We start from the raw sequence: 48796 nt of genomic DNA, 5'->3' as shown, positions 1-48796 counted from the left end.
CTCGTCGGCCACGGCATCCACCGTGCGGCCGTTCTGCGGGCTGTGGGGCAAGGCCACCATGGGCACCAGCTCGGTCGCGTCGAAGTCGTGGTCGATGCAGGCGGCGCCTTCGTCGGTCTGCCAGCGGGCGAGTTCCTCGTCGCTCACCGTCACGCCGACCTCGCGCAGCCAGGCGGCTGTGGTGGCATCGGGCGCCACCAGGCCGGCCTGCGCGCCAAGTTCGGCACTGAGGTTGGACAGCGTCATGCGCTCGGCCATGGACAGGCCGCGCACCGTGTCGCCCGCGAACTCCACCGCCTGGTAGTCGCCACCGTTCATGCCCAGGCGGCCGATCATGTGCAGCATCATGTCCTTGGCGCACACGCAGTCGGCCAGGCGGCCCTGCCAGCGCATGCGCAGCGTGCGCGGCACCTTGACCCAGATCTCGCCCGTGACCACCACGCCCAGCATCTCGGTGCTGCCGATGCCGAACATGTAGCTGCCGAAGGCGCCGCCGGTGGGCGAATGGGAATCGCCGCCGACGCAGAACAGGCCGGGGCGCAGGTGCCCCTTCTGCGGCAGCACCACATGGCAGATGCCCTGGCTGTCGTGCACATGCGGCAGGCCCTGCTCGGCCGCCCAGTCGCGCGCGATGCGCACGATGCGCCGCGCGTCGTCGTCGGCCTCGGGCACGAAGTGGTCCATCACCAGCACCACGCGCGACGGATCCCAGATGCGCGCGCCCAGCTCCTCCAGCATGGGCTTGAGCCGCCGCGGGCCGGAGGAGTCGTGGAACATGGCCAGGTCCACGCGGCAGTTGACGATCTCGCCTTCGCGCACGGTGGGCACGCCCGCGGCTTGCGCGATGAGCTTCTGCGCCAGGGTCTGGGGGGTACTCATGTCAGACCCCCAGGTAGGCGCGGCGCAGGGCGTCGGAGTTCAGCAACTCTTCCGGACGACCCGAGAAGCGCATGCTGCCGTTCTCGATCACGTAGGCGCGGTCGGCCATCTCCAGCGCCTGGCCCACGTTCTGCTCCACCAGCAGGATGGCCAGGCCCTCGCCGCGCAGGCGGCCGATGAGGGCGAACATCTCCTCCACCAGCAGCGGCGACAGGCCGAGCGAGGGCTCGTCCAGGATCAGCAGCTCGGGCTCGGCCATCAGGCCGCGGCCGATGGCCAGCATCTGCTGCTCGCCACCGCTCATGGTGCCGGCCAACTGGGCGGTGCGCTCCTTGAGCCGCGGGAAGATGCCGAACACCTTCTCCAGGTTCTGCGCGCGGCGCGCCCGGGCGCGGGTGAAGGAGCCCAGCTCCAGGTTCTCCATCACGCTCAGGTTGGGGAAGATCTTGCGGCCCTCGGGCACCTGGATCAGGCCCGCACGCACCACCTCGCGGTAATGCGCGCCGCCCAGCTCCACGCCGTTGAAGCGCACCGAGCCCGACCAGGGCTTCACCAGGCCGCACAGCGTGTGGTTGAAGGTGGTCTTGCCGGCGCCGTTGCTGCCCAGCAGGGCCACCATCTCGCCGCGGGCGACCTGCAGGTCCACGCCACGCAGCACCTCGATGCGGCCATAGCCGCCGCGCAGGCCGCGCACGTCGAGCAGGGTCTCCGCGGCGGTCGTGCCCGCGTCGCGCAGGACCTGCGTATTGATCGCTTGTGCACTCATGCCTGCACCTCCGCTTGCGCCGTCATGCCGCGCTGCAGGCGGGCGGCCGTGCCGTGGCCCAGGTAGGCCTCGACCACCTTCGGGTCGCGGGTGACGGCCTGCGGCGGGCCCTCGGCGATCAGCTCGCCCTGGGCCAGCACCCACACATGCTCGGCCAGGTTCATCACGGCCTGCATCACATGCTCGATCATGAGGACGGTGACGCCCTCCTCGCGGATGGCGCGCACCACGGGCAGCATCTCGGCGATCTCCTGCGGATTGAGGCCGGCCAGCACTTCGTCGAGCAGCAGCAGCCGCGGCCGCGTGGCCAGGGCCCGCGCCAGCTCCAGCCGCTTGCGGCCGGCCACGGTGAGGTCGGAAGCCGGCTTGTCCAGCTGCGGCCCCAGGCCGACGCGCTCGGCCACGGCCGTGGCGGCGGCCAGGGCCTCGCGCCGGTTGGCATGGTGCAGGTGGGCACCCACCGCGATGTTCTCGCGCACGGTCTGGGCCGCGAAGGGCTGCACGATCTGGAAGGTGCGGCCCATGCCCATGCGGGCATTGAGGTGCGGCGCCTGGCCGGTGATGTCGCGACCGCCCAGACGCACCCGGCCGGTGTCCGGACGCTGGAAGCCCGACATCAGCGAGAACAGCGTGGTCTTGCCGGCACCGTTGGGGCCGATCAGCGCGGTGAGCGAGCCCGCGGGCACCGCCAGCGACACCTCGCGCACGGCGCGCAGGCCACCGAAGGTCTTGGAGACGCCTTCGACTTCGAGCAGATGATCAACCACCGCGGCCTCCCTTCCAGAGCCGGCGCACGTTCTGCCCGACGCCGGCGATGCCGCGCGGCAGGAACATCACGATCAGCACCAGCACGCAGCCATAGATGACCATGTTGATGCCCGGCAGCTCGCCGAACAGGTTGCGCGTCAGGTCGGCCAGCACATGCAGCGCAAAGGCCCCCAGCAGCGGGCCCCACACCGTGCCCATGCCGCCCACGATGGCCGCCACCAGCGCCTCCACCGACGCAGAGGAGCCGAAGGCGATGCCCGGGTCGATGTACTGGAACACCTGCACATAGAAGGCACCTGCCAGGCCCATGAAGCCGCCCGACAGTACGATGGCGCCGAGCTTGACGCGCAGCGGGTCGACCCCGGCCGCGCGGGCCGCGTCCTCGTTGTCGCGCACGGCCTGCAGGTAGGCGCCGAAGCGCGAGTGGCGCAGCCAGGCACTGACCAGCAGGGCCGCCACCACCATGGCGAGGATCACGTAGAGGTAGCCGGCCCGGGAGCCGAACTGCAGGTTGGCCACCGATTCGCGCAGCGGCACCATCAGGCCGACGCCGGCTCCGGTGAAGGGCAGCGACAGCGCCAGGATGCGGCACACCTCCGCGAAGGCCAGCGTGACCAGCGCGAAGTAAGAGCCCTTGAGGCCGTAGCGGAAGCTCAGCGCCCCCACCACCAGGCCGACCAGCGCGGCGACGCCCGCCGCGGCCACCAGCGCCACCCAGGGGTTGAGGCCCCACTGCAGCTGCGCGATGGCCTGCACATAGGCGCCGAAGCCGAAGAACAGCGCATGGCCGAAGGAGAACTGCCCGCCGAAGCCGCCCAGGATGTTCCAGGCCTGCGCCAGCAGCCCGGCATACAGCGCCATCATGACGAAGTTGAGCCAGACCCCCGAGGTGGTGACGAGCGGAATGGCGCCCACCACGAGGGCGAACACCACGATGAAGAGAACCGATTTCATGCCTTGCTTCCGAAGAGGCCCTGGGGACGGAACAGCAGCACCGCGATGAAGATGAGGAAGATGCCGATCTGACCCAGCGACTCGCCCAGGAAGAGGCCGCCCAGCGACTCGACCACGCCGATCAGCAGCCCGCCCACCAATGCCCCGGCGAAGCTGCCCATGCCGCCCAGCACCACGATGGTGAAGGCCACCAGCACGAAGCCGCCGCCCACCTGCGGGTTGACGTAGTAGGCCGGCAGCAGGAAGCAGGCGGCCGCGCCCAGGCAGGCCAGGCCGATGCCGAAGCTCATCGCGTAGACATGGTCGACGTCGATGCCCATGAGCCGCGCGCCCTGCTTCTCCTTGGCCACGGCACGGATCGCGCGGCCCAGGTCGGTGGCCTTGACGATCCACAGCAGCACGGCCGCCCCGGCCAGCGCACCGCCGAAGGCGATGAGCTTGGGCAGCGCGATGAAGGCCGGCCCGATCTGCAGCGTCGTCAGCGTGTAGGGCGTGTCGATGGTGCGCGTGTCGGAGCGGAAGAACAGCAGCGCCAGGTTCTCCATCACGATCGACAGGCCCAGCGTGACCAGCAGGATGTTCTCGTCCTTGCCGTGGCTGGCGCGGTTGATGATGCCGCGCTGCAATGCGTAGCCCAGCGCGAACATGCCCGCCACCACCAGCGGCAGCGCCAGGTAGGGGTCGATGCCGAACTGCGCGCGCAGCCAGTAGACGGCATAGAGCGCCAGCATCAGCGATGCGCCGTGCGCGAAGTTGATGATGTGCAGCACGCCGTAGATCAGCGTGAGCCCCAGGGCGATGAGGGCGTACACCGCCCCGGTGGTGAGTCCGTTCAGCACGGACGGCACCACGATCGACAGATCGAACATGGAAAAAGAGCCTGGTGGTGCCGTTCAGGCCTTGAGCGGGAACAGGGGCTCGGCCTCGCGGTATTCGCGCGGGATGATGACCTTGATGTCCTTGTTGATGACCTGCGTCATCAGCGGGCGGCCGCCCTGGTTCTGGCCATTGACGAACTTGGTCGGACCGTAGGGCATGAAGTGGTCGGAGAAGGTGCTCTTCTCCAGCGCGTCGATCAGCGCCGTGCGCTCGCTGGACCTGGCCCGCTCCAGCGCATCGGCCAGCAGCATCATGCTGGTGTAGGTCATGAACAGCTCATAGCTGAAGAAGAGCTTCTGGGCCTCGGCCCGCTTCTTCAGCGCCTGGGCGCGCGCGTCCTTGGGGTTGAACCAGTGGTTGCAGTCGATGATGCCGTGCGAGGCATCGGGAAACTCCTGCACGAACTTGTAGCTCGACGCCGCGCCGCCCAGCACCGAGTAGATCGCCTTGGGCACCACGCGCTGCTGCTGCATGGTGCGCACCAGCAGTGCGTATTCGTTGTAGTAATTGGCCGGGATCACGATGTCCGGGTTGACGGACTTGATGCGCAGCACAATGTTGTTGAAGTCGCGCGTGGGGTTGGCGTGCTTGATGACTTCCTTCACCTCGAAGCCATAGCCCGGCAGTTCGCGCGACAGCAGGTTGGCCGTGCCGGTGCCGAAGAGCGACTCCTCGTGGATGATCATCACGGTCTTGGCCGGCTTGCCCGCCACGCTGTTGAGCACGTGCAGGTTGGACATCGCCAGGTCGGTCACGGCCTTGTAGCCGGGGCCGAAGCGGAAGGTGTTCTTCAGGCCGCGCTCGACGATCTGGTCGGCCACGCCCACGTCCACGATGTGCGGCAGGCTGTACTTGGCGGCGGCCTGCGTGGTGGCCAGGCAGATGGCCGAGGCGAAGGCGCCGACCACGGCCGACACGCCGGCCTCGTTCATCTTCTCCACCTCGGCCGCGCCGGCCTGCGGCTGCGACTGGGCATCGCCCAGCAGGGCCTCAATGCGCGCACCGCCGAGCGACTTGATGCCACCGGCCTTGTTGATGTCCTCGATGGCCATGAGCGCGCCGGCCCGGCACTGCTGGCCCGAATAGGCGAGCGCCCCGGTGACCGGGTGCAGCACGCCGACCTTGATGCTGCGCGGCTGGGCGCCGCCGATGGTCGGCAGGGCCAGCGCGGAGGCGGCGGCGGCCGACTGGGCGATGAACTGGCGACGGTTGCGGGTGGGCTGGGTCACGGCGAACTCCTTCGTGGGTCGATGTCAGGAAAAGCGGGCGGAAGCGTCCTTGCTGACCCACACCTTGGCGTCGATGTCGCCAACGCGGGACAGCTCCATCTGGTACTCGTAGCGGTCGGGCCGGTACAGGCCGTGCAGCCACTGCACGGGCCGGTCGTCCACGTCGTAGATGAGGCGGCGCACGGCCAGCAGCGCCGTACCCACCGACACATCGAGGTGCTCGGCCATGTGGGCGTCGGCCAGGCGGGCCGAGATGCTCTGGTGGGCCCGGCCCACGCGCACGCCCGACTCCTCCAGCAGCAGCAGGATGGGCTTGCGCGCCAGCTCGCGGCGGCCGAAGCCCTGCGCCAGCGCCTGGGGCACGTAGGTGGTGATCAGCGACAGCGGCCCCTCACGCGTGCTGCGCACCCGCACCGCCTTCTGGACCTCGGCCCCGACCGGGATGGCCAGTGCCTGCGCCACCGATTCGGAGGCGGTGATGCCCGCCACCTCCAGCACCTTCACCGAGGTCTTCAGGCCCATGGCGACGAGGTTCTCGAGCAGGCCGGTGAGCGGCGTGCGGTCGGGTGCGGCGACGGAGGCATTGGCCGTGGTGGGCCGGGTGCCGCGGCCGGGCTCACGCTTGATCAAACCCTCGTCGGACAGGCGCTCCAGCGCCTTGCGCACCGTGACGCGGGAGACCTCGAACTGCTCCATCAAGGCATGCTCGCCCGGCAGCCCCGCCTCGAAGGCGCCCTCCTCCAGCTGCTGCCGGAGCACGAGGTAGATGCGGTGGTACTTGGGAAGCGGCAGCGCCGAGGACATGGAAAAAGATCGTAGGAGCCGTTTTATTGTTCTGTCAATAAGACATTTCAAGGCGGAGATCGACCTGGTACACGTCGTGCTCGGGCCCTGGTCACCGCCGGCAATTGCGACTGCATGCAGGAGTCGTGCCTGAATGCCTGCCGCTGCGCGCCGGGTCCGCTTCGCCTCCGTCCCCTGCGCCGGCTGGGCGCTGACGAACCGCAGAGCCCATCTGTTGCTGTGCGACTTCAGCCTGCCCGTGCCGGCCGCGAAGGCGTGGTCGTTCAGAGACCGAGGCGCAGTCGGCGGCGTTGGCCTGATGGGCCACGGTCCGCTTGGCCGATAAGGGCTCGACCTGCCCTGCCCAGTTGCCAGGGAGCGAACGGCAGCGCGTGCTTGCCTTGGAGATCCACTTGCACGCGCGATGCGCGCCTCACACGCCTGCGCGCCCGTGTGTACCGACGCCTCCATGGCATATGACGCCACAGACCTCGCCTGACAGTCTTGCCGCCCTCCCGCAGTGGTCAATCCGCCCCCTTTTCGCCAGTGCGCACGCGCATAAGCAGCATGAGCCCGCGCTGCCAGCCGGACACCGCCCCTCGAAGGATCTCCTCACCTCTCGCGCATTGCGCGGCCATGGCGCGGGATCGGGCGGACGCGGCGCGGGCGAAACACCGCGCGCCCCAGAAGAGGCCGGCTCGACGAATCGCCATGCCGATTCGGGCTAACGCTCGACCACCGAGGGTGGAACCATGACGGCACCAGGCACAGGGGTGCCTGCCTCCCATCGTCCAGAGACTCACCCGAGGTATGTTGTGACCGACATCGAAACCGCTCTCGAAGCCCTGCACTTCTCCGACGCACCGAAGATGGTGGCGGGGCCCTTCCCCGGACCGCGCGCCGCCGAGGCCCTGGCGCTGTCGGCGCGCACCGAATCCATGGCGCGCGGCGGCGGACGCATGCCGGTGGTGATGGACCGCGCCTTAGGCGCCACCTTCAAGGACCCGGACGGCAACACCTTCGTCGACCTGTCCGCCGGCGTCGGCGTCAGCAGCGTGGGCCGCTGCCATCCCAAGGTGCAGGCCGCCATCCGCGAGCAGTCGCAGCATCTCATGCATGCCATGGAGGTCAACAGCACCCGGCGCACCGAGCTGGCCGCCCGGCTGTCGGCGCTGATGCCCGACGGTCTGCGCAACGACTGCATCACCTTCTTCGCACAGAGCGGCAGCGATGCGCTGGAGGCGGCGGTGAAGTTTGCACGGCGCGTCACGGGCCGCCACCAGATCATCGCCTTCCATGGCGGCTACCACGGCGTGTGGCACGCGTCGAACGCGCTGACCACCGGCACCGCCTACCGCAAGGGCTACGGTCCCTTCATGGGCGGCGTGATCCATGCCCCCTACCCTTACGCCTACCGCTTCCCCTTCGACACCACGCACAAGCCCGCCGAGCAGATCGCGGGCGAGTATGTGGACTACCTGCTGAACACGCCCTACACCGCCGCCGACGACGTCGCTGCGGTGATCGTGGAGCCGGTCCAGGGCGAAGGCGGCTATGTGCCGCCCGCCCCCGAGTTCCTGCAGCGGCTGCGCGCCGCCTGCGACCGCAGCGGCACCCTGCTGATCGTCGACGAGGTGCAATGCGGCGCCGGCCGCACGGGCCGCATGTGGGCGGTGGAGCATGCGGGCGTGAAGCCCGACATGCTGACCTTCGGCAAGGGCATCGGCGGCGACGTGCCCATGGCCGGCATCGCCATGCGCACCGAACTGGCGGCGCGCATTCCCGATGGTTCGGTGCCCAACACCTTCGCGGCCAACTCGCTGTCCGCGGCCGTGGCCCTGACCAACCTGGAGATCCTGCACGACCCGGAACTGGGGCTCATGGACCGCGCCGCGGTGCTGGGCGAGGAGGTGCAGGACCGGGTGCGCGCTCTCGGCAGCCCCTGGGTGGGCGAGGTGCGCGGCAAGGGCCTGATGATCGGCATCGAGCTGGTGGCCGACCGGGCCACCAAGGCCCCGCTGCCGCCCGAGAAGATCGGCCAGCTCATGGAGTACGTGCTCTCGCACGGCGTGCTGATGGTGCCCTGCGGCCGCTACGGCAACGTGATGCGGGTGATGCCCTCGCTGACCATCTCGCGGGCGCTGCTGCACCGCGCGCTGGACGTGTTCGGCGACGCCCTCGCCTCGCTCTGAGCGCGCCGCAGCGCGCGGCCCGCGCCGCCCGGCCGCTACTGCTGGGCGATGCGGGCCGTGAGTTCGGCGGCCGCCGTGGTCACCAGGTTGCAGAGGTAGCTTTCCTGGAAAGCCCGGAAGCGCTCGTTGCGGCCCACCAGCGTCATGCTGCCGAGCACGCGCTGCTTCTCGTCGAAGATGGGCGCGGCCACGCCGGTGCGACCCGGGTGCAGTTCGCTTTCGCTGATGCAATAGCCCTGCTTGCGGATCGCGAGCAGACCCTTGGAGAAGGCCTTCCATTCCAGGCCCTGCGCCTGCGCCTCGGGCGTGCTGGCATGGGCATCGAAGATGCGGCGGATCTGCCGCGGCAGGAGGTAGGCCAGCACCACGCGCGAGGTCGCGCTGTGGAACAGGTCGATGGGCCGTCCGCGGCCACCGCCCGCCGGGCCCGGGTCGGGGCCACGCCGGATCAGCACGTTGACCACCGCATCGCCGTACCACTCGCTGATCATGGCGTCCAGGCCGGTCTCGGCCACCAGCTTCTCGACCAGGTCGCGGCTGCGCACCAGCACCGGGTCGTAGTCGGTCATCTGGTGCTCCAGCGCGATGATGCGCGGGCCCAGCGCATAGCCGCGCGGCAGCCGTACCAGCAGGCCGGCATCGCCCAATTCGCGCAGGTAGCGGTAGGCGCTGGCCGGGGTGTAGCCGAGCTGCTGGCAGATGATCTCGACGTCGATGACCGGCTGGTCGGGCCGGAAGAGGTCGAGGACATCGAGCATGCGACGGAGGCTGTTCATCGTCGGGTCGGAAAGCGGTCGTGAAACAAGAGATCGGTCGGGCGCCGCGCCGGGCGGCCGCAACCCGGGATTGTCGGGCACCCTTTGCAGCCGGGCCGCTCCAATCGCCACCTTCCAACCATCGAGGCATTCGCATGCGACAACACCGGGCCGAGGCCCCGCTTCTTCATCCCCTGGACACCGACCGGCTCGTGCTGCGCCGATTTCGCGCCGACGACGCCGAGCCGCTCTTCGACTACCTGCATGCGCCCACCGCCCGCTGCTTCCTGTCGCTGGCCCTGCCCGACCTCGACGCCGCGCGGGCCGAGGCCACGCGGCGCGGCGCCGAGGACGACGAACACGTAGCCGTCTGCCTCAAGACCACGGGCCAGCTCATCGGCGACCTGTTCGCCATGCAGGAAGACGACACCTGGTCGGTCGGCTGGAACCTCAACCCGCGCTTCGGCGGCCAGGGCTACGCGGTCGAGGCGGCGACGGCGCTGTTCGACCACCTCTTCGCTGCGCGCGGAGCGCGGCGGCTCTATGCCTACGTCGAGGACCACAACCGCGCCTCGCGACGTCTGTGCCAAAAGCTGGGCATGCGCGAGGAAGGGCTGTTCCTGGAGTTCATCTCGTTCATCGCCGACGGCCAGGGCCGTCCGGTCTACGAGAACACGCTGCAATACGCCATCCTGCGCAAGGAGTGGCGCGGCGGGCCGCTGGCCTGAGCACGTCCTCAGGCGCGGTCCTGGCCCAGGCCGGCAAAGCGCTTCGGATCGCGCCGCGCCAGCCGCGATGCGGCCAGCCAGCCCGCCAGGGCGGCTGCGGGCACCGTGAGCACCAGCGCCAGCGAGATGCCCCGGCTGGCGCCCGTGAGCACGTGGAAGTTGGCCACCGCCAGCACGAGCACCGCGGCCAGGCCCGCGCAGGCCAGCATCGGCAGCACGCGGATGCGCAGCCTGCCATGGCCGTGCGCGTCGGCGTGGAAGAAGCGCACCACCGCCACCGCCGTCGCGATCATCAGCACCAGCAGGCACAGCGTGGCCAGATTGCTCAGCCAGGCGAACTGCGTGAGCACCGGATCGGCCCCCATGAGCGCGAACAGCCCGACCGCCACCGCGCTCAGCACCGTCTGCAGCACCGAGGCCACGTGCGGGCTGCGGTGGCGCACGTGGGTCCAGCCCAGGCGGGCCGGCAGCAGGCCCTCGCGGCCCATGGCGTAGAAGTAGCGCGCGCTGGAATTGTGGAAGGCGATCAGCCCGGCATAGATGCTCGCGATGAACATCAGCCGCAGCAGCAGCGTGAAGCCGTGGCCGGCGTAGGTGTCCGACAGCAGGTAGAGCAGGTTCGTCGGGTCGGCCAGTGCGGCGATGGTGGCCACCACACGGTCGCTGCCTGCACCGAGCACCAGGCACCACAGCGAGAAGGAATAGAAGCCGCCCACCAACAGCAGCGCCGCATAGGTGGCGATGGGAATGCTGCGCTTCGGATCCTTGGCCTCTTCGCTGTAGATGGTGGTGGCCTCGAAGCCGATGAAGGCCGCGAAACAGAAGAGCAGCCCGATGAAGGGATTGCCGCTGGTGAAGGCCGCGGGCGAGAAGGAGTGCGCGTCGATGCCGCGCGCACCGCCGTGGCCCAGGATCAGCACGTCCAGCGTCAGCACCACCAGGTACTCGGCCACCACGAACACGGCGAGCACACGCGCCGAGAAGTCGATCTGCCGGTAGCCGAAGACCGCGACGCTGGCCATGGCGGCGAAGGCGCAGCACCACCAGGGCACGGCCCACCCGAACTGCGCCTGGAGCGCCTCGGCAGCCACGGCGCCCAGCAGGCCGTAGAGCCCGAACTGCAGCGTGACATAACCGAACACCGCCACCATGGCGGACGCGCCGCCGGCCCGCCCGCCGAGCCCCCGGGCCACCATGGCATAGAAGCCGCCGGCGCTCGTCACGCAGGTGGCCATGGCGGTATAGCCGGCCGCGAACATCAGCAGCAGCCCCAGCGCCACCAGCACCAGCACGGGCGTTCCCGCCCCGTTGCCGAGCAACATGCCGATGGGAAAGCCGCCGGCCACCACACTGAGCGGACTGGCGGCGGAGATGACCAGCAGGGTGATGAAGCCCGCGCTCAACGTGCCGCGGCGCAGGCCGGTGGCATGGGCAGGGGCCGTGTCGTGGGCAGGCGTCGTCGCAGAGGTGAGCGCTTCCATGGTGCGTCGGTCGGGTTGCGTGAAGAAGCACGCAGAAGTGCGGGAACAAGACCGGTGAGCGGGGCGCCGGCCGCGGAAGCGTCCAGTCTAGGAAGGGCGGGCCTGGCCGCGGTATCCCGGATCGGCAATCCGCCGGGCCGCCGTACCGGTGGGCGCTCGACGCTTCTCAGGCGTCGTGACCCCAGCGCGCCGCGCGCGGCGTCTGCGACGGCAGTTCGCCGAACAGGGCCTGGTATTCGGCGGCGAAGTGGCTCAGGTGGAAGAAGCCCCACTGCGCCGCCGCGTCGCCCACGCTCAGGTCGCAGGCGCGGCTCGCCGTCAGGGCCCGGCGCACGCCGTTGAGCCGCACCGAGCGCAGGTAGTGCAGCGGCGTGGTGTCGGCCACGGCGCGGAAGCTGTTCTGCACCGTGCGGCGGCTGACCTGCAGGCGCTCGCACAGGTCCATCACGGTCGGGGCGGTCACGGTGTCGGCCATGGCCAGGCGGTGGCATTTCTCGACGATGAAGTCCTGCGTGGAGCTGGCGCTGCGCTGGCGGCGGTCGCAGCCCGGGTCCAGCACCAGCCGCAGCAGCTCGTCCAGCATGGCCTGTTCCAGTTCGTCCTGGCGGGCGGGCGTGCCGCTGAGCTCGTCGTTGGCCAGTGCCTCGCAGAACATGGCGAGCAGCCGCTGCCGGCATTCGGCGAAGCGCGGCGCCGGCACCTTGATGACAGGCTGGCGCAGCAGCTGTGCCACCTCGTCGGCGCAGGGCGTGTCCCGCAGCGCGGTGTCGAAGAAGTCCCGGTCGAAGGTCACCGACAGCATGTCCATGCCGGTGGGCATATGGAACATGAATTCCTCGCCGCCACGCAGGAAGAACAGGCTGTGGGCGTCCGCATCGCGGCCCTGCATGCGCACGCTGCCCGGCACCGCGATGGGCACCGCGAAGCACACGCGCCCGGCCGGCGCCTCGCCCTGCTGCACCACGCGCTGGTTGATGCGCTCGCGAAACACGTGGCAGCGCTCGCTGGACAACTGCTGCAGCGAACTGTCCAGTGCCCCGGCCGTCAGTTGGCTGTAGAGCTGGCGCCATTGCGTCACCGACGCAGCATGGGCATGCAGGTCCTGGAAATGGTGGATGCTTCGGTTCATGGCGCAGGCCTTTGCTCGGTACGTGTCTGATCGACCAATCTTTGTTGCTGTTTTTGCGCAAGGCAAAAATTCTGCATTCGACGCATACGGTGCCGCACCCGGGAAACCCCCTGCCGTCAGGACCGAGCTCCAGAAGAGCCTGATCAGGGAGCGCTCAGCTTCGCCGACGGAAAAGCACTACGTTGCGAAATTTCATCCAAGCAACAATCGTGCAAACCGGGGCAAGGCCGGCGAGCACCGCGCCGGTGCAGGTGCGGCAAGGCGTGCTTGCTGATTTGGGCTAACGCCGTCGGCCAGGGCCATCCACACTCCGGCCGCCCGAACACCGGCAGACCACCATGACCCAGACCCTGAACCATTTCATTGAAGGCGCGCATACCGAAGCGTCCGACGGCGGGCGCCTGCGCCTCGTCAGCCCCATCGACGAGCAGGCCTGCGGCAGCGCCGCCAGCGGCACCGCCGAGGACGTGGACCGCGCCGTCACCGCCGCGCATGCGCAGCTGGAGGGCGGCGCCTGGAGCCGTCTCGACGGCAGCCAGCGCGCCCGGCTGCTGCTGCGCCTGGCGGACCTGGTGGAGCGCGACACCGCGCTGCTCGCCGACATGGACGCCCATGCCATCGGCCGCTCGCCCATGGAGCCGCGCATGATGGACGTGCCCAACGCGGTGGCGAACCTGCGCGCCGCCGCCGGCTGGACCAATCAGCTCGAAGGCCGCACCGTGCCCACCGCGGGTTACATGGGCACGCCCACGCTCTCCTACACGCTGCGCGAGCCGGTCGGCGTGGTGGCGGCCATCGTGCCGTGGAACTCGCCGCTGATGATCACCGTGTGGAAGCTGGCCGGCCTGCTGGCCGCCGGCTGCACGGTGGTCGTCAAGCCGGCCGAGGAGACGCCCCACTCCGCCCTGCGCCTGGCCCAGCTGGCGCAGGAGGCCGGCTTCCCCGATGGCGTGATCAACGTCGTGACAGGCTTCGGCGACGTGGTCGGCCGTGCCCTGTGCGAGCACCCGCTGGTGGCCAAGATCAGCTTCACCGGCAGCCCCGAGGCCGGCCGGGCCATCCAGCGCATTGCCGCACCGCTTTTCAAGCGGGTCACGCTGGAGCTGGGCGGCAAGAGCCCGCAGATCGTGTTCGACGACGCCTCCTTCGAGGGCGCCCTGCGCGGCTGCGCGCTGGGCCTGTTCGTCAACCAGGGCCAGGTGTGCGCGGCGGGCTCGCGCATCCTGGTACAGCGTTCGCTCGCCCAGCCCTTCGCACAGGCACTGGCCGACGCGGCCCGCGCCATCACGGTGGGCGATCCGCGCCAGCCGGGCGTGCAGATGGGGCCGGTGGCCAAGAAGGCGCAGTTCGAGCGGGTCAACCGCTACATCCAGACCGGCCTGGACGAAGGCGCCCAGCTGCTGGCCGGCGGCGTGTCGCGGCCCGAGAAGGGCTGGTTCGTGCAGCCCACCATCTTTGCCGGTGCCACCAACCGCATGACCATCGCCCGCGAGGAGATCTTCGGCCCCGTCGGCACGGTGATCCCCTTCGACACCGAAGACGAGGCCGTCGCCCTGGCCAACGACTCCGCCTACGGCCTGGCGGCGACCGTCTGGACGGGCCAGCTGGCCCGCGCGCATCGCGTGGCGGCACGCCTCAAGGCCGGCGCAGTCGGCGTCAACTGCTGGAGCCCGCTGGATGCCAACCTGCCCTGGGGCGGCCTGAAGACCAGCGGCATCGGCCGCGAGGGCGGCCTGCCGGGGGCACTGGCGTACACCGAGGAGAAGGTGGTCACCGTACTGCTGCCGGGCTGATCCGGCGGCGGCGTCCACGAGGGAGCTTCACATGGCCTGGCGCAACACCATCGATGCCTGGGGGCGTGCCTCCATGCTCTTCCACTGGGCCACCGCGGCGGCCTTCATCACGGCCTACGTGGTCGTGTACTACGTGATCTGGTTCGTCGATCCGCAGACCAGCATCAAGCCGGCGCTGTTCGGCACGGTGCCCGATGCCGACCGGGTCGTGCCGCTGCTCAACATCCACTGGGTGCTGGGCCTGGGCATCGGCTTTCTCACGCTGCCGCGGCTGGCGTGGCGGCTCGCCTTCGGCGCGCCGCGGCACGTGCCGGGCTCGCGCCTGGAGCACCGCTCGGCCGACGTCGCCCACTGGGCGCTCTACGCCATCCTGCTGCTGATGCCGCTGTCGGGCTACATGACCACCTACGACCCGACGGACTTCGGCCTGTTCGTCGTCCCGGCCTGCCGCGACACCGCCTTCGCAGGCTGGATCCGCGGCGTCTTCGGCCTGTCCGTGACCGGGCTGGAAGACGTGGCCTGGGCCGTGCACAGCTTCATCGGTGCCTGGCTGGCCTGGCCGCTGGTGCTGGTGCATGTGAGCGCCGCCCTGGTGCACCACTTCGTGCGCAAGGACGCGGTCCTGCGGCGCATGCTGCCGCAGTAGAAGAAGCACCCCCAAGCCGCTTCAACGCTCGGGGCGGCCGCCAGAGGCGGCTGCTCTTCGGGCACGTCCAAGCCTGCACTGGCAGGCTTGGAGCCGCGGCCCTCAGCCCCTCTCTGTCGCCTTCGGCTTGGGGGGCGCACCCTACGGCCTGGCAAAGCCAGTTCCGTGGGTGCCCTGGCTTGGCCTGCTCCGCGGCCACTCGATTTTGGAGTTGAGCCGGTCTCACGCCGTGCGGGTGGCGCGTGGCGCCTTCGACCACTGACGTGGCGAGCGCGTCAGGCCCGATCTCTCTGCCGCTGGGTCGGCAGGCGCAGATTCCCCGCCCGCTTCAAAGCTTGCCGATCTCGGATAACGCCCTGCTCCGGCTGGCCCCGACAGTCACGTCACCCCACTCCTGCTTGGCAAAAGCGGGAGACGGCGCCCCCAAGGTGCCGCGGGACCGCACGCACCACTCCGTTCATTCCTCACGTTCCAGGAGCCCCCATGGCCCAGCCTTCTGCCCGTTCATTTCGCCCCGGCCGCCTCACGCTGGCGGCGGCCCTCGTCGCCGGCCTGCTGTCGCCGGGCTTGACGGCCCTGGCCGCACCCGATGCCAGCCAGCTGGACAAGCTCACGCCCTCCGGCGCCCAGCGCGAGGGCAACGCCGACGGCAGCATTCCCGCCTGGCAGGGCGCCGAGGCACCCCTGCCCGGCTGGGAGTGGGGCAAGCTGCGCCGGGACTACTGGAAGCACAAGGACGAGAAGCCCCTGTTCACCATCGACGCCGCCAACGTCGACAAGTACGCCGACAAGCTGTCGGCCGGTCAGGTGGCCATGCTCAAGCAGCGCAAGGACTACCGCATGGAGGTCTATCCGTCGCACCGCAGCTGCGGCGTTCCCGACTTCGTGGCCGCCAACACGCGCAGGAACCTGGGCACCGCCCGCCTCAACGACGACGGCTGGAGCCTCAAGGAGGCCACGGTGCCGGGCTATCCCTTCCCCATCCCGGCCAGCGGCGTGGAGGCGATGTGGAACTCCAAGATGCGCTACCGCGGCGTGGGCGTGGACTACAAGGGCACCATCACCGCCGTGTCGCCGCGCCGTGGCAGCACCGAATGGATCCGCGCCGATTCGGAGCAGACCGTGTTCATTCCCACCGGCGCCAAGGGCTCTCAGCCGCTCTCCTCGCTGCCGCCGGTGGAGTTCTACGTGTACTTCGGCTACACGGCGCCCGCCGCGCTCGCCGGCCAGGCCCTGGCCATCACCCAGTACCTGAACCAGGCCGAGAACGAGACCTTCTACTACTTCCCGGGCCAGCGGCGCGTTCGCCGCATGCCCACCTATTCGCACGACGCGCCGCAGATCGGCATGGAGAACCAGTACACGCTGGACGAGCCGCAGGTCTTCAACGGCGCGCTCGACCGCTTCGACTGGAAGCTGGTGGGCAAGAAGGAGATCTACGTGCCCTACAACGCCTTCGGCGCTTACGACTTCAAGGCGAAGTTCGAGGACGTCGCACGTGACGACTTCATCGCTTCCTCGCACCGGCGCTACGAACTGCACCGCGTGTGGGTGATCGAGGCGACGGTGAAGGCCGGCATGCGCCACTCCGCCCCCAAGCGCACCATCTACCTCGACGAGGACAGCTGGTCGCCCTTGCTGATGGACGATTTCGACGGCCAGGGCAAGCTGGCCAAGATGCGCGAGGGCTTCCTCATCCCCGTCTACGAGACCGGCTCCTGCGACGTGATGGCCATGGTGCAGAACAACCTGGCCGAAGGCCGCTACGTGTTCGACACCCACACCGTGGGCACCGGCAAGGACATCCGCTGGTTCACCGAGCCGACCGGCCCGCGCATGCGCGCGAGCTTCTACACGGCCGACAACCTGCGCGCCATCAGCGAGCGCTGAACCCGGCCCACCCCCACAACAACACGCCGAGGAGAAGTTCCCATGAACGCCCCTGCCCGCTTCCGGCTGCGCGCCGTGCCGGCCGTCTGCCTGCTGGCCGCCGCCGGCGCCGCCCACGCCTTCACCTTCGAGACCGACAGCCTGCGCGGGAGCTTCGACTCCACCATCAGCATCGGCACCGGCATCCGTGCCAAGGACCCGTCGTGCACGCTCATCACCCAGGGCGCGCGCGGTGCGGGCGCCCCGACGGGCTGCCTGGCGCCCACCTCGTCCCTGGGCGACCAGGGCGACCTGAACTACGGCAAGGGCGACGCCTTCACCACCTACGTCAAGGGCAGCCACGAGCTGTTGCTGAAGATGCCGGAGGACTTCACCTTCCTCGGCCGGGTGAACTGGATCCGCGACCTCACCGCGACGAACACCACCGGCTACATCAGCGCCAATTCGCCGCTGGACCTGCCCGGCGGCCTGGCCAGCGACGCCCGCAGCGACCTGCGCTTCAAGGCCCGGCTGCTGGACTTCTGGGTGAGCAAGACCTTCCAGCTCGGCGACCAGACGGCCCGCCTGCGCGTGGGCAACCAGGTGATCAGCTGGGGCGAGAGCCTGTTCCTGCCGGGCGGCATCAACGCCACCAACGCGCTGGACATCATGCGGCTGTCGCAGCCCGGCACCCAGCTGAAGGAGGCGGTGCTGCCCGCGCCCATCGCCAGCTTCGCCACCGGGCTGGGCCATGGGCTGAACTTCGAGGGCTACGTGCAGGCCCGCTGGAACGGCAACTACATGCCGCCCACTGGTTCCTACTGGTCGACGGCCAACGGCATGGGCAAGGGCCATGACGCCTACGGCCTCATCGAGGTCAAGCCGAAGAATGGCGGCCAGTGGGGCACCGCCCTCAAGTGGCAGCCTGAAGGCACTCAGCTGAACCTGGGCGCCTACGCGATGAACTACCACGACAAGGCGCTCAACTTCAGCACCAACGCCGGCGGCACCGGCCGGCCCGGCTGGGCCTATGCCGAGAACCGCCGCCTCTACGGCCTGAGCGCCAACATGCCGGTGGGCGACTGGTCGGTGGGCACCGAGCTGTCGTACCGGCCGCGCGACGCCGTCGCGCTCAACCCCGCAGCCAGCGGCTGCTCGTACAACAACGGCAACTGCTGGGTGGATCAGAAGAAGCTGCAGTGGCACCTGACCGGCATGCTCAGCCTCACGCCCAGCAACGCGGGCGGCCTGCTGCGGCTGCTGGGCGCGGACACGGCCACGCTGATGGCCGAATCGGTGGTGGTGCGCTACCCGAACCTCCAGCCCTTCTACGGGCCGGACCCCATCGCCGCCGGCGCCTGGGGCTGGGGGCAGGAATTCAGCGCCGCCGGCACGCCACAGCCGGTCGGCACCAGGAACGCCTGGGGCTACAACCTGGACTTCAGCTGGGTCTACGACGGCACGCTGATCCCCGGCTGGCAGGTGATCCCCGAGGTGTATTACTTCCAGGCCGTGAAGGGCCGCACGCCCAACGGTGCCGGCCAGCTGATGGAAGGCGCCAAGTCCGTGAACCTGGTGGTGACCTTCGTGCAGAACCCGGCCAAGTGGCAGGCCTCGATCAACTACGCGGCCTTCTTCGGCGGCAAGCGCGTGTTCGACCAGCCTTACCGCGACCGCAACTTCATCGGCGTCACCCTCTCGCGCAACTTCTGAGTCCGCGCACTGCCCGCCGCCGCCCGCGTGGCGGCGGGCGGCGTGCTCGTCGAAAGCCTTCCGTGCCTGAAACCACCGACGCCCCCTCTTCCGCCCTGCAGCGCGGCGTGCAGCGGCTCGAAGCCTTCTGCTTCTCGCACCGCCGCGCCATCCTGGCCATCCTGGCTTTGTTCACGCTGGCGATGGCCGGCTTCGCCGCCCAGCTGCGCATGGACGCGGGCTTCGACAAGCAGATGCCCTCCGGCCACGAATACATCCGGACCTTCCAGGACTACCGCGAGGATCTGCTCGGCGCCAACCGGCTCAACGTCGTGGTCAAGGCCCGCCACGGCACCATCTGGACGCCCGCCGCGCTGCAGCGGCTGTATGCCGTGACGCAGGCCGTCACCTACCTGCCCGGCATTGAGCGGCTGGGCGTTCAGTCGCTGTGGACGCCCAACAGTTTCGTCAACGAGATCACCGAGGAGGGCTTCCGCGCCGATCCGCTGATCGACGCCACCATCACGCCCGAACGCCTCACGCCCGAGGCCATCGCCGGCATCCGGCGCGCAGCGGCGCAGGGCGGCTTCATCGGCACGCTGGTCTCGCGCGACCAGACCAGCGCCATGGTCACGGCCGAGCTGGCCGAGTACGGCGCCGACGGCCGCAAGCTGGACTACGTGGCCTACAACCACCTGCTCGAAGAGAAGCTGCGCGACCGCTTCGAGGACGCGGACTTCGAGATCCAGATCATCGGCTTCGCCAAGCAGATCGGCGACATTGCCGACGGGGCGCGCTCGGTGCTCAAGTTCTGCGCCGTGGCGCTGCTGCTCACCGCGGGGGCCGTGTACTGGTACTGCCGCTCCTGGCGCTTCACGCTGCTGCCCATCGCCTGTTCGCTGGCCTCGCTGGTGTGGCAATTCGGCACGCTGCGGCTGCTGGGCTTCGGGCTGGATCCGCTGGCCGTGCTGGTGCCCTTCCTGGTCTTCGCCATCGGCGTGTCGCATGGCGTGCAACAGATCAACTACATCGTCCGGCGCATCTCGCAGGGTCGCAGCACCTACGAGGCTTGCCGCGACAGCTTCGGCGGCTTGCTGATTCCCGGCACGCTGGCGCTGGTGACGGCCTTCGTCTCCTTCGTCACGCTGCTGATGATCCCCATCCCCATGGTGCGCGAGCTCGCCATCGCCGCCTCGCTGGGCGTGGCCTACAAGATCGTCACCAACCTGGTGATGCTGCCCGTGGCTGCCTCCTTCTTCGACGTCAACCGCGACTTCGCCGAACAGGCCCTGCTGCAGCGCGAGCGGCGCTCGGGCTGGTTGCGCGTGCTGGCCCGCGTGGCGCAGCCCCGTCCGGCGGCGGCCGTGCTGCTGGCCACCGCCGCCATCTTCACGGCCGCCGCATGGGAGAGCCGCGACCGCGTGGTGGGCACCCTGCAGCCCGGCGCACCAGAACTGCGCGAGGACGCCCGCTTCAACCGCGACGCGGCCTCCATCTCGCGCAACTTCGACACCGGCCTGGACTGGCTCACCGTCGTCTTCGAGGCGCCCCCCGAGAGCTGCGAGAACGTGAACGTCGGGCTCTACCAGGACCGCTTCGCATGGGCCATGCAGCCGGTGGAGGGCGTGCTGTCGATCTCGTCGTACGCCGGACAGCTGCGCCTGTACAACGAGGGCTACAACGAGGGCAATCCCAAGATGGGCGTGGTGCCCATCGACCCGGCCAACTATGCGGCCCTATCCACCGAGATCGCCCGCATCCGCGGCACCATGCGCAAGGACTGCAGCATGACGGCCGTGAACCTCTTCCTCACCGACCACAAGGCCGCCACCATCCAGCGCGTGATCGCGGCCGTGAAGACCTTCCGCGATGCGCATGCCATGCCGGGCGTGCAGATCCGCCTGGCGGCCGGCAATGCCGGCGTGCTCGCGGCCATCGACGACGAGGTCGAGAAAAGCGAACTGCCCATGATGCTGTACGTATACGCCGCCATCGTGGTGCTGGTCTTCGCGGTGTACCGCGACCTGCGTGCCGTGATCGCCTGCTGCCTGCCGCTCACCGTGGGCACCTTCATCGGCTACTGGTTCATGAAGGAGCTGCAGATCGGCCTGACGGTCGCCACGCTGCCGGTCATGGTGCTGGCGGTGGGCATCGGCGTGGACTACGCCTTCTACATCTACAACCGGCTGCTGATGCACCTGGCGGCGGGCGAGCCGATCGTGCGCGCCATCGAGCACGCCATCCTGGAGGTGGGCACCGCCACCATCTTCACCGCCATCACGCTGGCCGTGGGCGTGGCGACCTGGTCCTTCTCGCAGCTCAAGTTCCAGGCCGACATGGGCAAGCTGCTCGCCTTCATGTTCATGGTGAACATGGTGATGGCGATGACCGCCCTGCCCGCCATGGCGGTATGGCTGGAACGGCTCTTCCCCCACCGCCGCCCGGTGCGCGCGACCGGCCTGCAACACCACTGACGAAGCAATGGCTCACCCGCCGATGAAACCTTCTCTGTGCACCCTCGCGCGGGCGCTGGCCGCCAGCGCCCTGTTCGTGGCCGCCGGCTGTGCGGCCCAGGCAAGCGCACCGGCCCTGTCCGCCCAGGCCGCAGCGCCGACCCTGATCCCGGCCGTGCGCGTGGCGCATGCCGACCGCGCCACCATGCTGGCCAGCACCCGCGCGGGCGACCGCATCGTGGCGGTGGGCGACCACGGCGTGGTGCTGCTGTCGGACGACGGCGGCCGCAGCCATCGCCAGGCGCGCAGCGTGCCGGTGGACGTGGCGCTCACGGCCGTCGCCTTCGTCGATGCGCAGCACGGCTGGGCGGCCGGGCACTGGGGCGTGCTGTTGCGCACCGAAGACGGCGGCGAAACCTGGCAACTGCAGCGCAGCGACGTGCAGCACGACCGTCCCCTGTTCGCCCTGCACTTCTTCGACCGACAGCACGGCGTGGCCGTGGGCCTGTGGTCGCTGGTGCTGGTGACGCAGGACGGCGGCGCCCACTGGCAGGCCGTGGATCTGAGCCCGCCCGAGGGTGCCAAGCGGGCCGACCTCAATCTGTACGGCCTCTTCGCCGACGCGCAGGGCCGGCTCTACGCGCCGGGCGAGCGCGGCATGGTGCTGCGCTCGGACGACCAGGGCAGGAGTTGGCGCTACCTGTCCACCGGCTATGCCGGCTCCTTCTGGACCGGCACTGCGACGCCCGGCGGAGCCCTGCTGGTCGCCGGCCTGCGGGGCTCGATGTACCGCAGCGCGGACATGGGCCAGAGCTGGCAACGTATCGACACGCACACAACGGCGTCCATCACGGCCCTCGCGAGCGCTGGCGACCGGATCATCGGCGTGGGCCTGGACGGATTGCTGCTCATCAGCCGTGACGATGGCCGCAGCTTAGCCACCGCCTCGCGGCCTGACCGGCTGCCTCTGACCAGCGTCCTGGCCAATTCGCAGGGACGGCCCGTGGCCTACTCTCGTCAGGGTGTGCTGCCAGGGGACGCCTTCAAGGCGCAGTGGCCGTCGGATTAGGACGCCGGTCGCCGCCGTGCCGACAAACGACGGACCGCGGCGCCCGATTGCCTGGCAGGGCGCGGAGCGTAAGGGCTATTCCGGCTTGAGGCCCGTGCGTGCCACCACACCGGCGATCTGCTGCCGCTCGCTGCGAAGGAGCGCGGCGAAGTCGCCGCCCACGACGACGTCCGGCTCGATGGCGCGCTCCACGAGCTGCGCCACCAGCGCCGGATCGGAAGCCGCGGCCTTCATCGCATCCGTGAGCAGCGTCGCCACCTGTGCGGGCACGCCCGCCGGCGCCAACAGCCCCATCCAGGAGGTGAGCGACACGCCATCGAAGCCGGGCAGCTCGGCCAGTGCCGGCACCTGCGGCAGCCCGGGCAGGCGGCCCGGCGACGTGACGGCGTAGGCACGCACACGGCCCTCGCGCACCAGCGGCTGTGCAAGGGCCACAGGCAGGATGCCCAGATCGAGCTGCCCGCCCGCGATGTCCGTCAGCACCTGCGGCGCCGCCTTGTAGGGAACATGGACGATGTCCACGCCGGCGCGCTGCTTGATCAGCTCGCCGGTGATGTGGAGCAGCGATCCCGTCCCATCGGTGCCGAAGTTCAATGCCCCCGGCCGCGCCCGCGCCAACTGGATGAGCGCCGCCATCGAATCGGCCGGCAGGCCGGTGCGGCCGACGACCATGACGGGAAGGCGACCCACGGTGGCGATGGGCAGGAAGTCCTTGAACGCGTCGTAACGTACAGCGCTCGGGTTGAGGATTGGCGCCACGTTCAGCGGGCTGGACACCACGAACAGAAGGGTACGGCCGTCCGGCGCTGCGCGGGCCACCTTCTCCGTGCCGATGGTCCCGAAGGCACCGGCCACGTTGTCGGCCACCACGCTCTGCCCCAGCCGGGCCGAGAGGCGCGAGGCGATCTGTCGTGCGACCACGTCGATGCTGCCACCCGCGGCGAACGGCACCACGATGGTCAGCGCCTTGGCGGGATAGGCCTGCGACCAGGCCGGCAGCGCCGGCACCCAGCACAGCGCTGCCGCGCCCAGGTGCGCCATCGCACGGCGACGCTCGAGGAACGAGGACTGGGACATGGTGCGTCTTTCCTTCATGGCGGCGGATGGTTCGGACTGGGCGCGACGGCTCTAGCGCATGCTGCCTTCGAAGGCCGTCTGCGACAGCGGCCGGCGATCGCTGGGCAGCTCGCGGCCGCGGATGCCTTCGGGCAGCACGGCCGGATCGCCCTTGCGGCCCACGGCCACCACGGTGTCGATGGCATAGGCCTCGGGCAGGCCGATGGCGGCGCGCAGCTTGGCCGCATCGAAGCCCGCCATGGCATGCGCCGACCAGCCCGACAGCTGCGCCTGGAAGGCCAGGCTGGCCCAGGCGGCACCGGCGTCGAAGGCATGCGAGGCATTGGGCGCCGGCGCGGCGGCGCCGGGGAACACCGCCTCGCGGGCCGAGGCGATCACCACCAGTGCGGCGGCGCGCTTCGTCCACATCTGGTTGAACTCGACCAGGCTGCCGAAGATGGGCTGCCAGGCGGGTGTGTCGCGGTGCGCATAGATGAAGCGCCAGGGCTGCACGTTGTAGGCCGAGGGCGCCCAGCGCGCGGCTTCGAGCAGGCTCATCAGTGTGGCCTGTGGCATCCCCTCTTCGGTGAAGGCGCGGGGCGACCAGCGCTCGGTGAACAGCGGGTCGATGGGATGGGCGGGTTGACGGGGGTTGCTCATGAAATGCTCCTGTGCGAAAGAAAGAGGGTCGGGCGGCGCTCGCGCGTCTCGGCGTCTCGGCGTCTCAGCAGATGCCGGCCATGTTGATGTACTTGATGACGAGGTAGTCCTCGATGCCGTGCCGCGAGCCCTCGCGCCCCAGCCCGGACTGCTTGACGCCGCCGAAGGGCGCCACCTCGTTGCTGATGAGGCCGGTGTTGACGCCGACCATGCCGTATTCGAGCAGCTCCGCCACCCGCCAGACGCGGCCCAGGTCGCGGGCGTAGAAGTAGCTCGCCAGGCCGAACTCGGTGTCGTTGGCCAGGCGTACCACCTCGGCCTCGTCGCGGAAGCGGAACAGCGGCGCGATGGGCCCGAAGGTTTCCTCGCGCGCCGCCTTCATGGCCTGGGTGACACCGGTGAGCACCGTGGGCTCGAAGAAGGTGCCGCCCAGCGCATGGCGCCGGCCACCCGCCAGCACCTGCGCGCCGTGCGCCACGGCATCGTTCAGGTGCTCTTCGACCTTGGCCACGGCGGCCTCGTCGATCAGCGGGCCGATGCGCACGCCCTCGGCGTCGCCGGGGCCGACCTGCAGCTTGGCCAGTGCATCGGCCAGCTTGCGGGCAAAGACGTCGTACACCGCGTCGTGCACGTAGAGCCGGTTGGCACACACGCAGGTCTGGCCCGCGTTGCGGAACTTGGAGACCAGTGCCCCCTCCACCGCGGCATCCAGGTCGGCGTCGTCGAAGACGATGAAGGGCGCATTGCCGCCCAGCTCCATCGACACCTTCTTGATCGTGGCCGCCGTCTGCTGCATCAGCAGCCGGCCCACCTCGGTCGAGCCCGTGAAGCTGAGCTTGCGCACCACCGGGTTGGTGGCGAGTTCGGTGCCGATGTCGCCTGCCGACCCGGTCAGCACCGACAGCACGCCCGGCGGCACGCCGGCACGCTCGGCCAGCACGGCCAGCGCCAGGGCCGTGAGTGGCGTCTGGCTGGCGGGCTTGACCACCATGGTGCAGCCGGCCGCGAGCGCCGGCCCAGCCTTGCGGGTAATCATCGCGGCCGGGAAGTTCCAGGGCGTGATGGCGGCGCACACGCCCACGGGCTCGCGCACGACCACGATGCGCTGCGAGGCCACGGGCGAGGGAATGGTCTCGCCGTACACCCGCTTGGCCTCCTCGCCGAACCACTGGATGAAGGAGGCGGCGTAGCCGATCTCGCCACGCGCCTCGGCCAGGGGCTTGCCCTGTTCGGCCGTCATGATTCGGGCCAGGTCTTCCTGGTTCTGCAGGATGAGCGCATGCCACCGTGCCAGGACGGCCGAGCGCTCGTGGGCCGTGCGCCGGCGCCAGGCCGGCCAGGCGGCGTCGGCCGCCGCGATGGCGCGCCGCGTGTCGGCGGCGTCCAGCCGCGGCACGTGGCCGATGAGCGCGCCGGTGGCCGGGTTGGTGACGACGATGGTCCGCTCAGCGGAAATCCATTCGCCGGCCACCAGGCATTGAGTGCGCAGCAGGGAGGGATCGTTCAGGGTCAGCATGGTTGCTTCAGATTTGCGTGATGAGCTTGGTGCTCAGGAAGGCGTCGAAGGATTCGGTGCCGCCCTCGCTGCCAAAGCCGCTGTCCTTGATGCCGCCGAAGGGCAGTTCCGGGTGGGCCATGCCCGAATGGTTGATGTTGACCATGCCGGCTTCCAGACCGTCTCCCGCACGGGTGGCGGTCTGCAGCGAGCGGGTGAACACGTAACTGGCCAGGCCGACGGGCAAGGCGTTGGCCTGCGCGAGCGCCTCTTCCACGGTGTCGAAGCGCACGAGGGCGGCGATGGGACCGAAAGGTTCTTCCTGCATCAGTCGCGCGCGGGCCGGCACCTGCGCCAGCAAGGTGGGCGCGTGGAAGTGGCCCTGCGCGCCGATCCGTCTGCCGCCGGTCAGCAGCTCGGCGCCCGCCGCGCAGGCATCCTCGACCAGCGCCTGCACCGCCTGGAAGCGCCGTTCATGGATCAGCGGTCCCATCTGCACGCCGACCTCCAGCCCATGGCCCACCTTCACGTCGGCCAGCGCGTCCGCCAGGGCGGCGGCGAAGCGGTCGTGGATGCCCGACTGCACGTAGAAGCGGCTCGGCGAGACGCAGACCTGGCCGGCATTGCGCGTCTTGAGCCGCGTCAGCAGGGCCACGGCGGCGTCCACGTCGGCGTCGTCGAAGACCAGCACCGGCGCGTGGCCGCCCAGCTCCATGGTCATGCGCTTCATGTGCTGCCCGGCCAACGCCGCCAGTTGCCGGCCCACCGGCACCGAGCCGGTGAAGGAGACCACGCGCACCTCGGGCGCTTCGATCAGCTGGCGCGAGATGTCAGCCGGTACGCCCCACAGCAGGTTGAAGACGCCCGCAGGCAGGCCGGCGTCGTGGAAGAGCTGCGCCATGGCGACCAGCGCGCTGGGCGACTCCTCCGGTCCCTTGAGCACGATGGGACAGCCGGCGGCGATGGCCGCTGCGGCCTTCTTCATGGCCTGGCCGAAAGGGAAGTTCCAGGGGCTGAAGGCGGCGCACACGCCGACCGGCTCGCGCACCACCAGCTGGCGCACGCCCGGCTGGCGCGCCGGCACCACGCGGCCGTAGATGCGCCGGCCTTCCTCGGCATGCCATTCCACATGCTCGGCGGCGTTGAGCACCTCGGCCACCGCATCGGCCAGCGGCTTGCCGTTGTCCAGCGTCATGGCATGGCCGATCGCCTGCGCCCGCTCGCGCGCCAGCGCGGCCACGCGTCGCAGCAGCTCGGACCGCTCGACGGGCGAGACGCGGCGCCAGCCCGCGAAGGCCGCATGGGCGGCCTGGACGGCGGTGTCCACGTCCTCGGGCTCGGCCCACGGCAGGCGCCCGAGCGGCTGGAGGGTGGACGGGTCTTGGACGGCCTGGGTGCGGCGGCCTTCGACGCCGATGAAGCGGCCGGCGATGTACAGAAAGAGGTCGGGGTACATGGAGCATGTGGGTAAGGGTGGGCCGCGAAGCCGCCTGCAGCACGGCGCGTCGGGGCCCGCGCGGACTCTCGCGTGCGGGAGAGCGGAACAAACGGTCAGGCGGCGAGGGCTTCGGCGGCGAGGCAGGCATGGTTGGCCGCCGCCGCGGGAAGCACCGCGTCCGCCGCTGGCAGCACCGAAGCGCAGAAGGCGCCCAGTTCCGCCACCGCGTCGCCGCGGCGGCCGACGGCTGCGACGAAGCGGTCGGGCCGGATCAGCACCCAGTCCACGTCCTTGCCCTGGAACCACAGGTGCAGGCCGTTCTCCAGATCCTCGATCAGGGTGCCAGAAGGCTGCGTCGGCATGGGCGAACCCGCCTCGTTGCCCGCGCTGCGCGAGCGCACGGCCAGGTAGTGGTCGCAACCCAGGCATGCGAGTTGCCCGCGCAGCGAGGGCGGCGCATCGGCCAGCGCATCGCAGCGCCAGCTGATCAGCGCGAAGCGCGGGCCGACCACGTCGTCCAGCTTCTCACCGACGCCCCGCACACGCTCCACGTTGGGCTGGATGAACATGCGGCCCACCAGCGCGTCGCGCGCCGCGACGCCGCTGTTGCGCACCACGCCCTGCACGAAGCGCGGCATGGGCTTGAACTTCATCTGCAAGACATAGTCGCGCACCGCGGGAATGCCGCGGATGGCCATGAAGAATCGGTCGCGCGCCCATGCCAGCAGCGGGTTGCGCTGCGACAGCACGGCGCCGAAGGTGTCGGCCAGGTCGATCATGGCCTTGGCATGCGCATGGCGCTCGTCGTTGTAGCTGGCCAGCAGTTCGGGCCGCAGCCGCCCCTGGAGGATCCAGGCCAGCTTCCAGCCCAGGTTGAAGGCATCGCGGATGCCGGCATTGAGGCCCTGGCCGATCCACGGCGGGGTGATGTGGGCAGCGTCGCCAGCGAGGCAGACCCGCCCGCTCACGAAACTGCCCGCCACCCGCGAGTTGTGGGTGTAGACCCGGGCGCGGATCACATTGAGCGCGGCCGGATCAGCCACATGGCGGCCCAGCAGCTCGCGCACCTTGTCGGGTGCCAGCATCTGCTCGCCGTCCTCGCCGGGGAAGAGCATGAACTCCCAGCGCCGCAGGCCATAGGGCAGGCGCAGGCAGACATAGGGCCGCGCCGGCTCGCAATGCAGCGCGGTGTAGGGCGCATCGAGCGGGTCCTGGTCGCATTCGATCACCACCCACTTGGCCGGGTGGGTGCGGCCCTCGTAGGGCAGCTTGAGCATCTCTCGCACGGTGCTGCGGCCGCCGTCGCAGGCCACCACGTAGGCGGCGCGCACCTGCTGCTGCGCGCCGGCCTCGTCGCGCAGAGTGGCGGTGACGCCGGCCTCGTCCTGCGCCAGCGCGACCAGCTCCAGGCCCAGCCGCAGCTGCACGTCGGCAAAGCGTGCCAGCCCGCGGCGCAGCGTCTTCTCGCCCAGGGGCTGCGAGAACAGGTTGCGGCGGAACCAGCCGAACTCGCGCGTGCTGGGCAGGATCTCGGCGAAGCACTGCTTGCGCGCCGTGTACATGCGCATCGGCACGTTCTGGATCATGTCCTGCAGCATCTCCGCGGCCAGTCCGGTGGCCTGGAAGGTGCGCAGGGCCTCGTCGTCCAGGCCCACCGCGCGGGGAAAGTCGAGCACCGCGGGGCTGCGCTCGACCACCAGCGTCCGCACGCCGTAGGTGCCCAGCAGGTTGGCCAGCGTGGCGCCGACCGGGCCGGCGCCGATGATGAGGACGGGGACTTCTTCCACGGAAGCGCTCATAGGGACTCCAGGGTCGTGGGACGGGGCGCCGGACGCGAACTCAGGCAGCCGCGAGCAGCCGGCTTTCCTGCCGAACGAGCAGGTGGCGCACCTGCTTGCGGAATTCGGCGAAAGCCGGGTCGGCCATCAGCGCGGCGCGGCGGCGGCTGCGCTCGTCCAGGCTGTCAAAGACCCAGTGGAAGACCAGCTGGTTGACGTCGCCGCTCTCAGGCGTCATGAGCGCCACCAGGTGGCCGAGGGTGCGGGTCTGCAGTTCGCGGCCGATTTCGTTGTAGATGCGCAGGTAGTCGCGCACGCCGCCAGGCACCAGGGTGTAGGTTCGCAGTTCGTGGATCATGGTCGGAGAGGGTCGCTCGCGGCCGTTTCGGGCCGCTTCAGGAAGGCGGTGACGGCCTCGGCGAAGAGCGCCGGCTGGTCGTCGTGGATGTAGTGGCCGGCGTCGGGAATCTCGACGGCGGCGATGCGCGGATTGAGCGCCTGCATGTGCGCGACCATGGCCGGCTGCAGATAGTCGGATCGGCCGCCGCGCACCACCAGCGTCTCGCAGCGCAGCTGCTCCACATGCGCCGCCAGGTCCACCTTGCGCGCCGGGTCGGGGTTCAGCCGCGTGGCGACGATGCCGGCGTGGTCGTAGCGCCAGGTGAAGCCGCCGCCGGCCAACGGCTTGAGCATGTTCTGCAGCCGCTGCTGGCGCGCCTCTTCGGTCACCGTGGGGCGCAGTGCGCGCATGAAGGCCGCGGCCTCGTCCCAGGTCGCGAAGGTGGTGGGCGTGGTCGCCAGCTCCTTGCGGATGCGAGTGGCGCCGTCGCTGGCCTCGAAGGCGCCGGGGCCGGCATCCTCGATGACCAGGCGGCGCAGCCGCTGCGGGTGCCGCGCGGCATAGACGATGGCATTGATGCCGCCCATGGAGTGGCCCAGCAGGTCGAAGCGCTGCAGGCCCAATTGCGCCACCAGCGCCTCGACATCGGCCACGTACGCGTCGGTGTAGTAGTCGTGCTTCGGGTCCCAGTCGGTCTCGCCGCGGCCGCGCTGGTCGAAGGCGATCACGCGAAAACCCGGCTGCAGCGCGGCAGCCAGACCGGCGAAGGTTTCGGCATAGCCGCGGATGCCGTGCAGCATCAGCACCGGCCAGGCGTCGGGGTCGCCCCATTCGGTGACGTGGAAGGCCAAGCCGTTCAGGGCCAGGCGGTGGTCGCGGCGTTGCATGGAGGTCTCTGCTGCGGCGCTCAGACCAGGCCGTCCTCGCCCTTGATCTCGGAGGCCCTCAGGCCGCCCAGGCGCGCATTGAGCCGGCCGCGGGTGGCGAAGGCCCAGATCAGCACCACCTCGTCGCGGTTGGGCCCGTCGGCGAACATGGCGGTGACGGTGTCGTAGTGCGAGCGCACGTACAGCGCATCCTTGTGCGCGAGGGGGATGTCGATGACGGTGCCCGGGCCGCCGCGCTTGCCGGTCGACGGCACCCAGGACTTGCCGCCACCCACGCCCTCGCGCACCGGGTTGGCTGCCGGGTTGGTCAGCAGCGCGTTGCCGTGCTCGTACTCGCCGTCGATGCCCACCAGGCAGGCCTTGCCGTAGCTCTGGATGTCCAGGCCGCCAGCGGCCTCGCGGATGCGGCGGCCGAACTCCTTGCCGAGTTCGGGCGATGGCTCGATCCATTCGGACAGGTCCTGCACGTAGCGGCCCGCGAAGGGGTTGCGAAGGCAGGCGGCGATGACGATCTTGCGCAGCGGCTCGCCGTCGGCGGGCGCGCCCGTCTCGCCGGCCAGGGTGTCCTCGATCTGGAGGTACCACTTGCGGATGTGGAAGGCGCTGAGGTCGGGAGTGCTCATGGTGTGCATGTCTTGGGGAAAGGGATTTGCGCCGCTCACAGCGGCTGCAGGTCGAAGTTGTCGCTGGGCGCGTTGTATTCGCCCAGCAGGCGCTTGGCTTCCTCGTCGTCGTGGACCAGTTCGAGGAAGAACTCGAAGCGGTGGCCGTCGGGGTCGTGGAAGTACAGGCCGTAACCCACCTTGTGGTCGGTGGTCTTGACCACCTCCACGTTCTTGCGCAGCAGCATGCCGTAGAGACGGCGCAGGTCGTCCAGGCCGCCCTCGATCTCCAGGCCGTAGTGCTGCATGTTCACGCTGCCCCGGCTGGCGGACTCGGGTTCGTCGACCTGGATCAGCGCGATGTCGTGGTGCTTCCGGCCGAAGGAGAGGAACACCCAGCGCGCGCCGCGCGCCGTGACCTCCATGCCCAGCACCTCCTCGTACCAGGGGGCCGAGGCAAAGGGGTCCTTCACGAACAGCGCCAGGTGGGTGCGGCGGATGCGGGGGCGAACGGACTCGGCGGCAGGCGCGCAAGCAAGGGTGTTCATGGCAAACCTCTGCGGATCAGTTGATGGACTGCGGATGGGCGTGCACGGGCGCGACGAAGGGCGTCCAGGCCACCGAGGTGATCTCGCTGAAATCGCGCCATTCCTTGAACCAGGTGCGGCCGCCGTTGGTGGAGCGCAGCAGGTGGCCGTACTTGGTGCCGGCGAAGAGCAGGCCGCGGTCGCTGGCATGCGTGCCGAAGGCCCAGACGGTGGAGTTGGGCGCCGTGTTCAGCAGCGTCTGCGCCCAGGTCTGGCCGCGGTCCTCCGAGCGGTAGATGCGGGTGCGCGAACCCGGCGTGCCGTCGCCAATGGCCAGCAGCAGCTCGCGGCCCTCCGCGTCCAGTGGCTGCACCGTGCGCGTGTAGTAGAGGCCGTCGAAGCGGTCCTTCGACGGATGGCAGCGGAAGCTTTCGGCATCGTCGGTGCTCTCGCACACCGAATTGACGGTCACCACGATGTGCTTGGCCGGTGCGTCGGCCGTGGCTGGCAGCACCGCGATGGCATGGATGTCGGAGTTGTTGATGCCGCGGCCGGGCGTGTCGATGCGCTCCCAGGTGTCGCCAGCGTCGCGGGTGCGCCAGGCGCCGCCCTCCTCGACGCCGAACCAGGCCTCGCCGGCTCTGTGCGGATGGAAGGCGATGGTCAGAATGCGCGGGCGGTGCACGCCGGCGCAGAACTCGGGCAGTTCCACATTCAGCTGCTCCCAGCTCAGGCCGCCGTCGCGCGAGCGGAACATGCAGGCCCGCGAGGGCGCACCGGTGCCGGCCAGCACCAGCTTCGGGTCCGTCGGGCTGAAGGCCAGGGCCCAGACGGTCTGCCCGTCGGCCGGCGAGGCCATGCGTTGGAAGTGCGCGCCGCCGTCCGTGGACAGGCAGATGCCCACGTCCGCGCCGGCCAGCACGCGGCTGGGGTCGGCCGGGTCCACGGCCAGCGCCCGCACCGTGCCGTCGAACTCGATGGCCTCCTTCAGGCCCAGGCGGTGCCAGGTCGCGCCGTCGTCCACGCTGCGCAGGATGCCCTGCCCCGCCGTGCCCACCAGAATGGTTCCGTTCATGTCGCTTGCTCCTGTGGTCGTTGCGTGTCTCAGAGAAAGATGCCGCGCGTGATGCCGCCGTCCACCGCGATGGATTCGCCGGTGATGGCCGCCGCCCGGTCGGACGATAGAAAGAGCACCACGTCGGCGATCTCGCCCACCTGCAGCACGCGGCGGATCGGCGTGGCCTTGGCGTAGTTGGCCTCCACCTGCGCGGGCGTCAGGCCCTGCAGCTTGGCCTCCTTGGCGTAGAGCTCGTGGATGTGCGGCGTTTCCACCACGCCGGGGTGGATCACGTTGACCGTGATGCCCGAGGGGCCGAGCTGGTCGGACAGCGTCTTGGTCATGTGGGCCACGGCCACGTTGCGCATGCCCGACAGCTGCTTGCTGCCGCGCCCGGTGAGCCCGCCGATGTTGACGATGCGGCCCCAGCCGCCCTTGCGCATGTGCGCCGCGCAGGCCTTGGCGAAACGCATGTAGCCCACCACCTTGATGTCGATGTCCTGCAGCAGGCCTTCGGGGTCGGCGTTCTCGATCTCGCTGCGCACCAGGCCGCCCGGATGGGCCGCGCCGTTGACGAGGATGTCGATGCGGCCGAAGTGCGCCGCCACCTTGTCGACGGCCGCCTGCACCTGCGCCGTGTCGCTGACGTCGGCCGGCGCGGCCAGCACCTCGGTGCCGGTCTTTTCGGTGATCTCGCGCGCGGCCTGTTCCAGCGCGCCCTGGCTGCGGGCCACGATGGCCACGCGCACGCCTTCGGCCGCGAAGGCCTCGGCCACTGCGCGGCCGATGCCCAGGCTGCCGCCGGTCACGACGGCCACCTTGCCCTTGAGTCTGAGGTCCATGTTCGATTGCTCCTTGGATGCGTTGCGGCCCGTCGCAGGACGTCAGAGGGCCATTTCGATGAGGGCCGGGCCGCGGCGCCCGAAGGCGTCCTGCAGCTGGGCCGCGAGTTCTTCGGCGGTCGTGGCACGCGTCGCCGGCACGCCGTACGACTGCGCCAGCCCCACCCAGTCGATGCGGGGCGAGTCGAGCGCCGTCAGCGCCTCGGCGCGCTTGCCCAGCGCAGCGCCGCCGCGGCGCAGTTCGTTGCGCAGGATGGCGTACTGGTGGTTGGCGGCGATGAGCACGACAACGTCGAGCTGCTCGTGCGCCATCGTCCACAGCGCCTGGATCGTGTATTGCGTGCTGCCGTCCGACAGCAGGCCCACCACCCGACGCTCGGGGCAGGCGATGGCCGCGCCCACGGCCACGGGCAGGCCCTGGCCGATGGCGCCGCCGGTGTTGGTGAGCGCCGTGTGCGGTGCTGCCGCGGCCGAGGCGGCGTAGAAGGGATAGCCGCAGGTGCCGCCTTCGACCGAGACGATGGCGCCCTCGGGCAAGGCGCGCGTGAGCGCGGCACCGATGGCGGCGGGCGTGAGCGGGCCGGCGGGTGCGGCGGGCAGCGGATGCACGGGGGCTTCGAAGGCCGGCGCATCGAGCGCTTCGGCCAGTTGCTCCAGCGCTTCGGCCACCGGATGGCCGGGCGCGCCCAGGCTCAGCAGGCGCTCGGCCTCCACCATCAGGCTGGGATGGCCCGCGTAACCGAAATAGGTGACCGGCGGCAGTGCGCCGGCCAGCAGCACCAGGTCGGCCGGGTCGAGCACGGCGCGCGCCGGTTCGGGGAAGTAGGGCAGCCGGTCGAAGGCCGGCAGGCCCTGACCGCGCTCGGCCCGGGCCGGAAAGGTCTCGGCATAGGCAGTGGCCCCCAGGGCCGCACACAGGCGCGCTGCGGCACGTTGGGCGCGCGCGCCCAGACCGCCTTGCTCGCCGCCGCCGCCCAGCAGGATGACGATGCGGCGCGCCGCGCGCAGGCGCTGCGCGCAGGCCGCCAGGTCGACCGCCGACGGGCCGGAGACGACCGCCCCCGCGTCGGTCGGAGAAGGCGCAGCCGTGCCCGGCAGCGTTTCGGCCTGGTAGTCCGCAGGGAAGATCAGCGTCGCGCCCTGCCCGCCGCCGGCCAGCGACTGGCGCACCGACTCGACCGCTGCCCGCGGCGCGTCAGCCGTGCCGTCGATGCGGTGCACCCAGCCCGACACCGGCCGCGCCAGCGACTCGATGTCGGAAGTCAACGGCGCATCGAAGGGCAGGTGCCAGCTGGTGTGGTCGCCGATCAGGTTGACGATGGGCGTGCGCGCCCGCCGTGCGTTGTGCAGGTTGGCGATGCCGTTGGCGAAGCCGGGGCCCAGGTGCAGCAGCGTGGCGGCCGGCCGCCCCGTCATGCGCCCATAGCCGTCGGCCGCGCCGGTGCAGACGTTCTCCTGGAGGCCGATCACGCAGCGGATCGAATCCTGGCCTTCCAGCGCGCGCACCAGGTCCAGCTCCGTCGTGCCGGGGTTGGCGAAGCAGGTGTCCACCCCTTCGCCTGAGAGCGCCGCCCACAGGGCCTGGGCGCCAGTCTGCTCAGTCATCGCCGATGTCCTCTTTGCTTGTGTGAGTGGGAAGCGGTGCTTACTGCACCTTGATGCCGCGTTCGCGCACCAGGCGGCCGATGCGGTCGTTGTCGACGGCGATGCGCGCGTCCAGCTCGGCGGGCGAGGAAGCGCCGGCACCCAGCCCGCGCTCGGCGGCCCAGCGCTTGAGCTCGGGCTGCGAGAGCACCTTGGTCAGCGCCTCGTTCATGCGCGCCAGGATCTCGGGCGGCACGCCGCTCTTCGCGTGGAAGGAATACGAGGTGGACAGCAGCATGTCCGAGCCCCCCGCCTCCATGATGGTCGGCACGTTGGGCACGATGGTCTGGCGCGTGGGCGCGCCCACCGCCAGCAGCTTGAAGCTGCCCTTCTGCACATAGGGCAGCATGGCCTCGACGCCGCCGGAGGTGGCCTCGACCTGCCCGCCCAGCATCGCCGGGATCACCTCGGCCAGCGCCTTGTAGGGCACATGCAGGAACTGCACGCCGGTGCCGGACTGCAGCAGCTCCATGTTCAGGTGCATCACGCTGCCCACGCCGCCGGTGCCGAAGCTGACCTTGCCCGGGTTTGCCTTGGCGTAGGCGATGAAGGACTTGAAGTCGTTGGCCGGCAGCTGGGCGCTGGTGACCAGATAGAGGTTCACGTCGGCGATGTTGCTGACGGACACCAGGTCCTTCTTCGGGTCGTAGGGCGGCTGGTAGAGCAGAGGGTTGACCGTCAGGGTCAACCGGTCGACCAGCAGATAGGTGTAGCCATCGGCCGGCGCCTTGACCACTTCCGACGTGCCGATGATGCCGTTGGCCCCGGCCTTGTTCTCCACCACGATGGAGGCCTTGAGCTCCTTGCCCAGGCCGTCGGCGACCAGCCGGGCCATGACGTCGGGCCCGGTGCCCGGCGGGTAGGGCACCACGATGCGGATGGGCCGCGAAGGCCAGTTGCCCTGGGCCGATGCCTGCAGCGGCATCCCCCACGACGCGGCCGCCAGTGCGATGGCACCGCAGGCCTGAAGAACGAATTTCCTTCTCATTGCACGATTCCTTGGCACCCCTGCGAAGACGGGGCCGGCACCGGGCGCCGGGGTAGACGCGCCTGGGCGGCAATGGACGGCGGCGGCATCGGACACCTCGTCTACAACCAAATCATATGCTGTTTTCTCGTTTAGATGGAATGCAGCATTATTATTTGAGGTAGGTGTTTACAATGAATGCACGATTTCATCCATACGCGATCACAGCAAGCAACTACCGTTCCATGCGAGCGCGCCGCCGTGTCCTTTCTGTATTCCCGCAATGCGATAACTGATCTGGCAGGGAGCTCGGACATGGAGAACGTCGATCTTCCAAAGAGTGGGCACGGACGGCGTTCATTGGATGGCTGGCATTGAGTAGTTACACCAGCACGGCACGCCTGTCGTCGATGGCATATTTATCGCATAGCAGTAATCCAATGACCATGCCTTCGACCCTATGCAACAAGCTGGTGCATGCGTGCACCACCCCACTTCATGGCGACCGCCAACGGAGTGCGGCGCGATGAGGCTCTATCTCACCCCCCACACCTGCGCACTGGCCGTGGACGTGGTGGCGCGCGAAATCGGCGTCGAACTCGATCTGGCCTGGGTGGACGTGCGCGCCAAGCAACTGGCCGACGGCAGCGACCTGCACCGGATCAACCCCAAGGGCCAGGTGCCCGCCCTGGCGACGGACGACGGCCAGACGCTGACCGAGGCCGCGGTGATCATTCAGTACCTTTGCGACCGGCACGGTACCGACGCGCTGCTGCCCCGCACCCTCGACATGGATCGCTACCGGGTGCTGGAGTGGATGAACTTCCTCGGCTCGGAGCTGCACAAGAGCTTCACGCCCCTGTTCCGCGCGAACACGCCGCCCGAGTACCGACGCATCTCCACCGAGAACGTGCAGCGCCGCCTGGCCTGGCTGGACGAGGTGCTCGCCACGCGCGAGTACCTGCACGGCGGCCGCTTCACCGCCGCGGACGCCCATGCCTACGCCATCGTCACGTGGGCCGAGCTGCAGGCCATTCCCCTGTCGGCCTGGCCGCACCTGCATGCCTACGTCCAGCGCATCGATGCGCGGCCCAGCGTGCAGGCGGCGCGCGCCGCCGAGCGCGTCGAGATCGCCCGCCGCGCCGCAGCCTGAACCCCGTCCGCCGTTTCCGGAGAACCCCCATGAAGCTCTACCACGAAGTCCGCGGCTGCTCGCTTGCGGTCGACATCGTCGCGCGCGAACTGCAGCTGCCCCTCACCCTCGAATGGGTGGATATGAAGACCAAGCGGCTGGAGGACGGCCGCGACTACTTCAGCGTCAACTCCAAGGGCACCGTGCCGACGCTGGAGATGCCCGACGGCCAGCACCTGAGCGAGGGCTGCATCGTGATGCAGTACCTGGCCGACGGGTGCCCGGGCAACACGCTGCTGCCCGCCTCGGGCCTGCCGCGCTACCGCGTGCTGGAGTGGATGAGCTTCATCGCCGCCGACCTGCACAAGGGCGGCTTCATGCCGCTGTTCAAGGCGATCACGCCGCCCGAATACAAGGCCATTGCACGGCGCATCGTGGAGGCCAAGCTGCAGTGGGTGGACGAGCAGCTGGCCGGCCGCCCCTTCCTGACCGGCGAGCACTTCACCATCGCCGACGCGCACTGCTACACGATCGCGATGTGGACCCGCGCCCATGCCATCGATACGCAGGGCTGGCCCCATCTGGAGGCCTACCTGGCGCGCTGTGGCGCCCGCCCCAGCGTGCGTGCCGCCGAGGCAGCGGCCGCTGCGCAGGGCGTGCGCGAGCGCGAACGGGCCGCCGCAACCGCCGCCGCGCTGGCGCACTGACCGCCTTTCCCACTCCCCGCAAGGACCGACCATGCCGTTGTCGCGACGTCTTCTGATCACCGGCCTCGCAGCCCTGGCGCCGGCACTGGCTTGCGCCCAGCCGACCGCCTACCCTTCCGCACCCGTGCACCTGGTGGTGGCCTTTCCGCCTGGCGGCGGCACCGATGGCGCGGCCCGGCTCATTGCCGAGAAGCTGGCGCCCGAGCTGGGCCAGTCCATCGTCATCGACAACCGCGCCGGCGCCGGCGGCACCATCGGCGCGCAGTCGGTGGCCCGCGCCAAGCCCGACGGCCAGACGCTGTTCTTCGGTACCGGCGCCGAGCTGCTGATCAACCCGGTCACGCGCAAGACCGCACCCTACGACCTGCTCAAGGACTTCGTGCCGGTCACCGAGGTGGGCATCGTGACCTTCGTGCTGGCCGTGCCTGCGGGCTCGCCGGTGCAGAACGTGCAGGAGCTGATCGCCAGAGCCAAGGCGCAGCCCGGCAAGCTCAATTACTCGTCCTTCGGCATGGGCTCGACCAACCACCTCATCGGCGAGCTGTTCCTGAACGCCACCGGCACGCGCGCCACGCACGTGCCTTTCCAGGGCAGCCAGCAGGCAATGTCCTCGCTGCTGGCCGGCGACGTGGACTTCACCTTCGACACCACCGCCATCGTGCTGCCGCAGATCAAGGCCGGCAAGCTGCGCGCCCTGGCCACGCCCTCGCCCAGGCGCCTGCCCAGCCTGCCCGATGTGCCCACGCTGCAGGAGCTGGGCTATGACGGCCTGGTCGCCGAGGGCTGGATGGGCGTGTTCGCCCCCGCGGGCACACCGCCCGCCATCGTCAAGACGCTGGGCACGGCGCTGGACAAGGTGATCCGCACGCCCGACATGGAGGCCAGGCTCGGTGCCCGCGGCGTGGTCGTCACGGCGGCCGACGGCGCGCAATTCCGCACCAAGCTGCAGGCCGAGCTGGAGAAATGGCGCCGCGTGGCCCGCGAGGCCAACGTGTCGCTGGACTGAGACCTGCACCGATTGCCACGCCGACCGGAACCCGCCATGCCCCTTCTCGATGCCACCCGCCGCCGCGCCGGCTTGCTCCTCGCACTGGCAGCCGCCAGCCTCTTCGTCGGCACGGCCGCAGGGGCCGATGCCTGGCCCTCGCGCCCCATCACGCTCATCGTTTCCTTCGAGCCGGGCGGCTCCACCGACATCTCGGCCCGCGCCGTGGCACAGGCACTGGCGGTGGAGCTCAAGCAGCCGGTCGTGGTCGAGAACCGCACGGGTGCGGGCGGGCGCATCGGCACCAAGGCCGCGGCGCTCGCGCGGCCCGACGGCTACACCCTGCTGTGGGGCAGCGGCAGCAGCCTGACGGCCGCGCCCGTGCTGTATCCCGACCAGGGCCATGTGGCAACGCTGGTGCCCGTGAGCCTGGGCGCGACCCAGTCCTTCGTCTTCGTCACCAACCCCACGCTGGGCGCGCGCACGGTGCAGGAATTCGTCGCGCTGGCCAAGCGCCAGCCGGGCCAGCTCAACTTCGCGTCGGCGGGCATGGGCTCCAGCAACCACCTGCTGGGCGAGATCTTCCTGGCCGCCACCGGCGCGCCCGTGGTCCACGTGCCCTACAAGGGCGCCGTGATGGCCAAGGACGCCGTGATCCGTGGTGAGGCCCAGTTGATGGACGAAGTGACCTCACCGCTGATCGGCGCGCTGCGCGCCGGTCAGCTGGTTCCGCTGTTCATGACCGGCGAGCGGCGCGACCCGGCTTTCCCCGACATTCCCACCGCCGCCGAGGCCGGCCTGCCCGAGATGACCATCCAGGGCTTCTTCGGTCTGCTGGCGCCCGCCGGCACGTCGCCGGACATCGTGGCCCGCCTCAACGAGGCCATGCGCACCGCCCTGGCCTCGGAGCCCGTGGCCAAGGCCTTCGGCAATCTGGGCTTCACCACCGCCTACAGCACGCCCGAGCAGATGGCCACCCGCATCGCCGAAGGCCGCGCCACCTATGCGCGCATCGTCAAGGCGCGGCAGATCCGCGTCGACTGACGCCCCCCCCTTACCGCCCCCTCCCATGCCTTCATCTCCCACACCCTTCATCCCGCAGCGCCGCCAGGCCCTGGCGCTCCTTGCCACCCTCGCCGCAACCAGCATCGGCCTGGCACGCGCCGCCACCCTGGCCGATCGGCCGATCAACCTGGTGGTGCCCTTCGCCGCGGGCGGCGGCACCGACACCGTGGCCCGGCTCATCGGCCAGAAGCTGCAGGCCGCACTGGGCGGCACGGTCGTCATCGACAACCGGCCGGGCGCCAACGGCCTGATCGCGGCGCGCGCCGTGGCCCAGGCACCGGCCGACGGCCACACGCTGATGTTCGGCAGCAACTCCACCCATGTGATCGCCGCGCTGGCGTCCAAACAAGCCGTGGTGCCGGGCAAGACCATGCAGGAGGCCTTCACCATCGTCAGCGTGATGGCCAACGCCCCGCTGGTGCTCGCGGTGCGGGCCGACAGCCCGGCCAAGGACCTGCCCGGCTTCCTGCAGCGGGCAAAGGCGAACAAGCTCAGCTACGGCAGCTTCGGCGCCGGCTCGTCGGCCCATGTCATGGGCGAGGTGCTGGCTGAGTCGACCGGGATCGAGCTGCTCCACGTGCCCTACAAAGGCTCCTCGCCGGCCATCACCGACCTGATGGGCGGCCAGGTGGATGCGGTCTTCCTGACCGTGGCCGCGGTCGAGGCCATGGTCACAGCCGGGTCCGTACGGCCGCTCGCAGTGACCGGCCTGCGGCGCGTGCGCTCCCTGCCCGCCGTGCCCACCTTCGAGGAGCTGGGCGTGCGCGATATGGGCAACGCCGGCTGGTTCGCGGTCTTCGCGCCGGCTGCAACGCCTGCGCCGGTCGTGACCACGCTCGCCACGGCACTGCAGGCCATCGCCGCCGATATCGAGGTTCAGGCCCGCATGGTGGCCCTGGGGCTGGAGCCGGTGGTGAGCACGCCCGCGCAGGCGCTGGAGACCTGGCGCCGCTCGCTGGCTGCAGCGGCGCCCATCGTCAAGAAGGCGAACATCGTCTTCTGAGGCGAGCCCGGTCGGCCCTGCGGCAAGCCGACGCTCCTGGCGCGCCATGCGGCGGCCCGCGTGGGCCTACAGGTGGCCGTCCGCCGACAGCCGCACGCTGATCATGTGGGCGGTGCGACGAACCAGTTCTGCGATGGCTTCGGCGTCGAAGAGCGCCAGCCGCGCGTCGCTGCCGAGCGCCGTGACGCTGGCCACCACCAGCCGCCCGCGTCCGAAGATGGGCGCCGACACCCCCGTCTTGCCCGCATTGAGCTCGCCCGAGGTGCGGCAGAAGCCCTCGCGGCGGATGCGCTGCGCCTCTTCGTAGAAGGCCTCCCAAGGCGGCGTGTCCGGCGACTCGCTCGCCAGCTCCTGGTGCAGCCGGCGCAGCCGCGCCGCTGGCAGGAAAGCCACCAGCGCCTTGGCGCTGGCGCCGCGTGGCACGGGCACCGGCCGGCCACGGCCGTAGCGCAGATGCGGCAGCGGGTCGTTGAATTCGGTGTGCACCGTGATGATGGAGTGGCCATAGAGCTTGGACAGGAAGACGTCCAGCCCCGTCTGCTCGGCCAGCTCGCGCATGGGCGGCGCGGCGGCGCGGATCACGGGATCGGACTCGCGGATGCATCGGTCCAGCTCGATGATCCGTGGCCCCAGCGTGATGCTGCGGTCGAGCCGCACGAGCAGGCCCACCTTCGACAGCTCCTGGATGTAGCGGTAGGCCGTGCTCTTGGGCACGCCCAGACGCGTGGCGATCTCCTCTACGGTGAGCGAGGGGGAGTCGGTGGAGAACAGCCCCAGGGTGCCGAGCAGGCGGGACAGGCTGGATTCGCTGGCCGCGCGCGATGACGACTGCGCCGCGGTCCCGTCCAGGGCATCGGCCGACGCGGTGCTTCTTGGGCCATCGTCGCCATCATCTTGATCGGCCGGGCTCGCTGCCGGCCCAACTTCTTCCTGCAACGCCTTGCGCCGGCCTTTTTGCGCCATCGACTCGACTTTCCTTGAATTCGTCTGCGCGCAAGATGGTATCGGGACCGGGGCCCCGACCAGGCAACCGGGCAAAAGCAAGCATGAGCCCTCCCCCCACTCGGTCTTGAGCCCCTCTCAAGCAGAAAGCACAAAGGGTCAGCTACCGAAGCAGCTGACCCTCTGATTTGTATGGTGGCCTGGGGCGGAATCGAACCACCGACACGCGGATTTTCAATCCGCGGAAACGGAAAATAGATCGGCGGGGATTGGCGTGCATCCCCGCACCAAAGTCGTTTTTTATCAGACGCTTAGATGCTCATGATCATGTCATCTACGCTGATCCGCGCTGATTGATCTCCCCCTGGAATGCCTACATACTGCCTACATAGCACCTACAACTTGGTGCGCTGGAGGCTTTGATATGAGCAAGCAGACTCTCACTGTGTCCCGCGTTGACGGCTTCAGGTGTCCCGAAGGCAAAAGTCAAGCATTTTTGTGGGACGCAAAGACGCCGGGCCTCGCGGTCCGAGTCACGGCTGCAGGCAGCCGCTCCTACATCTTCGAAGCGCGGCTTCACGGGCAGACCATTCGCAGCACGATCGGGAGTACCGATACGTGGGATCTGCACCGCGCGCGCACGGAAGCCTCAAGGTTGAAGGTGATGGTCGATCAGGGCATTGATCCACGCGAGGAGCGGGCAGCGCAGGTCGAAGCATCTAGACTGGCGCGCCAAACAGCCATACGGGAGAAGGCGATCGTTGCAGATGCGTGGGACGCCTACATGAGAGAGCGCAAACCCTATTGGAGCGAGCGGCATCTCGCAGATCACGTCAAACTCGCGCAGCGCGGCCAACAAGCCAAGCTTAGGGGCAGCGGCCTGACGCAGGCGGGACCTATCGGAGCATTGATGGACGTGCGACTCTCCGACCTAACCTCAGACTCTGTCAAAGTTTGGATGCAGCGCCAAGCGGAACAACGACCGACTGTGGCTGCTCTGGCTTACCGTCTGCTGCGTGCATTTATACGATGGGCCGACGAGAGTGCGCAATACAGCGGCTTAATTCCTCCTAAATCCTACAGTGCGCGCAATGTAAGAGATGCCGTACCTCGGTCAAAGGCGAAACACGGCGACGTCCTTCAACGTGAGCAATTGCGCGCTTGGTTTGAAGCAGTTAATGAACTCGAAAATCGTGTCGCAGCAATCTACCTTCAAGGTCTATTAATCACTGGCGCTCGACGTGAGGAACTCGCCCAACTTCGTTGGCGCGACGTCGATCTTCGCTGGAAAACTATACGACTCCGCGACAAAGTAGAAGGCGATGAAGGTCGCATTATTCCCCTTACGCCGCACTTTGAGACACTTTTGCTGGAACTGTTATGCAAAAAGCGAATTCAGTCAACTGACAATGCCGTGGATTTCGTCGAAGCTCATGAAATGGATTCCTGGGTATTTTCAAGCACGTCATCAAGAAGTGGGCGCATTCAAGAGCCGAGAAGCGCCCACGTGAAGGCCCTGAATGCAGCTGGCTTGCCGCACGTATCTATTCACGGATTAAGGCGGTCATTCGGCACTCTCGCCGAATGGTGCAACATTCCTGCGGGCGTTATCGCACAGATTCAAGGACACAAGCCGAGCGCAATCGCCGAAAAGCACTATCGACGGAGGTCAGTTGATTTTCTGAGAAAATTCCACTCAGAATTCGAAAGCTGGCTGATGGTGCAGGCTGGAATATCCACGATCAATCCATAAACGACGCAGCGAAATGAAAAATCCGGAACTCGAGATTGAGGGAGTGAGTCTGTTGCAAACTGTTTTTCGAGGTATGGCTTACGAGGCGCAAAATCGAGGTGTCTGCACGCCCCCTTTTAAGCTTATTTCGTATCCGGAATTAACAGAGCTTTATCAGAATGCCGACTGTGCGAGTCGATTCGCAAAGACAGCGATTGCGAGCGGCGAATATCTCGACCATTTCAATGATAGCGATTTCTCCGATGTTGAAGATAAATATCTATCGACAACATCGCTGAAGCAAGAGGTAATTTTTCTCTTGCGCTTGGTTGAACTTTGGCCAAAAAAAATTGAAGATGCGATTGATGTGAAGCACAACGTCAAATTGGAGCAATTGTTCTACTTTGGCCGTCTAAAAGATGTGCATAGGTGCACACAACTTCATGCCTCCACTCACTCAGCTACGAGACTCATTAATCGATTCGCACAACACCCATTAAATTTTGATCAACTAAAGGACTTGAAGCGACGATTACCTAATGTGTTCCAACAGCTTGCGGACAGGCCGATTGAGAGCCGGGAAACAAGCCGCGCCTTGATCACAGCAATTGAATCCGACTCGGGAAAAATCGAGGCTGACCAATTGCAATCCGACCAACCTGAGCAGGACGCCGGAGCGAGGGCCGACAAGCTCCCGAAACCCGAGGGACCTGCCCTCGCAGACAGTCAGTCCGTTCAGCAATTGCTTGCAGGATCCGGAAATCACGAAGATGCCGCAGATCTACTTCAGAAGCGCTTAGCGCTCTGGAGCTCCGCTAACACGTGCGCCCGATCTCATCGAAATCAGAGTTTGACGGCTGGGTTTCTTTCCCAACTTGCCGCGGATTATCTCATCCGCTTTCCTGAGGCTTCTGAAAAGGAATTTGCTGGTGCCGTCATTAGAAGGTTGGATAAAATGGTTTCAGAAGGATACACAAATAGAATATTCGGAGGAAAAAAGAATCAAGACTATATATTTCTTGAAAAAGGCGGAACGAATTTAATGAATAAAGATAAAGTGATTTATAGAATCATTTACAACCGCTTCTGGTGTTTGTCGCATGCATTGGAAAAGTTGGAGAAAGCTTCGAAAAGTGAGGAAATCGAAAAAAAGATATCTTGAAAACTAGTGAAGATCTAGAAATTCGCGATTTCGTCTCTTATTGCTTTTCTAGAATTTCCTGGCGGTAGCATCTTGCCTAGCCCACAAACTGCAAGGCATGATCATGATGAAGAAAGCAGTAGTAGCGGACGAGCAGTTGCAGTCCACCGAAGCCTTCGCCCGGGAAATCGGGATCAAGCCGGCTTCGGTACGCAAGCGCTACAACCAAACTGGCACTTACTTCGGTATCCGACCCCGCAAGCTGCCGAACGGTCGCCTACGTTGGCCGGTGGGTGCCGCCAAGCTCTTGTTGGAGCCGGTCGGTGACTGACTGGCGCCCTAATTCTGGCGTGGATGTTTCGCTGCCCATCCTCGCGCCACCGGGGGTGGGGTTGGATTCGCCCAACTTTATCCGGCTACCGCGGCGACTCCGCGAGACAATCATTCATTTGGCGGACGTTCAGCAAGTTGGGGCTTCTCTGGCTCTGATGAACGTGCTCGGCATGATGAGCGTAGCCGGATCTCCGCTTCGAAATGTCGAATTGCCGTTCGGCCGGCAAACGCCGACGTCGCTCTATCTCGTTGCGACGGCCGCTACGAGCGAACGCAAAAGCAGTACTTTGAGTTTGATTCAACAAGGAATCAATGAGGTTCAGCTTTTGGAAGACGACCGGTTTCGTAGAGACAAGCTGCGCTATGAAATTGAAAGAAAAGCGCATCAGCGCAAGCTGAAAATCCACGAAGCTGATCCTTTAGCCCTAGAGGAGCTCATTGAGGCTCAGCCAATACTTCGCGGGCATTGGACGATCATGTCAGCGGCAGCGACTGCCGCGGGGCTGAGCCTGGGGCTTAGCCAAGGTCCTGGCTCGACCGCCTTGGTCAGTTGCGAGGGAGGCGAAATATTCAATCGTGACATGATTGAAAATTTAGGCGATTTCAACGCTTATTTCTCAGGCGAGGGAAAGCGCCGCCTACTCGGCAGCCATCGGTCGAGCATTCCCATGGCTCGTGCGTCTCTCAGCCTAGTCGTACTCACTCAGCCATCGACATTCGACGACTTCGAAAGGGCGCACGGACAGCAGCTTGAACAAAGCGGCTTCAGGTCCAGGGTACTTTTTGCAAACTGCCCAAATTTTTCCGGAGAGCGATCCTATCGGGCGCCGTTAGAGGTAGAAAAGGAGGCTATCCGTTGGTTTAACGATCGTTGCAAGGAACTGCTGCTGAGCAACTTCGAGGCGCGTGAATGGCAATGCGTCAAGTTCACTGAGCAGTCAGCGCAACAATATGAGCAGTATACGCGATACCTAGAAAAAGGGCGGCAGCCTGGTGCGGTCGGAAGCGACATTGCCGGTTTCCTCGGCAAGGCCGGCGAACAAGCTGCTCGATTGGCTGCACTGATCTCGCTTTTCGACGAAAACCGGGGCGCAATTGGAGCCGATCATTTTGCAAGTGCCGCAGACTTGATGAGCTTTTTCTTTGTCCAGGCCAAACGCCGCTATGGATCAGGCGCGCTCGGTCAAATGATGGAAGAAGAAGCCAAGGAGGCATTGCAGTTCTTGATTCGCTGCAGATCCAGTGGCGACCATCCATTCCCCTTTGCGAGATGGTTGCAGTTCGCTCCCAATCGCCTGAGAAGCGGGGAAGTGCGAGATCGAGCACTCATGATTTTGCAGCAGCGTGGGCAGATCACAATCGCAAAAACGGGAAAGGCAAAGTTCATCTGGGTCAACCCGAACGTCTATGGATGATTGCCTTGCTCGAACATCGATATTTGCTCAGGCGACCCGGTATTCAAGCCATTCAGATGCATATCTCAGATTTTTTCAACCCCATATCTCTTTGATGAGCAGGCGCCAGTAATCGCCCAGCTTTCACGTAGCCCCAGCCTCGCTCCAAAGCGAGCTGGGGCTTTTTGCCGTCTGGCCGGCTGCTCGACGCAGTAAGGCCTCCTCTTCAACGACCCTGCCTATGCCATCCACCTCAAACCTCTACGACGACGAGCCCCTGTTCGAGCGTGCCGCAAACGACACCGCGTCGGCGCCCGTCTGCCCATCCTGCGGTTCCGCGCGCCTATGCACTCGCGAACTCGGCAAGAAGACCGGCGCCACCATCGGCACCTTGGCCGGTGCAGCCGGCGGCATGTCCGCCGCGCTGTCGGGCGGCGTCGCCGGCGCGCACCTTGGCATGGGCCTCGGTGCCCAAGCCGTGCCGTGCATGCCGCCGCTCGGCGCCGTCGCCGGCGCCATTTTGGGCGGCCTGAGCGGCGGCATCGCTGGCTGCGCGGTCGGCGCAGCCCTCGGCGAAGCCATTGATGGCTCCATCTTGAGTAACTGCCGCTGCCTCAGCTGCGGCCACGCCTTCTCGCACCGCCGGGCGTGATCTCGGCGATGGAGGCTTCCGCCGCCCGCATCCTCATTAACCCTCGTCCTTCCCTCACGACTTCATCTTCACCCACCATGGCACACCTCCTCCAACAAATGGCCTACGTCGGCCAAACCCCCTGGCACGAACTCGGCAACCAGCTCCCGCCCAAGCAGCCCATCGAAGTCTGGGCCGAGCAGGCCGGCATGGACTGGACCATCTGCGAGACGCCCGTGCGCTACATGGCCGAGCAGGCCGGCGCCCTCGGCTCCATCATGACCTTCGATGACCAGAAGGTCCTTTACCGCAGCGACACCAAGGCACCCCTGTCCGTCGTCGGTGGCCGGTACCAGGTCGTGCAGCCACGCGAAGTCCTGGAGTTCTACCGCGACCTGACCGAAGTCTCCGGCTTCGAGCTGGAGACCGCCGGCGTGCTCAAGGCCGGCCGCAAGTTCTGGGCGCTGGCACGCACCGGCAAGGAGTCGGCCCTCAAGGGCAACGACACCGTCAAGGGCTACATCCTGCTGGCCACGTCCTGCGACGGCACGCTGGCGACCACCGCCACGCCCACCACCATCCGGGTCGTCTGCAACAACACGCTGTCCATCGCCCTGCAGGGCGCGGTCAATGCCGTCAAGGTGCCCCACAGCACCAGCTTCGACGCGCAGGCCGTCAAGAAGCAACTCGGCATCGCCGTCTCCAGCTGGGATGCCTTCATGTACCGCATGAAGACGCTGTCCGAGCGCAAGGTCAAGACGCACGAGTCGCTCAATTACTTCCTGAAGGTCATGTGCCAGGCGGACGGCCATGCCGAGCCGCAGGCCCTGACCAACGAGCGCGCCCTTAAGAAGGTGCAGGAGCTCTACGAAGGCAAGGGCCGCGGCGCCGAACTCCAGGCCGCCAAAGGCACGGCCTGGGGCCTGCTGTGCGCGGTGACGGAATACGTCGACCACGAACGCCGGGCCCGCAGCCAGGAGTACCGCCTGGACAGCGCCTGGTTTGGCCAGGGCGCCGGCATCAAGCAGCGCGCCCTCGACGCTGCCCTGCAACTGGTGGCCTGAGCATGCCGCAGTCCTCATCCCCTCCGACCTTCCGGCGACGACCCGGATCACCGCCACCACGGCACCCTGGCGGCACAAAGCCCCGGCTCCCCACAAGGGACCGGGGCTTTGTGCTTCTGGGCGTCGGTGCGCGGCGAGGGGATGCGCCGGCTTGCCTTCCTTCTTTCTGAACCTTTCTTTCAACCCAAGGAGAACCCCATGGCAGAAGCCCATCGGGCGGGCGAGCCCTCGGCTCGTGCCCGCCCGGCCTTGCGCCTGGTGAAGCCGCAGGATTTCCGCAAGCTCGACCGCGCCCAATGGCTCGACTTGCGCAAGCAGGGCATCGGCGGCTCCGATGCCGCGGCCGCCATCGGCCTGAGCCCGTATACCTCGCCGCTGGAGCTCTGGCTCGACAAGACCGGCCGCGACGCCGAGCTGCCGAAGGTCGATCCCAACGACGAGACCAGCCCCATGTACTGGGGCACGCTGCTGGAACCCATCGTGGCGGCGCACTACACCCGGCGCACCGGGCACAAGGTGCGCCGGATCAATGCCGTGCTGCAGCACCCCAAGAATCCCTGGATGCTGGCGAACCTGGACCGCGAGGTTCTGGGTGCGCCGGATGTCCAGATCCTGGAGTGCAAGACGGCCGGGTACCACGGGGCTCGCCTCTGGGAGGACGGCGTGCCCGAGTACATCCAGCTGCAGGTCATGCACCAACTGGCCGTCACCGGCAAGCAGGCGGGGGACGTGGCGGTGCTGATCTGCGGGCAGGAACTGCGCATCCACCGGATCGAGCGCGATGACTAACTCATCGCGAAGCTGATCCAGTTGGAGTCACGGTTTTGGCGGCACGTGGAGATGGACATGGCGCCGCCGGCGGACGGGTCGGAGTCTGCAGCCCTGGCGCTGAAGGCTCTGTGGCCTCGCGACAGCGGCACGGTGCTGGACCTGGCGGATGACCTCGAGTATGGCGGCGTGTTCGCCGACCTCCTGGCGCTGCGGCAGACCATCGCCGAAGCCGAACAGCAGCAGGAAATCCTGCGCCAGCGGATTCAGCAGCGCATGGGCGAAGCCACTGTGGCCCGCTTCGACGGCGGCGAAGTCAGGTGGAAACGCAGCAAGGACGGCACGGCCCTGGACGTGGATCGGCTACTGGCCGACCACCCGGAGCTGCTGACGACCTACGGCGTCCCGAAGGCCGGCACCCGCCGCTTCACTGTCAAGGAGTTGCCATGAACACCACCGTCGGTGCGAGCCCGCTGGAGTTCCTGGCGGCTTATGCGCTCGTGCTGGGGATCGGCATGGTGCTGGGCTACGGCCTAGCGCT

The 48796-nt window shown here is 68.1% G+C and carries 43 protein-coding genes and 1 pseudogene; 20 read left to right on the top strand and 24 right to left on the bottom strand.

What is annotated here, in order from left to right; all coding sequences use genetic code 11:
• From QZ772_RS20350 to QZ772_RS20320, 7 genes are all read right to left on the bottom strand, one after another.
• Window positions 1–879 (bottom strand): aconitase family protein (locus QZ772_RS20350; protein WP_295530136.1); only part of this gene is annotated, 879 nt, incomplete at its 3' end.
• A gap of 1 nt (window position 880) precedes the next feature.
• Window positions 881–1645, bottom strand: coding sequence for an ABC transporter ATP-binding protein (locus tag QZ772_RS20345; RefSeq protein ID WP_295530132.1), 765 nt, complete (start codon window positions 1643–1645; stop codon window positions 881–883).
• A complete protein-coding gene (locus QZ772_RS20340) occupies window positions 1642–2412 on the bottom strand; it encodes an ABC transporter ATP-binding protein (protein ID WP_295530129.1) in 771 nt (256 codons plus the stop codon). The genes QZ772_RS20345 and QZ772_RS20340 overlap by 4 nt, the downstream gene beginning before the upstream one ends.
• Window positions 2405–3367, bottom strand: coding sequence for a branched-chain amino acid ABC transporter permease (locus QZ772_RS20335; RefSeq protein WP_295530126.1), 963 nt, complete (start codon window positions 3365–3367; stop codon window positions 2405–2407). The genes QZ772_RS20340 and QZ772_RS20335 overlap by 8 nt, the downstream gene beginning before the upstream one ends.
• Entirely contained in the window at window positions 3364–4236 is an 873-nt protein-coding gene (locus tag QZ772_RS20330; protein ID WP_295530123.1) for a branched-chain amino acid ABC transporter permease, read from the bottom strand. Before QZ772_RS20330 ends, QZ772_RS20335 begins: the two co-directional genes overlap by 4 nt.
• 24 nt (window positions 4237–4260) lie before the next feature.
• Window positions 4261–5475, bottom strand: coding sequence for an ABC transporter substrate-binding protein (locus QZ772_RS20325; protein WP_295530119.1), 1215 nt, complete (start codon window positions 5473–5475; stop codon window positions 4261–4263).
• Window positions 5476–5499: 24 nt separating this feature from the next.
• On the bottom strand, window positions 5500–6279 hold the full coding sequence (locus QZ772_RS20320; protein WP_295530116.1) for a GntR family transcriptional regulator: 780 nt from the start codon (window positions 6277–6279) through the stop codon (window positions 5500–5502).
• A 794-nt stretch (window positions 6280–7073) separates the two neighbouring features.
• Here QZ772_RS20320 and QZ772_RS20315 point away from each other — a divergent pair.
• On the top strand, window positions 7074–8450 hold the full coding sequence (locus QZ772_RS20315; protein WP_295530113.1) for an aspartate aminotransferase family protein: 1377 nt from the start codon (window positions 7074–7076) through the stop codon (window positions 8448–8450).
• 35 nt (window positions 8451–8485) lie between these two features.
• On the opposite strand, the gene QZ772_RS20310 is transcribed toward QZ772_RS20315, so the two are convergent.
• Window positions 8486–9226: an IclR family transcriptional regulator C-terminal domain-containing protein gene (locus QZ772_RS20310; RefSeq protein ID WP_295530110.1), complete on the bottom strand. Its 741-nt coding sequence runs from the start codon at window positions 9224–9226 to the stop codon at window positions 8486–8488.
• Between the two features lie 134 nt (window positions 9227–9360).
• Between QZ772_RS20310 and QZ772_RS20305 the strand changes: the two genes are divergently transcribed.
• Window positions 9361–9933, top strand: a complete 573-nt coding sequence (locus tag QZ772_RS20305; RefSeq protein ID WP_295530107.1) for a GNAT family protein — start codon at window positions 9361–9363, stop codon at window positions 9931–9933.
• A gap of 8 nt (window positions 9934–9941) precedes the next feature.
• Here QZ772_RS20305 and QZ772_RS20300 read toward each other — a convergent pair whose 3' ends face one another.
• Together QZ772_RS20300 and QZ772_RS20295 are read right to left on the bottom strand one after the other, a co-directional pair.
• Window positions 9942–11414 (bottom strand): APC family permease, encoded by a 1473-nt coding sequence (locus QZ772_RS20300; protein WP_295530104.1) that lies wholly within the window; start codon window positions 11412–11414, stop codon window positions 9942–9944.
• A gap of 166 nt (window positions 11415–11580) precedes the next feature.
• Window positions 11581–12543: a helix-turn-helix domain-containing protein gene (locus QZ772_RS20295; RefSeq protein ID WP_295530101.1), complete on the bottom strand. Its 963-nt coding sequence runs from the start codon at window positions 12541–12543 to the stop codon at window positions 11581–11583.
• 338 nt (window positions 12544–12881) lie between these two features.
• Between QZ772_RS20295 and QZ772_RS20290 the strand changes: the two genes are divergently transcribed.
• The 6 genes from QZ772_RS20290 to QZ772_RS20265 all read left to right on the top strand — a co-directional run bounded on the left by QZ772_RS20290 (window position 12882) and on the right by QZ772_RS20265 (window position 22065).
• Window positions 12882–14336, top strand: coding sequence for an aldehyde dehydrogenase family protein (locus QZ772_RS20290; RefSeq protein ID WP_295530097.1), 1455 nt, complete (start codon window positions 12882–12884; stop codon window positions 14334–14336).
• 31 nt (window positions 14337–14367) lie between these two features.
• Complete coding sequence (locus QZ772_RS20285; RefSeq protein WP_295530094.1) at window positions 14368–14982, top strand: cytochrome b; 615 nt, start codon at window positions 14368–14370, stop codon at window positions 14980–14982.
• Window positions 14983–15465: 483 nt separating this feature from the next.
• Complete coding sequence (locus tag QZ772_RS20280) at window positions 15466–16872, top strand: DUF1329 domain-containing protein (protein WP_295530091.1); 1407 nt, start codon at window positions 15466–15468, stop codon at window positions 16870–16872.
• A gap of 42 nt (window positions 16873–16914) precedes the next feature.
• Entirely contained in the window at window positions 16915–18564 is a 1650-nt protein-coding gene (locus tag QZ772_RS20275) for a DUF1302 domain-containing protein (RefSeq protein ID WP_295530088.1), read from the top strand.
• Between the two features lie 62 nt (window positions 18565–18626).
• On the top strand, window positions 18627–21017 hold the full coding sequence (locus tag QZ772_RS20270; RefSeq protein WP_295530085.1) for an efflux RND transporter permease subunit: 2391 nt from the start codon (window positions 18627–18629) through the stop codon (window positions 21015–21017).
• Window positions 21018–21039: 22 nt separating this feature from the next.
• Window positions 21040–22065, top strand: a complete 1026-nt coding sequence (locus QZ772_RS20265; RefSeq protein ID WP_295530075.1) for a YCF48-related protein — start codon at window positions 21040–21042, stop codon at window positions 22063–22065.
• A 75-nt stretch (window positions 22066–22140) separates the two neighbouring features.
• On the opposite strand, the gene QZ772_RS20260 is transcribed toward QZ772_RS20265, so the two are convergent.
• The 13 genes from QZ772_RS20260 to QZ772_RS20200 all read right to left on the bottom strand — a co-directional run bounded on the left by QZ772_RS20260 (window position 22141) and on the right by QZ772_RS20200 (window position 35379).
• Window positions 22141–23142, bottom strand: coding sequence for a tripartite tricarboxylate transporter substrate binding protein (locus QZ772_RS20260; protein WP_295530072.1), 1002 nt, complete (start codon window positions 23140–23142; stop codon window positions 22141–22143).
• 51 nt (window positions 23143–23193) lie between these two features.
• Window positions 23194–23781, bottom strand: a complete 588-nt coding sequence (locus QZ772_RS20255; protein WP_295530069.1) for a nitroreductase family protein — start codon at window positions 23779–23781, stop codon at window positions 23194–23196.
• Between the two features lie 64 nt (window positions 23782–23845).
• Window positions 23846–25297, bottom strand: coding sequence for an NAD-dependent succinate-semialdehyde dehydrogenase (locus QZ772_RS20250; protein ID WP_295530066.1), 1452 nt, complete (start codon window positions 25295–25297; stop codon window positions 23846–23848).
• A gap of 7 nt (window positions 25298–25304) precedes the next feature.
• Window positions 25305–26732: an NAD-dependent succinate-semialdehyde dehydrogenase gene (locus tag QZ772_RS20245; protein ID WP_295530063.1), complete on the bottom strand. Its 1428-nt coding sequence runs from the start codon at window positions 26730–26732 to the stop codon at window positions 25305–25307.
• A 95-nt stretch (window positions 26733–26827) separates the two neighbouring features.
• Entirely contained in the window at window positions 26828–28513 is a 1686-nt protein-coding gene (locus QZ772_RS20240; protein WP_295530059.1) for a bifunctional 3-(3-hydroxy-phenyl)propionate/3-hydroxycinnamic acid hydroxylase, read from the bottom strand.
• A 40-nt stretch (window positions 28514–28553) separates the two neighbouring features.
• Entirely contained in the window at window positions 28554–28850 is a 297-nt protein-coding gene (locus QZ772_RS20235; RefSeq protein ID WP_295530056.1) for an NIPSNAP family protein, read from the bottom strand.
• A complete protein-coding gene (locus QZ772_RS20230; RefSeq protein ID WP_295530052.1) occupies window positions 28847–29719 on the bottom strand; it encodes an alpha/beta hydrolase in 873 nt (290 codons plus the stop codon). Before QZ772_RS20230 ends, QZ772_RS20235 begins: the two co-directional genes overlap by 4 nt.
• A 20-nt stretch (window positions 29720–29739) precedes the next feature.
• A complete protein-coding gene (locus tag QZ772_RS20225; protein WP_295530049.1) occupies window positions 29740–30342 on the bottom strand; it encodes an amino acid synthesis family protein in 603 nt (200 codons plus the stop codon).
• 35 nt (window positions 30343–30377) lie between these two features.
• Window positions 30378–30869, bottom strand: a complete 492-nt coding sequence (locus QZ772_RS20220) for a VOC family protein (RefSeq protein ID WP_295530045.1) — start codon at window positions 30867–30869, stop codon at window positions 30378–30380.
• A 16-nt stretch (window positions 30870–30885) separates the two neighbouring features.
• Complete coding sequence (locus QZ772_RS20215; protein ID WP_295530042.1) at window positions 30886–31923, bottom strand: glycosyl hydrolase; 1038 nt, start codon at window positions 31921–31923, stop codon at window positions 30886–30888.
• A 29-nt stretch (window positions 31924–31952) separates the two neighbouring features.
• A complete protein-coding gene (locus tag QZ772_RS20210; RefSeq protein ID WP_295530039.1) occupies window positions 31953–32747 on the bottom strand; it encodes an SDR family oxidoreductase in 795 nt (264 codons plus the stop codon).
• Window positions 32748–32789: 42 nt separating this feature from the next.
• A complete protein-coding gene (locus QZ772_RS20205) occupies window positions 32790–34352 on the bottom strand; it encodes an acetolactate synthase large subunit (RefSeq protein WP_295530036.1) in 1563 nt (520 codons plus the stop codon).
• A 40-nt stretch (window positions 34353–34392) separates the two neighbouring features.
• Window positions 34393–35379, bottom strand: coding sequence for a tripartite tricarboxylate transporter substrate binding protein (locus QZ772_RS20200; RefSeq protein WP_295530033.1), 987 nt, complete (start codon window positions 35377–35379; stop codon window positions 34393–34395).
• A gap of 505 nt (window positions 35380–35884) precedes the next feature.
• On the opposite strand from QZ772_RS20200, the gene gstA (QZ772_RS20195) reads away from it, so the two are divergent.
• The 5 genes from gstA (QZ772_RS20195) to QZ772_RS20175 are packed head-to-tail and all read left to right on the top strand — an operon-like array spanning window position 35885 to window position 40250.
• Window positions 35885–36511 (top strand): glutathione transferase GstA, encoded by a 627-nt coding sequence (gene gstA / locus QZ772_RS20195; RefSeq protein ID WP_295530030.1) that lies wholly within the window; start codon window positions 35885–35887, stop codon window positions 36509–36511.
• Window positions 36512–36540: 29 nt separating this feature from the next.
• The gene (gstA, locus tag QZ772_RS20190; RefSeq protein ID WP_295530027.1) at window positions 36541–37197 is read left to right on the top strand and encodes a glutathione transferase GstA; all 657 of its coding nucleotides are present in this window, start codon (window positions 36541–36543) and stop codon (window positions 37195–37197) included.
• 31 nt (window positions 37198–37228) lie between these two features.
• A complete protein-coding gene (locus QZ772_RS20185) occupies window positions 37229–38203 on the top strand; it encodes a tripartite tricarboxylate transporter substrate binding protein (protein WP_295530023.1) in 975 nt (324 codons plus the stop codon).
• A 36-nt stretch (window positions 38204–38239) separates the two neighbouring features.
• Window positions 38240–39226 (top strand): tripartite tricarboxylate transporter substrate binding protein, encoded by a 987-nt coding sequence (locus QZ772_RS20180; protein ID WP_295530020.1) that lies wholly within the window; start codon window positions 38240–38242, stop codon window positions 39224–39226.
• Between the two features lie 25 nt (window positions 39227–39251).
• On the top strand, window positions 39252–40250 hold the full coding sequence (locus QZ772_RS20175; RefSeq protein ID WP_295530017.1) for a tripartite tricarboxylate transporter substrate binding protein: 999 nt from the start codon (window positions 39252–39254) through the stop codon (window positions 40248–40250).
• Window positions 40251–40316: 66 nt separating this feature from the next.
• Here the strand turns inward: QZ772_RS20175 and QZ772_RS20170 are convergent, their stop codons facing one another.
• Entirely contained in the window at window positions 40317–41213 is an 897-nt protein-coding gene (locus QZ772_RS20170; protein ID WP_295530012.1) for an IclR family transcriptional regulator, read from the bottom strand.
• Window positions 41214–41616: 403 nt separating this feature from the next.
• Between QZ772_RS20170 and QZ772_RS20165 the strand changes: the two genes are divergently transcribed.
• The 7 genes and pseudogenes from QZ772_RS20165 (at window position 41617) to QZ772_RS20135 (ending at window position 48705) form a co-directional block, all read left to right on the top strand.
• Entirely contained in the window at window positions 41617–42945 is a 1329-nt protein-coding gene (locus QZ772_RS20165) for an integrase family protein (RefSeq protein ID WP_295530009.1), read from the top strand.
• Between the two features lie 13 nt (window positions 42946–42958).
• Window positions 42959–44086, top strand: a complete 1128-nt coding sequence (locus tag QZ772_RS20160; protein WP_295530006.1) for a hypothetical protein — start codon at window positions 42959–42961, stop codon at window positions 44084–44086.
• A gap of 97 nt (window positions 44087–44183) precedes the next feature.
• A complete protein-coding gene (locus QZ772_RS20155; protein WP_295530004.1) occupies window positions 44184–44396 on the top strand; it encodes a DNA-binding protein in 213 nt (70 codons plus the stop codon).
• Window positions 44389–45813, top strand: a complete 1425-nt coding sequence (locus QZ772_RS20150) for a DUF3987 domain-containing protein (RefSeq protein WP_295530001.1) — start codon at window positions 44389–44391, stop codon at window positions 45811–45813. The genes QZ772_RS20155 and QZ772_RS20150 overlap by 8 nt, the downstream gene beginning before the upstream one ends.
• A gap of 220 nt (window positions 45814–46033) precedes the next feature.
• Complete coding sequence (locus tag QZ772_RS20145) at window positions 46034–46444, top strand: hypothetical protein (RefSeq protein WP_295529998.1); 411 nt, start codon at window positions 46034–46036, stop codon at window positions 46442–46444.
• 77 nt (window positions 46445–46521) lie between these two features.
• Complete coding sequence (locus tag QZ772_RS20140) at window positions 46522–47487, top strand: DUF932 domain-containing protein (RefSeq protein WP_058642811.1); 966 nt, start codon at window positions 46522–46524, stop codon at window positions 47485–47487.
• A gap of 198 nt (window positions 47488–47685) precedes the next feature.
• Window positions 47686–48705, top strand: a pseudogene (locus QZ772_RS20135) (lambda-exonuclease family protein).
• The last annotated feature ends 91 nt before the right edge of the window (window positions 48706–48796 follow it).

Source organism: uncultured Pseudacidovorax sp. (assembly GCF_913773995.1).
Taxonomy (GTDB): domain Bacteria; phylum Pseudomonadota; class Gammaproteobacteria; order Burkholderiales; family Burkholderiaceae_C; genus Xenophilus.
The sequence above is the reverse complement of the archived record's forward strand: the minus strand, read 5'-3'. Positions and strand labels throughout refer to the sequence as shown.

Excerpts from the sequence above, each read along its gene's own strand:
- QZ772_RS20215 (WP_295530042.1), bottom strand. The coding sequence starts at position 31,923 with ATGAACGGAACCATTCTGGTGGGCACGGCGGGGCAGGGCATCCTGCGC.
- QZ772_RS20220 (WP_295530045.1), bottom strand. The coding sequence starts at position 30,869 with ATGAACACCCTTGCTTGCGCGCCTGCCGCCGAGTCCGTTCGCCCCCGC.
- gstA (WP_295530030.1), top strand. The coding sequence starts at position 35,885 with ATGAGGCTCTATCTCACCCCCCACACCTGCGCACTGGCCGTGGACGTG.
- QZ772_RS20260 (WP_295530072.1), bottom strand. The coding sequence starts at position 23,142 with ATGTCCCAGTCCTCGTTCCTCGAGCGTCGCCGTGCGATGGCGCACCTG.
- QZ772_RS20265 (WP_295530075.1), top strand. The coding sequence starts at position 21,040 with ATGAAACCTTCTCTGTGCACCCTCGCGCGGGCGCTGGCCGCCAGCGCC.
- QZ772_RS20200 (WP_295530033.1), bottom strand. The coding sequence starts at position 35,379 with ATGAGAAGGAAATTCGTTCTTCAGGCCTGCGGTGCCATCGCACTGGCG.
- QZ772_RS20320 (WP_295530116.1), bottom strand. The coding sequence starts at position 6,279 with ATGTCCTCGGCGCTGCCGCTTCCCAAGTACCACCGCATCTACCTCGTG.
- QZ772_RS20230 (WP_295530052.1), bottom strand. The coding sequence starts at position 29,719 with ATGCAACGCCGCGACCACCGCCTGGCCCTGAACGGCTTGGCCTTCCAC.
- QZ772_RS20155 (WP_295530004.1), top strand. The coding sequence starts at position 44,184 with ATGATCATGATGAAGAAAGCAGTAGTAGCGGACGAGCAGTTGCAGTCC.
- QZ772_RS20310 (WP_295530110.1), bottom strand. The coding sequence starts at position 9,226 with ATGAACAGCCTCCGTCGCATGCTCGATGTCCTCGACCTCTTCCGGCCC.
- QZ772_RS20225 (WP_295530049.1), bottom strand. The coding sequence starts at position 30,342 with ATGAGCACTCCCGACCTCAGCGCCTTCCACATCCGCAAGTGGTACCTC.
- QZ772_RS20210 (WP_295530039.1), bottom strand. The coding sequence starts at position 32,747 with ATGGACCTCAGACTCAAGGGCAAGGTGGCCGTCGTGACCGGCGGCAGC.
- QZ772_RS20175 (WP_295530017.1), top strand. The coding sequence starts at position 39,252 with ATGCCTTCATCTCCCACACCCTTCATCCCGCAGCGCCGCCAGGCCCTG.
- QZ772_RS20235 (WP_295530056.1), bottom strand. The coding sequence starts at position 28,850 with ATGATCCACGAACTGCGAACCTACACCCTGGTGCCTGGCGGCGTGCGC.
- QZ772_RS20145 (WP_295529998.1), top strand. The coding sequence starts at position 46,034 with ATGCCATCCACCTCAAACCTCTACGACGACGAGCCCCTGTTCGAGCGT.
- QZ772_RS20250 (WP_295530066.1), bottom strand. The coding sequence starts at position 25,297 with ATGCTGACCCTGAACGATCCCTCCCTGCTGCGCACTCAATGCCTGGTG.
- QZ772_RS20330 (WP_295530123.1), bottom strand. The coding sequence starts at position 4,236 with ATGTTCGATCTGTCGATCGTGGTGCCGTCCGTGCTGAACGGACTCACC.
- QZ772_RS20140 (WP_058642811.1), top strand. The coding sequence starts at position 46,522 with ATGGCACACCTCCTCCAACAAATGGCCTACGTCGGCCAAACCCCCTGG.
- QZ772_RS20275 (WP_295530088.1), top strand. The coding sequence starts at position 16,915 with ATGAACGCCCCTGCCCGCTTCCGGCTGCGCGCCGTGCCGGCCGTCTGC.
- QZ772_RS20285 (WP_295530094.1), top strand. The coding sequence starts at position 14,368 with ATGGCCTGGCGCAACACCATCGATGCCTGGGGGCGTGCCTCCATGCTC.
- gstA (WP_295530027.1), top strand. The coding sequence starts at position 36,541 with ATGAAGCTCTACCACGAAGTCCGCGGCTGCTCGCTTGCGGTCGACATC.
- QZ772_RS20245 (WP_295530063.1), bottom strand. The coding sequence starts at position 26,732 with ATGTACCCCGACCTCTTTCTGTACATCGCCGGCCGCTTCATCGGCGTC.
- QZ772_RS20335 (WP_295530126.1), bottom strand. The coding sequence starts at position 3,367 with ATGAAATCGGTTCTCTTCATCGTGGTGTTCGCCCTCGTGGTGGGCGCC.
- QZ772_RS20305 (WP_295530107.1), top strand. The coding sequence starts at position 9,361 with ATGCGACAACACCGGGCCGAGGCCCCGCTTCTTCATCCCCTGGACACC.
- QZ772_RS20300 (WP_295530104.1), bottom strand. The coding sequence starts at position 11,414 with ATGGAAGCGCTCACCTCTGCGACGACGCCTGCCCACGACACGGCCCCT.
- QZ772_RS20180 (WP_295530020.1), top strand. The coding sequence starts at position 38,240 with ATGCCCCTTCTCGATGCCACCCGCCGCCGCGCCGGCTTGCTCCTCGCA.
- QZ772_RS20240 (WP_295530059.1), bottom strand. The coding sequence starts at position 28,513 with ATGAGCGCTTCCGTGGAAGAAGTCCCCGTCCTCATCATCGGCGCCGGC.
- QZ772_RS20160 (WP_295530006.1), top strand. The coding sequence starts at position 42,959 with ATGAAAAATCCGGAACTCGAGATTGAGGGAGTGAGTCTGTTGCAAACT.
- QZ772_RS20345 (WP_295530132.1), bottom strand. The coding sequence starts at position 1,645 with ATGAGTGCACAAGCGATCAATACGCAGGTCCTGCGCGACGCGGGCACG.
- QZ772_RS20165 (WP_295530009.1), top strand. The coding sequence starts at position 41,617 with ATGAGCAAGCAGACTCTCACTGTGTCCCGCGTTGACGGCTTCAGGTGT.
- QZ772_RS20170 (WP_295530012.1), bottom strand. The coding sequence starts at position 41,213 with ATGGCGCAAAAAGGCCGGCGCAAGGCGTTGCAGGAAGAAGTTGGGCCG.
- QZ772_RS20255 (WP_295530069.1), bottom strand. The coding sequence starts at position 23,781 with ATGAGCAACCCCCGTCAACCCGCCCATCCCATCGACCCGCTGTTCACC.
- QZ772_RS20290 (WP_295530097.1), top strand. The coding sequence starts at position 12,882 with ATGACCCAGACCCTGAACCATTTCATTGAAGGCGCGCATACCGAAGCG.
- QZ772_RS20295 (WP_295530101.1), bottom strand. The coding sequence starts at position 12,543 with ATGAACCGAAGCATCCACCATTTCCAGGACCTGCATGCCCATGCTGCG.
- QZ772_RS20205 (WP_295530036.1), bottom strand. The coding sequence starts at position 34,352 with ATGACTGAGCAGACTGGCGCCCAGGCCCTGTGGGCGGCGCTCTCAGGC.
- QZ772_RS20185 (WP_295530023.1), top strand. The coding sequence starts at position 37,229 with ATGCCGTTGTCGCGACGTCTTCTGATCACCGGCCTCGCAGCCCTGGCG.
- QZ772_RS20280 (WP_295530091.1), top strand. The coding sequence starts at position 15,466 with ATGGCCCAGCCTTCTGCCCGTTCATTTCGCCCCGGCCGCCTCACGCTG.